Source organism: Acinetobacter sp. SFA (assembly GCF_001647535.1).
GTDB lineage: Bacteria > Pseudomonadota > Gammaproteobacteria > Pseudomonadales > Moraxellaceae > Acinetobacter > Acinetobacter pecorum.
On the sequence record NZ_LSZI01000022.1, the window covers coordinates 115,344 to 169,269 of the forward strand.

At 41.6% G+C, this 53,926-nt stretch carries 50 protein-coding genes and 1 riboswitch (1 of these 51 running past the window's edge); of the genes, 24 read left to right on the top strand and 26 right to left on the bottom strand.

Going from position 1 to position 53,926, the window contains the following annotated elements; all coding sequences use genetic code 11:
- Positions 1-1,020, top strand: partial view of a mechanosensitive ion channel family protein gene (locus tag AY607_RS14490; protein WP_064096836.1) — the 3' portion only. Its footprint begins 234 nt before the window's first position; only the last 1,020 of its 1,254 coding nucleotides appear in the window; its start codon lies off the left edge, out of view; the stop codon is at positions 1,018-1,020.
- A gap of 113 nt (positions 1,021-1,133) precedes the next feature.
- Here the strand turns inward: AY607_RS14490 and AY607_RS14495 are convergent, their stop codons facing one another.
- Positions 1,134-1,787, bottom strand: a complete 654-nt coding sequence (locus AY607_RS14495; RefSeq protein ID WP_064102926.1) for a hypothetical protein — start codon at positions 1,785-1,787, stop codon at positions 1,134-1,136.
- 206 nt (positions 1,788-1,993) lie between these two features.
- Here AY607_RS14495 and AY607_RS14500 point away from each other — a divergent pair, with 206 nt between their 5' ends.
- From AY607_RS14500 to AY607_RS14515, 4 genes are all read left to right on the top strand, one after another.
- Positions 1,994-3,847, top strand: a complete 1,854-nt coding sequence (locus tag AY607_RS14500) for an ABC transporter ATP-binding protein (RefSeq protein WP_064102927.1) — start codon at positions 1,994-1,996, stop codon at positions 3,845-3,847.
- Positions 3,848-4,311: 464 nt separating this feature from the next.
- Positions 4,312-5,340 (top strand): AraC family transcriptional regulator, encoded by a 1,029-nt coding sequence (locus tag AY607_RS14505; protein WP_064102928.1) that lies wholly within the window; start codon positions 4,312-4,314, stop codon positions 5,338-5,340.
- A gap of 82 nt (positions 5,341-5,422) precedes the next feature.
- Positions 5,423-5,797, top strand: coding sequence for a glycine cleavage system protein GcvH (gene gcvH / locus AY607_RS14510; RefSeq protein ID WP_004280423.1), 375 nt, complete (start codon positions 5,423-5,425; stop codon positions 5,795-5,797).
- A gap of 213 nt (positions 5,798-6,010) precedes the next feature.
- Complete coding sequence (locus tag AY607_RS14515; protein ID WP_404793718.1) at positions 6,011-7,213, top strand: MFS transporter; 1,203 nt, start codon at positions 6,011-6,013, stop codon at positions 7,211-7,213.
- 80 nt (positions 7,214-7,293) lie between these two features.
- Here the strand turns inward: AY607_RS14515 and AY607_RS14520 are convergent, their stop codons facing one another.
- Positions 7,294-8,493, bottom strand: a complete 1,200-nt coding sequence (locus tag AY607_RS14520; RefSeq protein ID WP_005246179.1) for a PilT/PilU family type 4a pilus ATPase — start codon at positions 8,491-8,493, stop codon at positions 7,294-7,296.
- Positions 8,494-9,093: 600 nt separating this feature from the next.
- On the opposite strand from AY607_RS14520, the gene AY607_RS14525 reads away from it, so the two are divergent.
- Positions 9,094-9,951, top strand: coding sequence for a hypothetical protein (locus AY607_RS14525; RefSeq protein WP_064102929.1), 858 nt, complete (start codon positions 9,094-9,096; stop codon positions 9,949-9,951).
- A 415-nt stretch (positions 9,952-10,366) separates the two neighbouring features.
- Here AY607_RS14525 and AY607_RS14530 read toward each other — a convergent pair whose 3' ends face one another.
- The 3 genes from AY607_RS14530 to AY607_RS14545 all read right to left on the bottom strand — a co-directional run bounded on the left by AY607_RS14530 (position 10,367) and on the right by AY607_RS14545 (position 13,800).
- Complete coding sequence (locus AY607_RS14530; protein ID WP_064102930.1) at positions 10,367-11,416, bottom strand: 3-deoxy-7-phosphoheptulonate synthase; 1,050 nt, start codon at positions 11,414-11,416, stop codon at positions 10,367-10,369.
- 521 nt (positions 11,417-11,937) lie between these two features.
- Entirely contained in the window at positions 11,938-12,468 is a 531-nt protein-coding gene (locus AY607_RS14535; protein ID WP_064095365.1) for a hypothetical protein, read from the bottom strand.
- 219 nt (positions 12,469-12,687) lie between these two features.
- Entirely contained in the window at positions 12,688-13,800 is a 1,113-nt protein-coding gene (locus tag AY607_RS14545; RefSeq protein ID WP_064095363.1) for an S-(hydroxymethyl)glutathione dehydrogenase/class III alcohol dehydrogenase, read from the bottom strand.
- A 121-nt stretch (positions 13,801-13,921) separates the two neighbouring features.
- Between AY607_RS14545 and AY607_RS14550 the strand changes: the two genes are divergently transcribed.
- Together AY607_RS14550 and AY607_RS14555 are read left to right on the top strand one after the other, a co-directional pair.
- Entirely contained in the window at positions 13,922-15,478 is a 1,557-nt protein-coding gene (locus AY607_RS14550) for a phospholipase D family protein (RefSeq protein ID WP_064095362.1), read from the top strand.
- Between the two features lie 273 nt (positions 15,479-15,751).
- Positions 15,752-16,189: a hypothetical protein gene (locus tag AY607_RS14555; RefSeq protein ID WP_064102931.1), complete on the top strand. Its 438-nt coding sequence runs from the start codon at positions 15,752-15,754 to the stop codon at positions 16,187-16,189.
- Between the two features lie 326 nt (positions 16,190-16,515).
- Here the strand turns inward: AY607_RS14555 and AY607_RS14560 are convergent, their stop codons facing one another.
- The 7 genes from AY607_RS14560 to AY607_RS14590 all read right to left on the bottom strand — a co-directional run bounded on the left by AY607_RS14560 (position 16,516) and on the right by AY607_RS14590 (position 23,304).
- Positions 16,516-17,100, bottom strand: a complete 585-nt coding sequence (locus AY607_RS14560) for a uracil-DNA glycosylase family protein (RefSeq protein WP_064102932.1) — start codon at positions 17,098-17,100, stop codon at positions 16,516-16,518.
- 32 nt (positions 17,101-17,132) lie between these two features.
- Positions 17,133-17,843 carry an SGNH/GDSL hydrolase family protein gene (locus AY607_RS14565; RefSeq protein WP_064102933.1) on the bottom strand — a complete coding sequence of 237 codons (711 nt, stop codon included), beginning with the start codon at positions 17,841-17,843 and terminating at the stop codon, positions 17,133-17,135.
- Positions 17,844-18,049: 206 nt separating this feature from the next.
- Entirely contained in the window at positions 18,050-19,108 is a 1,059-nt protein-coding gene (locus AY607_RS14570) for a fatty acid desaturase (protein WP_064102934.1), read from the bottom strand.
- Between the two features lie 292 nt (positions 19,109-19,400).
- A complete protein-coding gene (locus AY607_RS14575; RefSeq protein ID WP_064102935.1) occupies positions 19,401-20,144 on the bottom strand; it encodes an SDR family oxidoreductase in 744 nt (247 codons plus the stop codon).
- A gap of 47 nt (positions 20,145-20,191) precedes the next feature.
- Positions 20,192-20,890, bottom strand: coding sequence for a histidine phosphatase family protein (locus tag AY607_RS14580; RefSeq protein ID WP_064102936.1), 699 nt, complete (start codon positions 20,888-20,890; stop codon positions 20,192-20,194).
- Complete coding sequence (locus AY607_RS14585; protein WP_064102937.1) at positions 20,887-22,008, bottom strand: phosphotransferase family protein; 1,122 nt, start codon at positions 22,006-22,008, stop codon at positions 20,887-20,889. The genes AY607_RS14580 and AY607_RS14585 overlap by 4 nt, the downstream gene beginning before the upstream one ends.
- Before the next feature lie 54 nt (positions 22,009-22,062).
- Entirely contained in the window at positions 22,063-23,304 is a 1,242-nt protein-coding gene (locus AY607_RS14590) for an acyl-CoA dehydrogenase family protein (protein ID WP_064102938.1), read from the bottom strand.
- A gap of 94 nt (positions 23,305-23,398) precedes the next feature.
- On the opposite strand from AY607_RS14590, the gene AY607_RS14595 reads away from it, so the two are divergent.
- Positions 23,399-24,316 carry a LysR family transcriptional regulator gene (locus AY607_RS14595; RefSeq protein ID WP_064102939.1) on the top strand — a complete coding sequence of 306 codons (918 nt, stop codon included), beginning with the start codon at positions 23,399-23,401 and terminating at the stop codon, positions 24,314-24,316.
- Positions 24,317-24,513: 197 nt separating this feature from the next.
- Positions 24,514-25,074 carry a thermonuclease family protein gene (locus AY607_RS14600; protein ID WP_064102940.1) on the top strand — a complete coding sequence of 187 codons (561 nt, stop codon included), beginning with the start codon at positions 24,514-24,516 and terminating at the stop codon, positions 25,072-25,074.
- An 80-nt stretch (positions 25,075-25,154) separates the two neighbouring features.
- Here the strand turns inward: AY607_RS14600 and AY607_RS14985 are convergent, their stop codons facing one another.
- The 3 genes from AY607_RS14985 to AY607_RS14610 are packed head-to-tail and all read right to left on the bottom strand — an operon-like array spanning position 25,155 to position 27,718.
- A complete protein-coding gene (locus AY607_RS14985; protein ID WP_144724873.1) occupies positions 25,155-25,262 on the bottom strand; it encodes a DUF2474 family protein in 108 nt (35 codons plus the stop codon).
- Positions 25,263-25,271: 9 nt separating this feature from the next.
- Positions 25,272-26,276: a cytochrome d ubiquinol oxidase subunit II gene (cydB, locus tag AY607_RS14605; protein WP_064102941.1), complete on the bottom strand. Its 1,005-nt coding sequence runs from the start codon at positions 26,274-26,276 to the stop codon at positions 25,272-25,274.
- Entirely contained in the window at positions 26,273-27,718 is a 1,446-nt protein-coding gene (locus AY607_RS14610; RefSeq protein ID WP_064095351.1) for a cytochrome ubiquinol oxidase subunit I, read from the bottom strand. The genes cydB and AY607_RS14610 overlap by 4 nt, the downstream gene beginning before the upstream one ends.
- A 256-nt stretch (positions 27,719-27,974) precedes the next feature.
- Here AY607_RS14610 and AY607_RS14615 point away from each other — a divergent pair, with 256 nt between their 5' ends.
- Complete coding sequence (locus AY607_RS14615; RefSeq protein WP_064095350.1) at positions 27,975-28,415, top strand: MarR family winged helix-turn-helix transcriptional regulator; 441 nt, start codon at positions 27,975-27,977, stop codon at positions 28,413-28,415.
- Positions 28,415-29,617 (top strand): MFS transporter, encoded by a 1,203-nt coding sequence (locus AY607_RS14620; RefSeq protein WP_064102960.1) that lies wholly within the window; start codon positions 28,415-28,417, stop codon positions 29,615-29,617. Before AY607_RS14615 ends, AY607_RS14620 begins: the two co-directional genes overlap by 1 nt.
- Positions 29,618-29,623: 6 nt before the next feature.
- On the opposite strand, the gene AY607_RS14625 is transcribed toward AY607_RS14620, so the two are convergent.
- Positions 29,624-30,604 (bottom strand): GlxA family transcriptional regulator, encoded by a 981-nt coding sequence (locus AY607_RS14625; protein WP_064102942.1) that lies wholly within the window; start codon positions 30,602-30,604, stop codon positions 29,624-29,626.
- Between the two features lie 78 nt (positions 30,605-30,682).
- Here AY607_RS14625 and AY607_RS14630 point away from each other — a divergent pair, with 78 nt between their 5' ends.
- Entirely contained in the window at positions 30,683-32,506 is a 1,824-nt protein-coding gene (locus AY607_RS14630; RefSeq protein WP_081408826.1) for an acyl-CoA dehydrogenase, read from the top strand.
- Positions 32,507-32,560: 54 nt separating this feature from the next.
- On the opposite strand, the gene AY607_RS14635 is transcribed toward AY607_RS14630, so the two are convergent.
- Positions 32,561-33,775, bottom strand: a complete 1,215-nt coding sequence (locus AY607_RS14635; RefSeq protein ID WP_064102944.1) for an alkane 1-monooxygenase — start codon at positions 33,773-33,775, stop codon at positions 32,561-32,563.
- Between the two features lie 188 nt (positions 33,776-33,963).
- Between AY607_RS14635 and AY607_RS14640 the strand changes: the two genes are divergently transcribed.
- The gene (locus AY607_RS14640; protein WP_064095346.1) at positions 33,964-34,914 is read left to right on the top strand and encodes an AraC family transcriptional regulator; all 951 of its coding nucleotides are present in this window, start codon (positions 33,964-33,966) and stop codon (positions 34,912-34,914) included.
- Positions 34,915-34,919: 5 nt separating this feature from the next.
- Here the strand turns inward: AY607_RS14640 and lpxB are convergent, their stop codons facing one another.
- Positions 34,920-36,089, bottom strand: coding sequence for a lipid-A-disaccharide synthase (lpxB, locus tag AY607_RS14645; protein WP_064095345.1), 1,170 nt, complete (start codon positions 36,087-36,089; stop codon positions 34,920-34,922).
- A 386-nt stretch (positions 36,090-36,475) separates the two neighbouring features.
- Here lpxB and AY607_RS14650 point away from each other — a divergent pair, with 386 nt between their 5' ends.
- The 3 genes from AY607_RS14650 to AY607_RS14660 all read left to right on the top strand — a co-directional run bounded on the left by AY607_RS14650 (position 36,476) and on the right by AY607_RS14660 (position 39,174).
- Positions 36,476-37,366 carry a sulfite exporter TauE/SafE family protein gene (locus AY607_RS14650; protein WP_064102945.1) on the top strand — a complete coding sequence of 297 codons (891 nt, stop codon included), beginning with the start codon at positions 36,476-36,478 and terminating at the stop codon, positions 37,364-37,366.
- A gap of 127 nt (positions 37,367-37,493) precedes the next feature.
- Positions 37,494-38,585, top strand: a complete 1,092-nt coding sequence (locus AY607_RS14655; RefSeq protein ID WP_191731298.1) for a 3-deoxy-7-phosphoheptulonate synthase — start codon at positions 37,494-37,496, stop codon at positions 38,583-38,585.
- A 64-nt stretch (positions 38,586-38,649) separates the two neighbouring features.
- A complete protein-coding gene (locus AY607_RS14660; protein WP_064095343.1) occupies positions 38,650-39,174 on the top strand; it encodes a protein tyrosine phosphatase family protein in 525 nt (174 codons plus the stop codon).
- 2 nt (positions 39,175-39,176) lie between these two features.
- On the opposite strand, the gene ispF is transcribed toward AY607_RS14660, so the two are convergent.
- Positions 39,177-39,665 carry a 2-C-methyl-D-erythritol 2,4-cyclodiphosphate synthase gene (gene ispF / locus AY607_RS14665; RefSeq protein ID WP_064095367.1) on the bottom strand — a complete coding sequence of 163 codons (489 nt, stop codon included), beginning with the start codon at positions 39,663-39,665 and terminating at the stop codon, positions 39,177-39,179.
- A 100-nt stretch (positions 39,666-39,765) separates the two neighbouring features.
- Here ispF and AY607_RS14670 point away from each other — a divergent pair, with 100 nt between their 5' ends.
- Complete coding sequence (locus AY607_RS14670; RefSeq protein ID WP_064095342.1) at positions 39,766-40,419, top strand: hypothetical protein; 654 nt, start codon at positions 39,766-39,768, stop codon at positions 40,417-40,419.
- Between the two features lie 286 nt (positions 40,420-40,705).
- On the opposite strand, the gene AY607_RS14675 is transcribed toward AY607_RS14670, so the two are convergent.
- From AY607_RS14675 to AY607_RS14705, 7 genes are all read right to left on the bottom strand, one after another.
- Complete coding sequence (locus tag AY607_RS14675) at positions 40,706-41,950, bottom strand: D-amino acid dehydrogenase (protein ID WP_064102946.1); 1,245 nt, start codon at positions 41,948-41,950, stop codon at positions 40,706-40,708.
- Positions 41,951-42,085: 135 nt separating this feature from the next.
- A riboswitch (glycine riboswitch) is annotated at positions 42,086-42,173 on the bottom strand.
- A 321-nt stretch (positions 42,174-42,494) separates the two neighbouring features.
- On the bottom strand, positions 42,495-43,403 hold the full coding sequence (locus AY607_RS14680) for an AEC family transporter (protein WP_064102947.1): 909 nt from the start codon (positions 43,401-43,403) through the stop codon (positions 42,495-42,497).
- 156 nt (positions 43,404-43,559) lie between these two features.
- Entirely contained in the window at positions 43,560-43,997 is a 438-nt protein-coding gene (locus AY607_RS14685) for an Imm44 family immunity protein (protein ID WP_064102948.1), read from the bottom strand.
- Positions 43,998-44,067: 70 nt separating this feature from the next.
- Positions 44,068-44,568 carry a GNAT family N-acetyltransferase gene (locus AY607_RS14690; RefSeq protein WP_064102949.1) on the bottom strand — a complete coding sequence of 167 codons (501 nt, stop codon included), beginning with the start codon at positions 44,566-44,568 and terminating at the stop codon, positions 44,068-44,070.
- A gap of 64 nt (positions 44,569-44,632) precedes the next feature.
- Positions 44,633-45,727 carry a chorismate synthase gene (aroC, locus tag AY607_RS14695; RefSeq protein WP_064102950.1) on the bottom strand — a complete coding sequence of 365 codons (1,095 nt, stop codon included), beginning with the start codon at positions 45,725-45,727 and terminating at the stop codon, positions 44,633-44,635.
- A 12-nt stretch (positions 45,728-45,739) separates the two neighbouring features.
- A complete protein-coding gene (gene prmB / locus AY607_RS14700) occupies positions 45,740-46,750 on the bottom strand; it encodes a 50S ribosomal protein L3 N(5)-glutamine methyltransferase (RefSeq protein WP_004647103.1) in 1,011 nt (336 codons plus the stop codon).
- A 204-nt stretch (positions 46,751-46,954) separates the two neighbouring features.
- Positions 46,955-47,341, bottom strand: a complete 387-nt coding sequence (locus tag AY607_RS14705) for a lysozyme inhibitor LprI family protein (protein ID WP_064102951.1) — start codon at positions 47,339-47,341, stop codon at positions 46,955-46,957.
- Positions 47,342-47,541: 200 nt separating this feature from the next.
- Here AY607_RS14705 and AY607_RS14710 point away from each other — a divergent pair, with 200 nt between their 5' ends.
- The 6 genes from AY607_RS14710 to AY607_RS14735 all read left to right on the top strand — a co-directional run bounded on the left by AY607_RS14710 (position 47,542) and on the right by AY607_RS14735 (position 53,450).
- A complete protein-coding gene (locus AY607_RS14710; protein ID WP_064095336.1) occupies positions 47,542-47,850 on the top strand; it encodes a hypothetical protein in 309 nt (102 codons plus the stop codon).
- A 160-nt stretch (positions 47,851-48,010) separates the two neighbouring features.
- Positions 48,011-49,387, top strand: coding sequence for an ABC1 kinase family protein (locus AY607_RS14715; RefSeq protein WP_064102952.1), 1,377 nt, complete (start codon positions 48,011-48,013; stop codon positions 49,385-49,387).
- Positions 49,388-49,628: 241 nt separating this feature from the next.
- Positions 49,629-50,915 carry an acyl-CoA dehydrogenase family protein gene (locus tag AY607_RS14720; protein ID WP_171255318.1) on the top strand — a complete coding sequence of 429 codons (1,287 nt, stop codon included), beginning with the start codon at positions 49,629-49,631 and terminating at the stop codon, positions 50,913-50,915.
- A 23-nt stretch (positions 50,916-50,938) separates the two neighbouring features.
- Positions 50,939-52,138, top strand: a complete 1,200-nt coding sequence (locus AY607_RS14725; protein WP_064102954.1) for an acyl-CoA dehydrogenase family protein — start codon at positions 50,939-50,941, stop codon at positions 52,136-52,138.
- A gap of 112 nt (positions 52,139-52,250) precedes the next feature.
- On the top strand, positions 52,251-52,742 hold the full coding sequence (locus AY607_RS14730; protein ID WP_064102955.1) for a GNAT family N-acetyltransferase: 492 nt from the start codon (positions 52,251-52,253) through the stop codon (positions 52,740-52,742).
- Positions 52,743-52,868: 126 nt separating this feature from the next.
- Complete coding sequence (locus AY607_RS14735; protein WP_064102956.1) at positions 52,869-53,450, top strand: lytic transglycosylase domain-containing protein; 582 nt, start codon at positions 52,869-52,871, stop codon at positions 53,448-53,450.
- Positions 53,451-53,926 lie beyond the last annotated feature (476 nt).

Sequence of the window (53,926 nt, forward strand, 5' to 3'; positions counted from 1 at the left end):
ATTGTAATTATGAACGGGATTACCACCGTTCCGCATTTATCTGACAAGGTTGAGACCTTCATCCAGATGGGTGCACAAGCCTTCATCTTCCTGACCATTGCTCTGGCAATTGGTGAACTGCTAAATATTTTCAACCTGATTTATCAACGCAATCCTAAGTCGCGTAACAAGCCAATCAAGGGTTATTTACAGCTGGTCAAACTGATTATCTTCATCGTTTGTGGTCTGATGATTCTGGGAACTTTCCTGAAAAAAGATGTCTTTACCTTGCTGGCCGGATTTGGTGCCATGGCCGCGGTACTGATGCTGGTGTTCCAGAATACCATTTTGTCACTGGTGGCTTCAGTACAGATTTCATCTTATGACATGGTACGGATTGGTGACTGGATTGAAATGCCTTCGCTGAACGCAGACGGCGATGTCATTGATATGTCATTACATACCATTACGGTACAGAACTTCGATAAAACAGTGACCACGATTCCAACCAACAAACTGGTTACGGATACCTTTAAAAACTGGCGTGGCATGCAGGAAGCTGGGGCACGGCGGATCAAACGCTCGATTCACATTGATCAAAACAGCGTACATTTTATGTCGGCTGAAGAACAGAACAAGCTGAAAAATTTTATTCTGCTGGATCAGTACCTAAATACCAAATCAGAAGAGCTGGAACAATTTAACCTGCAACTGAGCCATCATTCACAGTACAACCAGCGCCGTCTCACCAATCTTGGTACCTTCCGTGCCTATGTAGAGTTCTATCTGCAACAGCATCCGGGAATTAGCAAAAATCACTCCCTGATGGTGCGTCAGTTACAACCGACCAGTGAAGGTCTACCACTAGAAATATATGCCTTTACCAATACCACGGTTTGGGCCGAATATGAAAATATCCAGTCTGATATTTTTGATCATCTATTGGCGATTATTCCTGAATTTGGTTTAAAAGTGTACCAAGCCCCTTCAGGTCTTGATTTAAAAGAAGCATTTAGTCAACCTTCTTCCATTATTAGTTAATTATAAGTTCCGACAATTTTTTAAGCCTGAAATACTGTCCTATTTCAGGCTTTTAACTATTCTGTTTTGATAAAAAATCAATAATTTAAAATATAAATTTAATCTTTGGGGGGTCAGCCTGAAATTTTAGAGGATTTTTCCTGCATAAGCTCCTGCAGCATTTTATAAAAATCAGGCTCTAAATTGATCTGATCGTCACAGATACTTGCACCATTTAATAATAAATTCTGGCTACCTTGATGCTCATAAATTACTGTATTCAGAAACTGCGTACCGGGAATATTCTTGAGCAGGTTCTGTGTCTGCTTCATTTCCGCAAGCTGCTGTTCAGGAACCTTATTTAATACAGTATAAACTTTTAATTGAGTATTATATTGTGCAATCCCAATCGCCAATTGCACCAGTTCGGTTTCAAGCTGACTATCTTCTGGATTAATGGAACTTGGAATAATCAGTTTATCTGCATGTTTCAGGACTGAACGTAAGGCAGGTGTATCCTGCCCATCAATATCAACAATAATATAGCTGAACTGCTGTTTCAGCATATCCAGCCGGTGATCCAGACTATGACTGTCATGTTTTAAGACATCCAGATGCTCGAAAGAAAATTTTTCATTTTTCAGATTTGCCCATTCAAAACCCTGCGGCTCCAGATTGGCATCAAGCAATAACGTAGGACTTTGCCCACGTAATAACTCAGTGATATGCATGGCAATCATGGTTTTTCCTGAGCCTCGTTTACGGCTAGCTACTACCCAAATACTCATATCTTACTGCTCTCTTTTGAGATTATTTTGATTATAAAAAATTGATTAAAATTTAATATAATTATGGGTTTAGAATTACGTATCCATATTGAAAAGTAAAGTCTGACTTTTAAATAATTTTGTGGCAATTTCACCCAATTACGGGCTTAAAAAAACAGAATCCTTTATAATTCTCGAAAAGCAAAATGCATGATAAGAGTACGATAATGTTTCGATGGCTTGAAAGACTGGTTGACCCCTATCCCACCAAAAATCTCAACCAACCTTTACCAACCAGGTTTTTTCCATTTGTCTGGCAGGCAGCCTATGGCGTACGCCGTTATTTGCTGATTCTGGTACTGTGTACTGCTGGTGCAGCCAGCTTCGAAGCCTTACTTTACTCAAAAATTGGTGACCTGGTGAACTGGCTGAGTAAAAGCCAGCCGGATACTTTTCTGGAGCAACATGCCAGTAATTTAACCTTACTGAGTATTGTTCTTCTGGCCAATATTTTTTTCGCCAGTGCACAATCGCTGATCAAGCACCAGATTTTGTACAGTAATTTCCCAATGCGTTTACGCTGGCGCTTTCATAATCTGCTGATGAAACAAAGCCTGGATTTTTTCCACAATGATTTTGCCGGACGCTTATCGGCCAAGGTCATGCAAACGGCGTTGGCAGTACGCGAGTTCTGGGTAATTCTGGGTGACATGCTGGCTTATGTGCTGATTTATTTCATCACCATCAATATTGTTTTGGGTGCAATTTCCCCCTTGCTGATCATTCCACTGATGGTCTGGCTAGCCTTGTTCATCTGTGCAGCTTGTTACTTTATTCCTCGTTTGAGCCGAATTTCCAATGCCCAGGCGGATGCCCGTGCGGTCATGACCGGCCGTATCACGGATGCCTATACCAATATCCAGACCGTGAAGCTTTTTGCCCATGCCGGCCGCGAAAGCCAGTATGCCAAAACTTCGATGCAGGAATTTATGGTCACGGTATATAAACAGATGCGTCTGGGTGCGCAATACGAAATCAGTATTTTACTGCTGAGTGTGGTGTTGTACGGTGGCGTACTGGGTACCGCGATCTGGCTGTGGATGGAAGGTCAGGCCGAGCTGGGAATTATTGCCGCAACTACGGCAATGGTACTGAAACTGAACAGTATTGCCGAATTTATGATGTGGCAGACCTCCGCCCTGTTTGAAAATGTGGGTACCATCCAAGATGGCATGAAGACCTTAGGCCGTAAAATTACCATTGAAGATAAACCAGGTACCAAAGAACTGCAGCTAAAGCATGGTGAAATTAAATTTGAAAATGTCAGCTTTGCCTATAATGATAAAAACGTCATTGATCAGTTTAATCTCACCATTCATCCAGGTGAAAAAATTGGTATTGTCGGCCGTTCAGGTGCAGGGAAATCCACCCTGATTCAGCTGTTGCTGCATTTTTATCATCTCAACCAGGGCCGTATCTTGATCGATGGTCAGGATATTGATGAGGTCACTCAGGACAGTTTGCGCAAGAATATTGCTTTAGTGACCCAAGATACTTCACTGCTGCATCGCACGGTCGCGGAAAACATTAAATATGGCCGTCCTGATGCCAGCGATGAAGAAATGTATGAAGCTGTGCGTAAAGCCAAAGCAGAAGAGTTTATTCCAAATCTGACTGATCTACGCGGCAAAAAAGGCTATGAAGCCTATGTAGGCGAACGTGGTGTGAAGCTTTCCGGTGGTCAGCGTCAACGGATTGCAATTGCACGTGTATTCCTGAAAGATGCGCCGATTCTGATTCTGGATGAAGCCACCAGTGCACTGGATTCTGAAGTAGAAGCTGCCATTCAGAACAGCCTGGATGAACTGATGAAAGGTAAAACCGTAATTGCCATTGCGCATCGCCTTTCGACCATTGCACAGATGGATCGTCTGATTGTAATGGATCAGGGTCGAATTGCCGAACAAGGCACGCATGATGAACTGGTGGCATTAAATGGTATCTATGCCCAGCTTTGGCAGCGTCAAACTGGCGGCATGCTGATTGAGCAACAAATCAAAGCATCAAAAGATCATGAATAATATGATCTCTAGAAGATTTCAAAACTTCTGATGATTTGATCGGCTTCAATACTGAACAGGTCTGGGACAAAAGAAAACTTTGCCCAGACCTTTCTTTTTAAAATCTTCTCTACAGATGAACCTTGAGTTGCCATCTATCCGATATTTTTTACTGAAATTCCCCAGCATATGGGCATTGAAAGTACCCTCATGAAGCATGTTTCAATTTTAATTTACACTTACGCCGTATTCTCAGATTTTGGGCTAGCCCATGCAGAAATATGACAGGTTCAATAAAATAATTCTAATTTGATCAACAAAATTATGTGGTTTAATTGATTTTAAGGCTGAATTCAGGCTAATCTGCCAGAGGCACAGTCACAATCGCCAAAATTTTGTCCAACAATTTTAATGAAAAATTTGGTGGCTTCATGCCAATATCTATTCATAAATAAAAAAATTTGAATGAGTGCAACGGATCGCGCATGAAAACAATTGCTCCACGCCAAGACCAAGGAATTCCAGGTGTTTACGGTCTCCTGCTTCTCGATGTCATTTCCCGCTGGGGTTATAATAATGAGTCGCTTTTCAAACCTTTTGGCCTGACCAGTGAACAGTTGGCAGATCCTGATTTTCGTATTCCAACTCCTGTCGCCAATGAACTGGTCAAATATGCCCTGAAACTGACCGGGGAACCGACCTTGGGCTATCATCTCGGCACACAGATGCGGATCTCGATTCATGGCTTTATTGGCTATGCCATTATGACGGCGAATAATATTACTGATGCGCTGGTACTGGCGAATCGATTTATTCAACTTCGCTTACCCTTCCTGCAACTATTTTTCTCGACTTTTGGTGCTAAAGCCACGGTACAACTGCAAACCGATATTCAGCTTGAACCTCTGCGCACCGAAATTTCCATTGCCTTGATGATTGGTCTGATCAGTATGGCCAAAGCGATTACAGGCGTTAACGATGCAACGGGAGAAATTGACTTCGATTTTAAGAAGCCGGAAGGTTTTGAACGCTTTATGGCGAAGTTCCCTACCCATCAGTTCCGCTTTGAACAGCCGCATTTAATTCTGAGTTTTGATAAAAGCTACCTGATGAACAAGCTGGTACATGCCGATCCGATTGCCAGCCAGATTGCGATTAACCAGTGTGAAACAGAACTTTCTGCCTTGGGCGAACGGCACCGGATTGCCATGCGTGTCCGGGATATCTTGACCCATGCCGAGCAACACTATCTCAGTATTGAAAGTGTGGCTGATCGCTTGCATATGTCTGACCGTACCTTAAAACGTCAACTTGCCGCCGAAGGCACCTCCTTTTCTACCCTGGTCGATGAAGTGCGTTACCGGCATGCTACCTCGTTATTATCCCGGACAGATTTTACCTTGGAACAGATTGCCGATGAACTGGGTTATAGCGATGTCGCCAATTTTAGCCGGGCGTTTAAACGCTGGAGTGGTCGCAGCCCGAGCAACTGGCGCAAAGATCCTTATTTATAAGGAAGTATAAGCCTTTTGTTTTGCTTAAAAAGAATGTATAAAACATGTCAAAAATGATCTTAAGATTTTTAAGGAGTTATCAATGAATCATCCTGCAGAATTAAAGTACGCAAGTACACATGAATGGGTGCGCATTGAGGGTGATCTTGTTGTGACCGGTATTTCCGACCATGCACAGGATGCATTAGGCGATCTGGTCTATGTCGAAGCACCAGATCTTGATTCACATATCACTGCGGGCGAACAGGCCGGTGTAGTTGAATCTGTCAAAACTGCTTCCGATATTCATGCACCGGTGTCTGGTGTAGTGGTTGAAATTAATCCTGATCTTGAAGATGATCCTGATTTTATTAATGATGATCCATATGGCAAAGGCTGGATCTATAAAATCAAGCCGGACAATATGGCCGATGTCGAAAAACTGCTCTCCAACACAGAATATGAAGCTGGACTCTAAGCTGGTCCAAGATTCAGATAATCAGCCTCCGGGCTGATTTTTTTATAGAAAAGACAAACTTTTTACTTATTTTTCCCGATTAAACTCAAGGTGTTTCTGTCGGAAACTTATTGCACTTTTCACATATATTTCTTAAAGTGATTAAGGTACTTGCTTTGCAGCCCATCTGTCGTGCTTGCTTATAAAAATAATACTCATGTGCAGTCTCAGCGCTTGTCGCACATATTATTCAGGATCCTCATGAACGACAATACTTCACTTCTTTGGACCAAGTCATTTGTACTTTGTCTGTCCAATAACCTGTTTTTATTTATTTTCTATTTTGCACAAACTACAATTTTGCCAATTTACATCTTGAAAGAGTTAGGCGGTAATCTAACCCAGGCCGGTCTGGCCATGACTTTATTTATGGTTTCTGCCATTGCAGTGCGTCCTTTTAGCGGCTTAATTATCGAAAGATTCGGTATACGCAAAACCTTAATTGTCTCAGAAATATTTTTCAATATTTTTTCCTTAGCTTACCTGTTCGCTGATCAGCTCACGATTCTGTTTATCATCCGTTTCTTGCATGGTATCTGGTTTAGTATCTTGACCACAGTTTGTGTGCCTGTCGTAAACCAGTTTATTCCGGAACAGCGTAAAGGCGAAGGTATGGGCTATTTTGTCATGTCGGTTAATCTGGGGATTGTTTTAGGGCCATTTATAGGTCTGAGCCTGATGGAATACTGGTCTTATTTTCAGGTCAGCATACTGCTGGTTGCCCTGGTCTTTATCGGATTTACCTTCTGTTTTCTGATTCCGGTCAAAGAACCTGAAAAAATAATTGAAAATTCTAACAAGAAAACATCACTTGAGCTGACAGATTTTGTAGAAAAGACGGTATTACCTGTTGCGGTACTGGCCATGCTGATTTCTTTTTCTTATGCCAGCATTATGTCCTTTATTGCTCCCTTTGCAGCCAGCAAAGGTTTAATGGCTTATGCTGGTTTGTTCTTTGTGGTTTTTGCAATTTCCATGATGAGCTTACGGCCGATCACCGGAAAAATTTATGATCGTAAAGGTCCACAATATGTGATTTATCCGGCATTGGTGGCTTTTAGTTTGGGCCTATTTTTACTGAGCCAGATCCAGAGCTTATGGGGATTCATGCTTGCTGCTGTCATGATTGGAGTAGGTTTTGGCAGTGTGCAGCCCTGTATTCAAACCTTGGCGATTCAACGTGCCCCCAAGCATCGGATTGGCTATGCAACCTCAACTTTTTATACATTCTATGATTTGGGTATTGCCATCGGTTCATTGCTCATTGGCGCCATCATTGCCGCTTATAGTTATCAGTTGGCTTTTATTTTGTGTGGTCTTTTAACGCTGAGCAGCATTGTTTATTTTAAGCTGCTGGTACAACGCAAAACTGACTAATTTTATGGATTGGATTGAATAATAAATAATATAAGTCAAAACAGGCAGAAAATTCTGCCTGTGATGTTTTGAGTAAAGGTTTATTCTGACACCGAAGTATTCTCTGCTTCTTTCTCATCCGCTTTTGGATCTTGCATCATGGTGAATTGGGTTGCTTCACTAGCTGGTGCAGTACTGTCCTGACGATTGCTTTTCAGCTTGATCTGCAGACGTAACTCATTGGTAGAATCGGCATTACGCAAAGCTTCTTCATAGGAAATGGCGCCTTGGTTATACAGGTCAAATAAGGCTTGGTCAAAAGTCTGCATGCCCAGTTCACGGGATTTAGCCATAATGGCTTTCAGCTCATGAAACTCGCCTTTCAGGATCAGGTCGGAAATCAAAGGTGTATTCAGCATGATTTCAATCGCTGCCCGACGGCCTTTACCATCTTGAGTCCGAATCAGACGCTGTGAAATAATCGCCTTCATATTTGAAGACAAATCCATCAATAACTGATTCCGGCGTTCTTCAGGGAAGAAGTTGATAATCCGGTCCAAAGTCTGGTTGGCATTATTGGAATGCAGAGTTCCCAAACACAAATGGCCAGTTTCCGCAAAAGCAATCGCATGTTCCATAGTTTCAGTATCGCGAATTTCCCCGATCAGAATTACATCCGGAGCCTGACGCAAGGTATTTTTCAGCGCATTATGCCAAGAATGGCAGTCCACTCCGACTTCACGATGAGTAATCATGGATTTTTTATGTTTATGCACATATTCAACCGGATCTTCTACGGTAATGATATGCCCTGCTGAATTTTCATTTCGGTAGTCAATCATGGCTGCGAGTGAAGTTGATTTACCTGAACCCGTTCCTCCGACTACCAGTACCAGTCCACGTTTTTCCATAATCACATGTTTCAGGGATTCCGGTAATTTCAGTTTCTGGAAATTTGGAATTTCTGCAGTAATGGTACGAATCACCATGCCCACATTAAGTTGTTGCTGGAACACATTGACCCGGAAACGGGAGACGCCCGGTACAGTAATGGCAAAGTTACATTCAAGTTCAGTTTCAAATTCTTTACGCTGTTTATCATTCATCAGACTGTAGGCAAACAGTTTGGTTTTTTCAGCTGTAAGTTCCTGTTGTCCAAAAGGTTTCATTAAGCCTTGATGTTTGATGCTCGGTGGAAAATCAGCCGTAATAAATAAATCTGAGCCACCATATTCCACTACTTTAGTCAGCATGTGATGCATGAATTTTTTTGCTTCGTCCAACAGTTCTGCCGTGAACATTTTCTTTCCCCCGGAAATGCACAACTGCACAAATCTTGATCTTAGATTTATGCCAATATATTTTGATTTCATTGTGCAGCGTTTTATAAATATGCTCAAATATATTTGATTTATAAAGAAAATATTTTTTAATATTTGTGTGATGTACTTCAATAAAAATTAAATTAAGTAGAAGTATTCAAGCTTTTTAAAGTAACTCTGCCAAAAAAATAGGATTGTAATTTTAAAGGTTGAATTCTCGTAGATGACTCATTATTTATGATTTACAATAAATAAAGTTTCTTTGAACGGCGCATTTAATATCTATCAAAGACATAACATATTTTCGTTTCTTATGATTACCCAACTTACTCGCTTCTATAAATCCAATTTGAGTTTCCGCATATGGAATAATAACTCATTAAAAAACTGGATATTATTTATTAAAACTCAATAGAACCATGGAACATTGATTGCTAAATGACCGTGGAACATGAAAAATCCATAAAAACATGATTTATAAGAAATAAAAAATTGAATTTCGTATAAGGTGTATTATGTTAATTGTAGAAAAATAAATTATTTAAAATCTTTTTAATCCTCATTGTAGGTAAAATTGATATGAAAAAAATTTGGGCTTTTAGCCTTGTTGCTATATCACTAGTGGGATGTAATCTAAATGATGAATCAGAGAGTATAGAATTTCAAACACCACGAGACCAATATGGGGTACGCTATAATATAGGTGACTTAGGCGGTAAACCTGTGCACTTAGGAAGAGAGGCACCATGGGTTGAATATGAAGATAATGTAGGAGTCAATACGAAGAAGAAATATAAAAGAAAAGTAAGAACTTATGAATCTAAGATACAAGCATTTGGATTTGAAATGCGCTATACAGATGGATTGGTTCTGGTTATTTATCATAAAGCACCACCTTATTCTGAAAAGCAGTACAAAGCAGAAATTAATCTACCTGATAATCAATGGATACGTGCTACTGTATATGCAGACCAATCTTATAATGGTGACTTAACGACTCGGTTAAGAAATAATACTTTAAAAAATAAAGATATACAAAGAAAGGACTTGGAACAATTTAACTATAAGTATATATATTTACCGACACGCGACTATGTTTATGCGTTGCAAAAATATGTACCACATCCCCAGTGGATAGAAGAAAATAAAAGACTAATAATGAATATAGGAAGAAGTACTTCCTTATATGATATAAAAGACCTCTATGTGGAAAAGGATGAAACAGGCAAAGTAATGACCCTGATAAAATGTAGTCATTCTGAATATCCTAAAGCACGTAGGTGTGAACAAGAGTTTGTGCTAGAACCAGAAATGAAAGCGAGAATTTCAGTTGTTTTTCACAGCGTTCATTTAAAAGATTGGCAGTTCATTCAACAACAAGTACAAAAAGTCGTACTAGATTTCATCGTAGAATCAAAAGTTCAAAAAAATAAATAATGTATTTAACATAATGGCGATTATACGAAATGCCTTTTTAAATAATTTTATTTATCAAGCACTTAAACTAAAAAATCCAAAACTCCAAAGATCAAAAAACAGACGTTTTAATAACTAGTGTGTTTTTTGATCAACTTTGTAATGTTTCGCCAATAAAATTGATTGTTTTTTGATCAAATCGAGGATTTTTTCAATGTTCCCGGTCTTCCCAGGGCAAAAACTATCCCCAATTTCTGGGGATAACATTTAGACATATATTATGCATATCTTAGTAAAAATTAATCTCGACCTTTGCATCTATTTATTCATTATATTTTTAAACTATTTAATGAGCAATTTTAAACATCAAGGTAAATTACCTCATTAGCTTCTTCTGCCTTCCCCCAATGACTTGAAGAAAGACAGAACCTGATTTTTAAGCACTACGCCTTAAACCTTCAAGTCGCAGTGAGTCAGTCATATTTAACAACATCTGTTCGGTTTTAGCCCAACCCAGACATCCATCAGTGATTGATTGACCATAAGTCATTTGCTCAGAAATTTTCTGATTTCCATCGACCAGATGACTTTCAAGCATTACACCGCGAACCTTAGTGTGTAAACGTTCTACCAGGATCTGTTTCAGCACTTCAGGTTGTAGCATCGGATTTTTTGAGCAGTTGCCATGACTACAGTCAATCACTAGTGCCGGCAATTCCATCTGATGTTTTGCCTGTATTTTCTCGATTTCAGCCAGCTGGTAATTAGGTCCACTATTTGAACCACGTAAAATTAAATGCGCTTTAGGATTACCTTGAGAATGTAAAATACATGGCAAACCGGACTGGCTCATACCCAGGAATTGATGAGGATGAGAGGCAGACTGAATAGCATCTAGGGCAATCTGGATCGAACCATCAGTACCATTTTTGAAACCAATGCTATATGGCATATGACTTGAGATTTCACGGTGAATTTGTGATTCGCTGGTACGTGCTCCAATCGCACCCCAAGCCAGTAGATCATCGAAATAAGCGGTTGCCATCGGGCTGAGAATTTCCGAAGCGATTGGCAGACCCATTTCAATAATTTTAAGATATAAGTCACGGGATTTTTCCAGACCCAATTGCATATTGGATGAACCATCCAGATTCGGATCGTAAAGGAAACCTTTCCAACCTACCGTAGTCCGCGGTTTTTCAATATAAGCACGCATGACCAGAAAAATCTGATCAGAAACCTGAGTTTGTAGCTGTTTTAATTTTTCTGCATATTCTAGCGCGGAAGCTTCATCATGAATGGAACATGGACCTGTAATCACCATTAATCGATGATCTCTGCCTTCTAATATATTTTGAACAGTTTGACGATGTTCAGCGACCTGGCTAGCCAATTGCGGAGACAGTGGCAATTGCTGCTTAAGTTGCTGGGGTAAAGTTAAAATGCTTTCAGCATGATGTTGTTGTGATGTATTTGGGGTATTCATGACTTTAATCCTGGGACTGAAAAGCAGTCCAAACTTTTATTTGAGCGTTATGGGTCTAATCGAAACTGTCTTGAGGGTCATTAGCTGACTAAAATAAGACCAATAAAAGCTATTAAAGTATGAATAGTTAAATGTTGTCATGATTGACTCCAAAATATTCTTAAAAATTAAAGGCATAAAAAAACCTGATCAGGGTTGCCGATCAGGTATAAACTGGTGGGCAACCATTTCATTGCCCAAACGCATTCAGGCAATTATCTAAACTGCCAGAAATAAAAATATGCGTTTGAAATGAGAGGTTGCGTTAACATATTATGTCTTTCATAAAATATGAATCTGAAATTAAAATACGCGCTCTAGGATCATTTGACAAGTATTAAATATAAAAAAATATTTATTAACTTTTCTACTTTTTTTTATGATTTTATCACACAGTTAAAGATATCAATAAAAATGGCAAAACCCACAGAAATGTAGATTTTGCCAACAGTACTTCACTTCATTTTCATGAAGATGAATAATTAACGTGAAACACGATTCCAGGCATCACGTACTGCAAATTTCGCCTGTTCCCAGTTTAAACGAGATTCGCCTTTCATTTGTTCCCATTTTAATTTCAGATCTGGTTCTGCATCTTCAAAACGGGTGTGGGCATCATAGCTGCCACGGTTTTCATAACCTACGCGGTAAGCAGTATCGTAATCGCGGTCATAATCCAGATCGCTGTATGTGGTACGGGCATCTGAATAGTATGGGGTATTTACAGAATTATCACGCCAGTAAGCCTGTTCTTCGGTTGGATTTACTGCTTCGCCTATACCTTTACCGGCCAGACCACCGACCACAGCACCGACAACACCACCTACAGCAGCACCAACAGGACCACCTGCTGCACCAACTGCTACGCCTGCGGCTGCACCGCCTGCAGCACCCAAACCTGTTCCTACAGGATGTGCACCAGGTTCACCAGTAATCGGATCTGCATTTAAATCGTCGCGGACATCTTTTGGAGAGTTCTTAATAACATCACGATCAAAATTATCATTCGACATAAAACTTATCCTTATTTTTTAAAATGGTTTCAATCACGTATGTTGATACGTTCTATTTAATATAAACATCTGGAATGTAATGACCTTAGTTTGCTTGTGTTCTTTGGGTGAGTCTGTGTGATGCTTTAATGCACTAATGTATCCTGAATCAAGTGAAATCCGCATAAAAAAGACCGGTTTAATACCGGTCTTTTTCTCTCTTAAGCCTACGATAATCATTTATTCAAAATGAATGACCGTACGGATTGATTTACCTTCATGCATCAGGTCAAAAGCTTCATTGATCTGATCTAATGGCATGGTATGAGTTACAAAAGGTTCAAGCTGAATTTCACCTTTCATTGACTGCTCTACCATTCCTGGTAATTGTGAACGGCCTTTCACGCCACCAAAAGCGGTACCCATCCATTTACGCCCTGTGACTAACTGGAATGGGCGGGTTGAAATTTCTTTACCTGCACCGGCTACGCCAATAATCACCGACTGGCCCCAGCCACGGTGCGCGCATTCCAGTGCTGAACGCATGACATCAACATTACCGATACATTCGAATGAATGGTCTACACCCCAACCGGTCATTTCCACAATAACCTGCTGGATTGGTTGATCATAGTCTTTTGGATTAAGGAAATCTGTCGCACCAAACTGTTTCGCCAGTTCAAACTTATCTGGATTGGTATCTACCACAATAATACGGCCTGCTTTTGCCTGGCGGGCGCCCTGTACCACAGCAAGACCAATACCACCTAAACCAAATACTGCAACACTATCACCTTCCTGTACTTTGGCAGTGTTATGGACAGCACCAATGCCTGTCGTCACGCCACAGCCCAGCAGGCAGACATGCTCATGGTTAGCTTCAGGATTAATTTTTGCCAAGGATACTTCAGCAACTACGGTATATTCAGAGAATGTTGAACAGCCCATGTAATGGTAAATTGGCTCGCCGTTATAAGAAAAACGCGTAGTTCCATCTGGCATGACACCTTTACCTTGGGTCGCCCGTACAGCAACACACAGGTTGGTTTTTCCAGATTTACAGAACAAGCACTCACCACATTCAGCAGTATAAAGTGGAATTACGTGATCACCTGGTTTCAGACTGGTGACACCTTCACCCACTTCAACCACTACACCTGCACCTTCATGACCCAGGATTGCAGGAAATACACCTTCAGGGTCCTCACCAGACAAGGTAAATGCATCGGTATGACACACACCTGTATGGCTAATTTTCACCAGTACTTCACCTGCTTTTGGTGGAGCAACATCCACCTCAACAATCTCTAAGGGTTGGCCCGGACCAAACGCAACCGCTGCACGTGATTTCATGTAAAACTATCCTTTTTTTGCTGGTTTACAGATGACTAACAGTAACCTCTTTCTATTCGTAGATTCAACTATTAACATCGGGAGTTAAGGAATAAAAAATCCTATAATCAATGGAAGATCAATGACTAAACCTTCACCGTTTATCTGTTTAAGTGTTTTTACTTTAACCCTCATGATTTCTGGCTGCGAACTGGCTCCCAACACTGCCAAAGATGCAGAAATTACTCCAGCCCAACCCGCGCAATGGATAGAGGGTCAATTTTCAAAACAGCAGATTCATGAAGGGAAAACTGCTTTTTTACCCTTATATGACGGCTTTATAAGCATGGCGGCACGCCTGTACCTGATTAATAAGGCCCATCACCATCTTGATCTGCAATATTATATCTGGAAAGATGATTATATCGGTAACATGATGTTGGCCCAACTGTTAAAAGCTGCGGAGCGTGGAGTCAAGGTACGGTTACAGATTGATGATCAGAATGGTACGCAGCTAGATGACAAATTGCTGGCCCTAAGCCAGCATCCAAATATTCAGGTAAAGCTTTTTAATCCCTATAAATTTCGTAAATTACGTGCACTTGATTATGGTTTCCGGATGAAACAGGTTAATCATCGCATGCATAATAAACTGATCATTGCTGATGGGACTGCAGCAGTGACTGGTGGTCGTAATATCAGCAGTGAATACTTTGATGCCAGTGAAGATTTCCAGTTTACCGATGTTGATATCTTTTTTACAGGTCAAAGTGTAAATGCTGCGAATCAGACCTTTATCAAGTTTTGGAATGATGATCTTAGTTATAATCTTCAGCAGGTGCTAAATGATGCAGGCAATCCTGAAATGCTCAAAAAACTCAAAACTGAGTTTGCGCACGAAGATGTTGATGAAACTGAATTAAAACGCCGGGTCGGAATAGCCGAGAAACAAGTCGAACAGCAATTGAAAAAACAGCCCATTCAGTGGGCACCTGCTTATTTCGTTGCGGATACTCCCGCTAAAGCACGTCCCCATGCAAAAAATGGCGATTATATTTATACCCATATGCTCGAACTCATGGGTGAGCCCAAAAAACATCTGGAACTGGTGTCTTCATATTTTATTCCAACACAAGAAGGCACCGACTATTTAACTCATCGTGCTCAACAGGGCGTCAAAATCAGAATCCTGACCAACTCTTTTCAGGCCAATGATGTGGCTCTAGTATATGCCTATTATCAACAATATCGTCAGCAGTTACTGCAAAACGGCATCGAACTCTGGGAATTTAAACCTTATATTGTCCGGCCTGAACGTACCTGGTATGAAGTCATGACTGGAAATATTATTCCAGCAAAAAATAAAAATAGCTCAAGCTTGCATGCCAAATTCTTTGATCTGGATGGCATGGTATTTATTGGCTCCTTCAATTTTGATCCTCGTTCAGCTTTTTTGAATACTGAAGTCGGCCTCGTGATCCAGTCTGAAGATTTCCAGAAGGAAATTACTTACGCGATGGATCAGTATTTGCCACGTATCGCTTATCAGCTCAAGCTGAATGAAAAAAATGAAATCATTTGGCTGGAATATCAAAAAGATGGTCGTATCATTCAACATTTACATGATCCAGACACTACAAAATTCCAGCGCTTCATGATGAATCTTGTGACCAAATTTCCAGGTGAGTGGTTAATGTAATGACAAACACATTGCGATTTAATGACAAAAATTATTTTAATGAATAAAAATCATAAATGAAATTTCATTTTTTGAGTAATCACCTTTTTCTCATTCCAATCTATTTCCTGTGGGAGGAGAGATTTTCAATATTAATTAAATTCTTATACTTATATTTATTAGTTTTTTTCTTATACATTAATCAGCTCAATCACGACAAAGCTTTTACCTCCTCCCTCGATTGCTTTAAAATTACACTTTTCCAATCTTTTGCGATTATTCGCCCTCACTCCCATGCAATTTTTTGATTTAAGTCGCCAGTTTAAGTTTAGTGACATTCTGACGCCTGTTAAAACTCTCCATGATTTATCCCAGCAAGAGTGGTATCTGGCCAAGATTCGGGTTGAACATGACTGTCTGTCTGAATCCGTTACGGTCGAGGGTCAGGTAGTTTTAAAATCGAATGAAAATATCCAGCTCGAACTGGAATGGCTGATTCAGGATAATGGCTATGAGTTACAGGTTTTATTTAAAGGTGTAGAAACTGAGGCTACTGATGAGGCCGTCATTATATTAAAAGGTGCTCAACTGGTCGATGAACAGCAGCAATTACTCTCTGCACAAGCTTTGAGCTTATGGATTGATGGTAGTTTATTACCGATGTTACCTGAAATCCGCCGGGAGATTAAATCACGTTTAAACTTGTGGGATTATGTCGAATACGATGGCTAATCGCCTGCTGCCATTTTTCAAAGAGCCATTTGGCTCTTTTTTATAATCTGAAACATATTTTAGATTGGTTAAGGGCTCTTTACGTTCAGCCACATCTGAAGAAATATAGCAGGTGGAATCTTGTATTCGAGTTTTAAAATGGACCAAAGGCAATCAGTTAATCTGATGCAGCTTTCATCATATTCGGGATATTCAAATTCATAGCTATCGTTGGGTCGAATATCCAAATATGTGAATAATAAAAACCAAGTTACTAAGCGTAAGTTAATTTCATATTTACAGTTTTAAACTTTTCTCGCTATTTCATCTGAATACTGAATTAAATATTAAATCAGCCCCACATGCTTAAACATCAATCTGTAACTTTCGGCTTTTTTCTCTAAAGAAACCGGATAAGCGCGGGAAGATGAAGGCATACGATATAAATACAGATCACGTCCGGAAAAATGAGCCTGACTTGGGTGATCAATGCTCGGTTTGACCGTACCTTCAGGCATGGACAACATCATAGTATCTGTAGCCTTATCTCCAGTAGTCATAATATGATTGCACTGCGGCATTTGACTAAGCAGTTGCTCGATATTGGTGGGCACGACAATTTCCAGAAATTTGTCTGAAGCATTACCTTTTAAACGCCGGATCTGATAACCACTGTCAAAGATTGCAATTCCCCTTTCTTTCAAAAACTCCCGGATTAAATTTTCCTTAAACTTTTTGTTGGATAGATCTAAAAAATAATCTTTATTATTAAAAAAAATCAGTCCAAAAATCCGCCACATATCATTTTGATAGTTTGGATAATAAAAATTCATTTTCCAGCGTGTGGCAGGTGGCGGAAAACTACCCAACATCAGCAATTTGGCATTGGGCGGTAAAAATGGCGGTAACGGATGGGTTTCAATATCGGACATAGGATTAACTAAATTGAGAGATTTTTACTATTTTAGAATGCCTTCTGAATCTTGCCAGCCACTTCTTGTCCCCAAAGTGTATAAACTTCCTTACTCGGGTGAAAACCATCTGCAGCCATTTGTAAATTCATGGCACGGTATTTTTCAATATCGTATTCAATCCATTGCATATTTACCTGCTGATTTACAAATTTTTCCAGTTGCAGATTCATCTGTTTGGCATATTGGCCAAATAACCAGGCTAAAGGATTAGGCAGTGCCGGGAACATATTCATGGGGGGAACACCGGCAGCAATAACCAGCTTCGGACTAAATTTTTGCTGGATTTTGCTATAAAGTTGTTGCTGTTTCTGAATCCAGACTTCTGCAGACATGAGCCTAGTTACATCATTGACCCCAACTGAAGTAACAATTACATCATAATGCTGGACTTCCATCTGGTCCAAAGTACGCAGTACATTCGAGGTGGTATCACCGGTTTTGGCTTGCAACTTCCATTCAACCTGAAAGTCATTTTTCAGTTCATGCAGAATTGCACCCAGTAATGCATCATCCTGATGTTCTACGCCTACGCCTGCTGCCGCGGAATCTCCTAAAATGAGCAGAGACAGTTTTTTGCCTGTTCCGATTTTTCCTTTACGCGCACCTTCGGGTTCCGGAAGCCTTAAGGTATTTTTCTTAACGCGACTACCTTGAATGACAAGTGCAGGAATCAAGGCAATGGTGGCGGCTTTCAGCAACATAGCAGGCTATTTTATATAGAGATATATTTGATTTTACCTGAGTTTGCTCTTTTGAACTATTTCCTCAGCAGTCACTTTAGATGAATAATCACCTAAATTTGACTAAGATAGGATTCTTACAAAATATAGGCTTAGATATCTTTATTTTATCTTCGATAAATAATAAAAAATCCCGCTAAAAAGCAGGATTTTTACAAGCTCACTTATCAGGTTTTATAATCATTCCAGCGATTCATACGCTTGAATGTTCCAACATCATTGAAACGTACACCTACTTCTTTCATCACTTTATGCGCCGTTTTGGATGTCAGTTGACGGATATAAAATGGCTCCTTGACCACAAAATGATGAATGGCATGAGTTGAACCAAAATTACAGCAGAATAACTGGAACGGAACCATCCACCATGGATTGAGTACCTGGGTTTGTTTGATCACATCACGTGGATCAATATCGCCATAATAATGCATATTTGAACTGACAAACTGCAAGCTAAAAGAACGGATAAAGTTCGGAATCACCCAGATGACTGCCAGCAGATTTACGATCGGCATAGCATCGACAATGCCTTGCGACCAAAGCATCTCATAACCGAACAGTGGTGTAACTGCATTTAAACCATGAAAGACCACAAACAGATAGCACAATCCATAATAAATAATGCTGAGTGGCAAAAAGCCGAGTAACTGGGAGATCATGGCAATTTTACGTTCTTTTTCAGGCTGTTTTTCCAGAAAAAGATGAATCATTTTAAACATCTGAAATGGACGCAGATACACTGACATTAACTGGTCACTAATCACCAGAATTCGGCGAATGCCCCAAGGCATACCATTACTGATGCCACGTTCTTCCAGGTCATGTTCAGTGCCTGAATATTTATGATGATGCAAATGTAAACGACGACGTGCCCAGGGACTAATCGTGTTTGGACGCGCCAGCCAGACAAGTGCCAGCATCAGATGATGGGCCCAAGGCGTTTTCTTGAAATACATATAATGAATCAGGTCATGTTCCAATTCATGCGTTAAAGATGCAAAAATCGCGATTAAAGGAATGGTAAACCATGCTGAGAGATAACCCGTTCCATATGCTACTGCGCATGTAATCATACCTGCCCACGCCAAGCCTAGAATACTTGCACCGATAAAATTCTGATGTTTAAGTATGGGATAACGAGCACGCACCTCTTCCCCAGCCTGAATAACGATACTTCTAACCTTGGAGATTCGCTGCTGGTCAGTCATATCGGAAGATGTAGACATATGGACAACCTTTGATTTTTGAACAGTTGTACATTAAAGGAAATTCTAGAAAAAAGAAGTTATCTTTCCACTTTTGAAGCGAGTATGTCTAAGTTTTGGACAGTTGAGATAATTCTTTAAATTGGAGGGAATTATGAAAATTGAGAGATTATCTTTTTCATGAAATCAACAGTCAAAATTAGTCGAATTAACTGGTCATTAATCATTAAAGTTTTTTAAGGTTTGGCTGTAATATCGTTATCATAAAAAGAGAAGCATTCTCGCTTCTCTTTTTAAATATCTAAAATTGCTTTTAGCCCAATTTATTTACCAGTTTAAGTGGTAATACTTTCATGGCTAGACCAAGTGGCAACCAAGGCCATTTCGGTACATAGGCTTTAACTGGCGCTTTTTCAATTTCTGCTGCCAATAAACGTGAACCAGTTTTCTCATCTACTTCAAAAGGTAGCTTTTTCGCCCCCTCATTGATTTCAGTCCGAATATATCCTGGGAAAATTGTAGTGACTTTAATTGGCGTATCCATCAGCTCAGCACGAATGCCTTCCGCTAAATGAGCCACGCCGGCCTTACTTGCGCCATAAGCAGTCAAATGTTTTGGCATACCACGCATGGCACTCATGGATGAGATCATGACCAGATGGCCAGAGTTTTGGGCGCGGAAAATTTCCACTGCAGCTTCACATTGTGCCAATGCCGAAATAAAGTTGGTTTCCACTGTAGCTTTATTGATGGCGAAATTACCTTTACCGATGCGGCGACCTTCACCCACACCTGCATTCACGATAATCCGGTCAATGGTGCCGAAGTCTTCTTTAAAAGCGCGGAAAACTTCAAAAACCTGATCGTAATCGGTGACATCCAGTGTTTTGGCAATGACTTTAATATTATATTGGCTTTCCAGTTCCTGCTTTAAGGTTTCCAGACGATCCAGGCGACGTGCACAAATCGCCAGGTTATAGCCTTTCTTGGCAAATTCACGTGCCATACCGGCACCGATCCCTGAACTTGCACCGGTAATTAAAATTGTTTTAGCCATGGGTTTACCCTATTCCTTTATTTTTTTACAGTAGTATTCGATATGATTTAGATCCAGGTCAGCAATTCCGGATGCTGTGCCTTGATAAAATGATGTTCATTTAAACTGAGTAGTTGCGGTTCATTACCTACCAGCCGCAGTGTCGTAATACTGGTATTGGTAATCGCCCAGTTCAAAGCAAAGGTTTTTTCTGGGCTAAGGCCCAAAATTTTGCCTACAGCCACAGAAATCACGCCACCTGAGGTATAAACGACTGCATAACGTGGGCGGCTTTTGGCCAGCTGGTCACACAGATTTTGCAAACCGGTTTCCACACGGTCTTTAAAATTCGGCCAGGATTCATCATATTCATGGTGGTAATCATCGCCGGTCCAACGTGCAATCGCACCGGTAAAAATTTTGCTGAGGTAATCCCGAGGATTTGCATGCTCTGACACGTCCTGTTTGAGCAATTCAGGCTGATTAAAACGCGGTTCATAACGTGCAAATACCTGCTGATGATTAAATTCATTCCAGGCACTATCCGTCAGAATCTCACTTTCCGGAAAACATTCTTCCAGAGATAATTTTGCTGTCTGTTGATGACGCTGCATGGAGCCTGCAACCACATAAGGTGCTTCTTTCAGAATTTCATCAAAATAGCGGCCCAAAAGCTTTGCCTGTAACTCGCCATTGGGCGAAAGCTGATCATAACTTTCTGCGCCAAAAGAGGCTTGGCCATGCCGGATCAGGTAAATAGTGGTCATTTTGGCATTATCTCTTTAAATTTCAGAATATATTTCTGTGCGATCTCATTAGCTTCCAGTTTTTGGCTGCCAATCAGTTTTAAAGCACGAATATGCAAGGCATGAATTATCACCCAGAAATCCTTAAAGGCCGGATTATTGGTTTGTTTGTGGTAATAACGATAATAAATCTGCTGGGCGATGACCGCGAGGCGGAATACACCAAACACCTCATAAAATGTCCAGTTCTCAGGCTGCAAACCGGTTTTTTCAAGATAGTAATCTACGACCTCTTTACGGGTAAACATACCTTTTAGATTGGTTGGCTGACGACGAGTCGCTTTAAAAATGGCATTATCGGTATCTTCTACCCAATAGGCCAAGGCAGAACCCAGATCCATCAGCGGATCGCCGAGAGTGGCCATTTCCCAGTCCAGTACACCAATCACTTCAGTCGGATTCTCTGGATCCAGAATGAGATTGTCAAAACGCCAGTCATTATGAATGACGCAGGTTTTAGAGTCGGAAGGAATATTTTCATTAAGCCAGTTGCGTACATATTTAAAAGATGGAACATTTATGGTCTTGGCTTTCTCATAACGATTATCCCAACCTTCTACCTGACGGCGGCAATAACCCTCACCTTTGCCCAACTTTTCCAGCTCGGTGCCTGTATAAGGAACCTGATGCAATTCGATCAGTTTATCAATCATATTGATACATAATGTCCGAATATCAGACTCAGTCAGTTGCAATTCAGGTGGCATTTTGGCGCGTGGAATAATGCCTTCGATGCGTTTCATCACATAGAAGTCACAGCCAATCACCGATTCATCCTGACAAAGCGCGACCATTTCAGGTACGACCGGATAGTACCCAGCCAAAGCTTTCTGCACATGATATTCACGTGCCATATCATGGGCTGATTTGGCTTTGGTGCCTTGTGGCGGGCGACGTAAAATTAGATCGGCATTGGCATACTTTAGACGATAGGTCCAGTTTGAAGCCCCACCTGAATATTGAGTCACTTCAACGGGGCTTTCAACATTGTTACCGTTTTGGATTAACCATTCGGTAATGGCCTGTACATCCAGTTCTTCACCTTGACGAACTCTTCCACCAACATCAATAACCGCCATAATGTTTCCTCAAAATTTTTTAATACGTTTCAATCTTCTTGTTAAAAAACCAGATTACTTTTTGCGACGAGTACTGTAGCCACGTTTTGCCAGTTCCAGTTTGGCAATCATGCCTTTATGCACTTCATCCGGGCCATCGGCCAGACGTAAGGCACGTGCCTGAGCAAAGAATCCTGTCAATGGCGTATCCCGAGAGACTCCGGCACCGCCGTGGATCTGGATCGCCATATCGACCACTTTTTCCAGCATACTTGGCGCAACGACTTTAATTGCAGAAATTTCAGTCAATGCAGCCATATTCCCTAAAGTATCCATTTTATAGGCAGCATACAAGGTCAAAAGACGCGCCTGATCAATTGCAACCCGTGCTTCCGCGACACGCTCCAGGTTGCCGCCAAGTTTTAAAATCTCTTTGCCAAATGCGCTGCGGCTCATACCACGGTCTATCATCAACTCCAAAGATTTTTCCGCCGCACCAATACAGCGCATGCAATGATGAATACGACCTGGTCCTAAGCGACCTTGAGCAATTTCAAAGCCCTGACCGGCACCACCAATAAAATTTGAAACAGGGACACGGACATTATCAAAACTGATTTCGCCGTGGCCATGTGGTGCATCATAGTCACCAAACACTGGCAGCATACGTTCGATTTTAACGCCGGCAGTATCTACCGGAACCAGAACCATCGAATGCTGATGATGACGGTCTTTTGTTTCATTTGGAGTATGCGCCATAAAAATAATGATTTTAGCATTCGGATCACCCAGACCTGATGACCACCATTTACGACCATTCAGAACAATCTCATCACCTTGAATTACCGCCGTTGCCTGCATATTGGTGGCATCACTGGATGCAACTGCAGGTTCAGTCATACAAAAGACCGAACGGATTTTTCCTTCTAAAAGTGGCATCAACCATTGCTGTTTCTGTTCTTCAGAACCATAACGCCATAAAACTTCCATATTGCCGCTATCAGGCGCATTACAGTTAAATACCGTTGGCGCAATCAGGCTACGGCCGGAAAGTTCCGCGATATGTGCATATTCCTGAACCGACAGGCCTTGACCAAGTTCTGGACAAGGAAGAAACATATTCCAGAGGCTTGCAGCTTTGGCTTTGGCTTTTAAATTTTCCAGTTCTACAGGCCATTGCCATTTGGTCCAGTCTCCCCCTTGGTTCAACTCGTGAACCTGCTGCCAGAATTCAGCTTCGACCGGTTCAATTTCTTCAGTAATAAACTTTTTAGTTCTGTTTAAATAATCCTGTGCATATGCTGAAAGTTCAAACATTGATTCATCTCTCTAAATATTCTAATTCATACTCTTTACAACACCTTAACCCAAATTCTATTATGAACAAAATGATTTTAACCCATATAATATTATGCATAGTATTCATTCTAAAACCGTGATGGATCTTCGAAATTTCCATCGTATTGACATTAACCTTTATCCACTTTTTATTGCGATTTATGAGCAAAATAGTATTTCTAAAGCTGCACAGATTTTATCAGTTAGTCAGTCTGCTGCCAGTCACGCGTTGCAACGTTTAAGACAGCATTTACAAGATGATTTATTTGTGCGCACCGGTAGCAAAATGCAGCCTACCCCATTTTCAGAACAGATATATCCTGGAGTAAAAAACGCACTTTTTGCGATTCAAAATATTTCGATTCAGCATCAGCAGTTTAACCCTGAAATGATCCAGAGCCTGAAGATTGCGGTTCATGATGAAATTGAGCCGATGATTTTTCCTAAACTGGTTCAGCACTTTCAGCAGCTTAGCCTCGATATTCAACTTAGCAGCATGAAGCTGGATCGTAAAAATATTGCAGCAGATCTGGCGTCTCAGCAGGTCGATTTCGTCATAGATCTGGAACAAAATATTGCTGAAAAAATTCAGTTTGAGCGCCTGGTACAAGATGAATTTGTAGTATGTACACAATTGACAGAAATGAGTGAACAGATTTATCTTGCCTCCCCTCATATTGGCGTGTCCTCACGTCGTACTGGGGTTTTAGTTGAAGATATTTATTTAAATCGGAAACAGTATTCACGGCAGATTTTTTTACGTTGTCAGCATTATTCAACTGCACTACAAATTTTGCAGCAACAAAAAACAGCTATGTTGACTATTCCTAAAAATGTATTGGCACATTTACAACTGGCTTCTTGTCTTAACGTTTTTAAAGTTCCTGTAGAACTGCCTGAAATTAATATGGGTATGTATTGGCATAAAGATTTACAAGAGAATAAAAGATATCAATTTTTGAGAAGTGAAATCTATAAAATTTTTACTTAGGCTATTTAAAATATTAATTTTTGATGGCCGTGGATTTATCTTATCAGCAGAAAAATATACTTAGGCTATTTTAGTCGGTACAAAACTAAACACTAAGTGATTAGCTTTTAATCCGTAGATCTACTGGCTTTGCTCTAAAATGACCCAACTTTTAGCTGTGTTCTCGCAGCTGTATCTTGCTGATTTGGATCTCGCCCTTGTTAAATCTCTCCACCAGCTGGCAAATTGTGCTGGGTCTAGTACTGCTGTGTTTTTCCTATTATCTGCTGCACAAAATTACGGTCTATTTAAAAGACATATTCCGTCCCTTTAAGAAAGGTAAAAAATATTGGTGCCGCGTAAAAGCTGTGAGTGATGGGGATACACTCACCTGCTACCGTTTTAATATCCGTCGCTCTGAAACCAAATTACGCTTTGCTTTTGTAGATGCACCAGAATCTAGTCAGGCCTATGGCAAGGAATCACAGCGACTAGTCAAAAGTATGGTGCATAATAAAATGGTTCGGGTAAAGATTACCGACATTGACCGTTATGGCCGTTGCGTCGGGGTGGTCTACCGCTATCGTAAAAATATCAATGAAGAGATTGTTAAACGTGGTGCAGCTTGGGTTTATGAGGAATACATTAAAGATAAAAACCATTTACGCTATATGATTGGACTGCAAGATAAAGCTAAGAAGCAGAAGAAGGGCCTTTGGAAACATACTCGTCCTGTACGTCCAAGTGTTTATCGCAAACAGTTAAAATCCTCAATTTAATTTTTTTATAATAGATTAATTGCAGCTAAAAAAAGTGATCAGGACATCCAGATCACTTTTTTCATCTTGGTTTTAATAATTTAGTAAGCTAAATGCACCATAAAGCGGAATGCACCGGCAATCACTGCCAGCGTTAAAAATCCCGCTAGCCATAATCCTACAAACCATAATACCTGTTTGCCTTTCATGACCGCTCCTTAATGATAGCCATCATCGCCGACCCTGACCTTATGCCGGAATACCCAATAGGACATACCCGTATAAATCACAATAATCGGGATCAGGATCAACGCACCAATCAAAGTGAATAACTGGCTATTTTCATGCGCTGCTGCCTGCCAGATGGTCACGCTTGGCGGAATAATATATGGCCACAGGCTGATTAAGAAGCCAGTATAAGCGAGGAAAACCAGCACCAGCATATAGGTAAATGGACCTAATTCACTGCGTCTCTTACAGGCACGCAAAGCCAGCCAGGTAAATAGCAGAACCAGAATTGGAACCGGCATAAAATACGTAAGTTGAGGCTGGCTAAACCAGCGTTCAGCAATTTGCGGATGGGTTAACGGCGTATATATACTCACACCGGCCAGGATGATCAGCAAGGCAATAATCAGCTTTGGCATCAGTTTAAACATTCGATCCTGCAAGTCATCTCCAGTTTTATAGATCAGCCAACCACAACCCAATGCTGCATAGAGTACTACCACACTAATACCAGTAAAAATACTAAATGGACTAAGCCAGTCCAGACCACCTCCGACATAGACACCGTTCCGGGTTTCAATGCCCTGAATATAGGCTCCTAGAATCATGCCTTGCAGAAAACTGGTAAGTACAGAGCCGCCTATAAAGGCTTTATCCCACCAATGCTTGCTACGGTTTGCCTTGAAGCGGAATTCAAAAGCCACGCCCCGGAAAATCAGAGCAATCACCATCAGAATAATTGGCATATACAATGCCGAGAGTACGGTTGAGTAAGCAAGGGGGAAAGCTGCAAATAGCCCGGCACCGCCCAACACCATCCAGGTTTCATTACCATCCCAAACCGGAGCAACAGTATTCATCATGACATCACGTTCATCCTGATGCGGGAAAAAAGGAAACAAGATACCGATTCCCAGATCGAAACCATCAAGAATGGTATATACCAGTACACCAAGACCAATAATCGCAATCCAGATTAATGATAAATCAATCATTTTTTATCCTCCTGATCCGGTTGTTCAGGAACTTCTTCAATACGCTCGCGAATACTACTTAATGGTCGACGCGAAGCCTGAACCACATCGCTATCTGTTTCATGATGCGGTCTGGAATGAATGAACTCTGGACCTTTGTGCATAAGACGTAACATGTAGTAGATCCCGATGCCAAATACCACACAGTAGACGACTACAAAAATTATCAGGGTTAGCCCCACCTGTTCGGCGGATACCGGTGACAGTGCATCCTTGGTCCGCATGATGCCGTAGACTACCCAAGGCTGACGGCCGACTTCCGTCGTAAACCATCCAGCCAGCAAGGCAATAAATCCGGAGGGACCCATAATCAAGGCAAAACGGTGTAATGCGCGGGACTCATAAAAACGACCTCGGTTACGTGCCCACGCCCCCCATAATGCCAGTAACAGCATGAGGACTCCCAGACCGACCATGATCCTGAAGCTCCAGAAAACGATTAATGAATTAGGCCGGTCTTCAGGTGCAAAATCTTTGAGTCCTGTGACCGTTCCATCCATTGAGTGAGTCAGAATCAGGCTCCCCAAGTTCGGAATTCCGATTGCATATTTGGTTTCTTCAGCTTGCATATCGGGAATCCCAAAAAGATATAAAGGCATGCCTTCATCATGATTGGTTTCCCAGTGCCCTTCTATTGCGGCCAGTTTCGCTGGTTGATGCTCAAGAGTATTAATACCATGCATATCACCAATAACCACCTGCAATGGCGCAAGTACCAGAATCAACCACATTGCCATAGAGAATGAAGTTTTAACCAGTGGATCACGACGTCCCTTGAGCAGATGCCAGGCTGCTGCAGAAGCTACCAGCAAAGCAGAAACCAGAAAAGCAGCTGTACCCATATGTGCCAGACGATAAAGGAAAGAAGGATTAAATATGATAGCAATCCAGTCTTGCGGGATAATCAGGCCATTTTCTATTGCAAAACCGTGTGGAGTCTGCATCCAGCTGTTGGAAGATAAAATCCAGAACATGGAAATACAGGTTCCAAGCGAAACCATCAAGGTCGAGAAAAAATGTGCCTTCGGTCCCACTCGTCCCCAGCCAAATAACATGATGCCGAGAAATCCGGCTTCCAGAAAGAAAGCGGTTAAAACTTCATAGGCCAGTAAAGGTCCGGTGACACTACCCGCCACCCGTGAAAACTCACTCCAGTTCGTTCCGAACTGATAGCTCATGACCACGCCTGAGACTACACCCATCCCGAATGCAACAGCGAAAATTTTCACCCAGAATTTGAACAGATCCTGAAAAATCGGGTTTTTGGTTTTGAGCCAGCGCCATTCCAGAATAGCCAGAAAACCGGCCAGCCCAATTGAAATGGCAGGAAAAATGATATGAAAAGATACAGTAAAGGCGAACTGTATTCGTGCTAACTCTAATGCAGTTAAACCCAGAGTCATAAGCTTCACCTATGTATTGTTATTTGGCATCTTTGCCTTACAATTTTTAAGTCATGAATTCTTCTAGTGACATGGCTAGCTTAGGCGCGACCATTATAAAAAGTATGTATTCTTTTGTTGGTTATTTTTTAATCATGTTAAACCATGTAACTATAGCTAGCAAAAAGAACATGCTTAATCATTTTAAAAATCCCCCCTTGAGCTTTAGATAAAACAGGCGTAAATTAAGCAAAAATTAGTTACCCAGGTTAACTATATGTTCTATCAGACTTCCAGATTTCGTTCCTTGTTGTTGCGGTGCGCACGACTCATGAGTGATGAGATCAATACTATTTTATTATCCTCTCAGCTCAATTACTCCCTATGGCAAGTGCTTTACATCATTCAAGCCCACCAACAATGTACATTGGTTGATATTTCAAGCTATTTGAATGTGTCGAAGCCCGGTATTACCAAGCGGATTCAGCAACTGGTGGAGCTGGATCTGATCGCCCAGATCGAAACTGAAGATAAGCGTCAAAAACTATTCAAACTGAGTGAACAAGGCATAGAAACCTTTGCCATGTGTTCCAAGCAGATTGATGCATTTGAAGATCAGTTACTTGAACAGATTGAGGCAAATGATCTGCAAAAAAGTAAAACCACCCTGGTACAACTTATTCAGCAGTTACAACCTAATTCTCAGGAAAATTCATGATGAGCCAAGAACAAGAAGCGCCTTTATGGACGCCCAACTTTATCCTGATCAGTCTGGTAAATTTTCAACTGGTTCTGGTGTTTTACTTGCTAGTGATTGTCATCGTCGGTTACTCGGTTGCTGAGTTAGGTGCGTCGACTGCTCAAGCCGGTCTGGTATCCGGTCTGTTTATTGTGGGTACGTTATTTGGACGATTATTGATTGGAAAATTACTGAATCGTCTAGGTTTGAAAAATACTCTTGTTATTGGTTTGACTGGTTTCCTTCTTTTTTCCGGACTGTATTTGATTCCAGCCAAGCTGGAGGTTTTATTAGGGATCCGGCTGATACACGGTTTTATGATGGGTATGGCTTCTACTGTACTGGGTACAGTGATTGCACAGACCATTCCTGCCACCCGGCGTGGTGAAGGAATTGGCTATTACAGCATGAGCAGCACCCTTGGCACAGCGATTGGTCCCTTTGTCGGAATCTGGCTGATGACAAATTTTAATTATCAGGTTATTTTCATCTTTACCAGTATCGTTGCGCTCAGCTGCCTGATTTGTGGCTTGTTCATCCAGCCACCACGCCTTAAGGCAAGTCATTCATCAGCAGATTCTACCTCGCAAAGCACCAGCAAACTGGCTCAGTATATTGAACCGAATGCCCTACCGATTGCACTGATTGTACTGCTGGTGGCTACTTCTTACTCAGGTGTACTGTCCTTTATTCATTTTTATGCCAAAGACATTAATCTGGTCGAAGCAGCATCATTCTTTTTCTTAATGTATGCCTTTGCCATTTTGCTTTCGCGTCCTTTTACCGGCCCGCTCATGGATCGTAAAGGCGAAAATATCATTATCTATCCTGCCATTGTGATTATGGCACTGGGGATATTGCTACTCAGTCAGGCGCAAAACTCTGTGATGTTACTTGCCAGTGCTGCCTTGCTTGGTTTTGGTTTTGGTAATATCCAGTCGGTGTGTCAAACCATTGCGGTGAAAAGTACGACATTGCAGCGTATGGGACTCGCAACCTCAACCTTCTTTATTGCCCTGGATGCCGGTCTTGGTTTTGGCCCTTATTTCTTGGGTATTCTGCTGGATCAGATTGGTTATCGCCAGCTTTATCTGTTCTTGGCACTGCTCACCCTGAGCTGTCTGGTCTGGTATTACCTTGTGCATGGCCGTAAAGCAGGAAAAGTACAGCCTTCTCATTAAACACTTTTAAAAGCGCCGGCTAAACCGGCGCCGGTATTCCAACGGCGTCAGACCGGTTTTTTTATGAAATAAACGGCGGAATGAACTTGGATCCTGATAGCCGACATTTTGCATGATCACATCCACAGCTTGATCGGTTTCTTCCAGTCGTTTACGGGCAGCTTCAATTCGGATCGCTTGTAGATACTGATTGGGCGGTATGTCTAAGGCTTGTTTAAAGCGTCGAATCAGGGTTCGGCCAGTCACATTAAACTGCTCTGCCAGCTGGTTCAAACTAAAATCTTCATGAAAATGCTGCTCTAGCCAGTTCTGGATTTTTTGTACCAGTTCATCATGGTGCGGCTGGCCAATATTCAGCAATGAATAAGACAACTGGCTATCTCTGCGGTAATCAATTACGAAAGATTTAGCCGATTGCATGGCCACCTCAAAGCCATACAAGCGCTCAATCAGATGCAAACCCAGGTCAAACCAGGCCAGGCCTCCACCCGCGCAATAGATATTCTGATCCCGGCTAATCATCAGATCGGCATTCAGTTTCACCTTAGGATAGCGTGAACGGAACATTTCCTGAAAACCCCAATGCGTTGTTGCAACTCGGTCATCTAAAATGCCTGCTTCTGCCAGAAAGAAATTTCCGGTACAGTTTCCTGCAATTAAAGTCGCATCTGCATGTGCAGATTGTAAAAAATGAATCAGTTCTGGATTCTGTTGCAATACATCCTGAATCGGTGCGGCAATAGTCGGCACCACCAGAATATCAGCAGTTTGAATCTCTTGATAAGAAACATGTGCCTGCAACTGCAGCCCATTGATACACCGAATCGGGTGTCCATCCGGACTGGCGATACTCACCTTAAACAAGCGCTTTACATCCTGCTGCTGGATCCGGTTCCAGCTTACGCCAGCCATGGAAAATAAATCGACCACACCCGTAATGGCTGAAGCCAAAGCGCCATCAAAGCCTAAAATCACCACCTGTTGCATATTTTTCTATTTGTCACTTTTCACCCGATTCATGTCATTATTGACAATCCTCCTCAATAAAAGCAACTGCTAGTCTTGATGCTATCTCAAGGATTAAACATTCAGGATAGTACCGTGACTCAACTGATGAACGATAAAGATCTTCATTTCCAGCTTTATGACGTATTCAAACTTGAAGCGCTGACTAAACTGCAACGCTATCAGGATCATGACAAAAATACTTTCGACAGTATTCTGGAAACGGCAAAAGGTATCGCGACTGATTATTTTGCACCGCATAATGCCAAAGCTGATCAGCATGAACCGAACTTTGACGGCAAACAGGTCAAAACCATTGATGAAGTGAAGACAGCTTGGCAACAGTTTGCCGATGCCGGCCTGCTCTGCGCCCAGCATGATTATGCAGATGGCGGCATGCAACTGCCCACTTTGGTGAATATGGCCTGTAATACTTATTTCATGTCGGCCAATCCGTCCACCGTGGCTTATTCTTTTCTAACAGCAGCTGCGGCGAACCTGATACAAGCTTTTGCCTCCCCAGAACAAAAGCAAATATTCCTACCGCATATGTTGAGTGGCCGCTTTGCTGGCACCATGGCCATGACCGAACCGAATGTAGGTTCCTCTTTGGGCGATCTGACCACTAAAGCGATTCCTCAGACAGATGGAATTTATAAAATTAAAGGCCAGAAAATGTTTATTTCGGGTGGCGATCAGGACATTAGCGAAAATATTGTGCATCTGGTCTTGGCGAGGATTCAGGATGCGCCGCAAGGCGTGAAAGGAATTTCCCTGTTTATCGTACCAAAACTCAGAACTCATGAGGATGGTTCCCTCGGTAAAGCTAATGATGTACAGCTGGCTGGCTTACTGCACAAAATGGGCTATCGAGGTACCACATCCACAGTTTTAAGCTTTGGAGAAAATGATAATTGCTTAGGCTATTTAATTGGTGAACCCGGTCATGGCTTAAAATATATGTTCAAGATGATGAATGAAGCACGTGTAGGTGTCGGTCTGGGCGCAGCCATGATTGGTTATCGTGGCTATCTGGAATCTCTGGATTATGCTAAAAACCGTCCACAAGGCCGTCCAGTTCATGAAAAAACACCTGACTCGAAACCAGTGAATATCATTGAACATACCGATGTCAAACGCATGCTGCTGGCGCAAAAGTCGTATGTAGAAGGTTCGCTGGCACTTTGCTTATTTGCAGCCCGATTAATTGATGAACATCAGGCAGCTCAAGATGAAGATAGTGCAATTCTGCTTGATCTCATCACCCCGGTAGTCAAATCTTTCCCTTCTGCCTATGGTCCGAAAGCCAATGATCTGGCCATTCAGGTCTTGGGCGGCGCGGGTTATACCCGTGAATATCCAGTGGAGCAATGTTATCGTGATAACCGGCTCAATCCGATTCATGAAGGAACTTACGGCATTCAATCTCTGGATCTGCTGGGACGTAAACTCTGGCAGCACAATGGCAAAGGGCTCAATCTGCTCATGCAGCGCATCCAGAAGACCTTGTTAGAAATTCATGAACCTAAGATAGTGGAACTGGCAGAGATCTATAAACAGCATCTTGCCACTGTGCAAAAGACTACACAGATTTTAGGCCAGGCCTTGCATCAAGGCAAAGTCAGTGAGGCTTTGGCCAATTCAGGACTGTATCTGGATATGATGGGCAAAACTATTATATCTTGGCTATGGCTGGAAATGGCGAATCAGGCTCAACTCAAGTTTGGGACATCTTCGCAGGCAGAAGATCAGACTTTTCTGGCAGGGAAAATTCAGGCAGCTCAATATTTTATTCGCTGGGAACTCCCTGAAATTGAGCATCAGGCCAAATTACTGATGAATCTCGATGATACTTGCCTGAATATGCAAGCCGACTGGTTCTAGGCAAAATTCATCAAAAAATGCGCCTTTATCGGCGCATTTTTATTTTGTAATTCATTAACCGATAGAGTCATTTACACCAAATTTTTTAAACAGCTTGGCACGCTTGGAAGGCAAGATATTGGCCTTGCTTAAATCGCCCTGATAATGCTGATATACCCGCTGATCCATGATTTTGTACCATAAAGGTGGAATCAAGGCTGGAATCAGCATGGTTGCATAACCGCTCGGTAATTCTGGCGCTTCATCAAAATGTCGCAACGCCTGAAATGGACGGCTTGGAAAGGCATGATGGTCAGAATGGCGTTGTAACTGATACAAAAACAGATTAGTCACAATATTATTATTGTTCCAGCTATGTTCCGGCAAGGTTCGCTCATAACTGCCATCCGCTTTCTGTCCGCGTTTTAGTCCGTAGTGCTCGATATAATTCACAATCTCAAACAGGCTGACGCCATAAAATGCCTGTGTCAGTGTATAAGGAATAATTTTCTTGCCATACGCCTTCAGCATCAAGGCATGATAGCCAGCACTCATGGCCCAACCATGAAACAGTTCATTTTCCTGACTAAAGAATTTCAGTCCTTTACGCTCGAGCCGTCTTTTTTCAATCTGGATTGCAGATTTTAATCCGCCTATTACGGTACGTGGCCAGAAACGGTAAAAAGATTCACCCATTTTCGAAGATGCCGGATCTTCAGGCGTGGCCACCCGTTTATGGTGTCCATAAGGATGTTCAATCCGGAAATGGTTATAGCCCAAAGGCATCAGGCTGGCATGAGACCAGTAATGGTCTTTTTTCTGTGGACGATGGCTGAGTTCATGTGCGGTATTCACGCCCACCCCATTAATCGCACCCATAGAAACTCCCAGCAGTATCTGATCCAGCAAAGACACATTTGGCCGGCTTACGACATAGCCGGCAAAGGCATTGGCTGCCATTTGCAAGGGAATAAATGCTTTTACAATGCGGTCATAATAAGGATCGTTAACCAGTGCCTTGATCTGCTCATCATTTGGATTATTGGCATCATCGCCAATCAGTGCGTCCAATGTCGGAATGATTACATGCAGTAATAAAGGCCCGCCCATCGCAAAGATTTTTTGAGTGGCTTTGGGACCAAAATGATAACCAGCCAGAATTCCCATTCCGATCACAGGCAGACCTGGGCTGAGCAACCAGCCAAAACGTTTTTTATCCAGCTTTACACCTTTTGGTGCGTACGCTTCCTGCGTAAACTGCGCTTTCTGGATTTGTGCAGGGGCATTCATTGCGACCTTCCTTTTTTATGTTACTCTGCACTTATAGTTGAATATTTCAGCAGCAGCGAACAGTATTCAACGTCCAGAAAAGCTATGTCAGCGTCTTTGGCACATGCTGCCAAATTCTGGCCTATAATCACAAAGTTAAAAAATTTATTGTCAATTAAATGAAATAAAACAGAAGAATAGAGCTAGGCATGGATGCTTTAAGTAAAATTTTTGATGATATTCATCTGGAAAAATCGGAATATCTTTATCTAAATGTGTTTCATCCGGGCGGCTTTGACTATCAGCATGAGCCTTTTATGCTGGCCTATATCCTGTTACAGGGACAGGCCCAATTAAAGTTCATGAATGGTGATTGGCTGGAGCTGCAACAAGGTGATCTGGTGCTATTACCAGCAGGTTCCGCCCATCATGTTTCCTGCCCAGACAATGCCGATTTTTCTGCACGCTGTGCGATTAATCCTTATTTTCAGAGCCATGCACAGCAATGTGTCGATCTCAATGGGGAAAATTCTACGGAGCATAGCTTCATACTGGCCATTCGTTCCAGCCTGGATATCCAGATGGCCAAACCTCTTTTGAGTGCCTTACCTAAATACCTGCATATTCAGCATATTCTGGGTGATACGGCGCCGGAATGGTTACAGGTCGGCTTGCAGTTTCTGGCACTGGAAACCCAGCAGCTTCGTCCGGGACGTGACAAGATTCTGGATCATCTGGTCAGTATTTTACTGATTGAATGCGTGCGTGATTATATTTTAAACCTGGAAAATGCCTCGAGCTGGCTGAATGCTCTCTCACATCCGGAATTATCTAATGCACTGGCGGCGATTCATGGCAAACCTGAACAGTCCTGGACCGTAGAAAGTCTGGCCGAACAGTGTCATATGTCACGTTCCAAATTCGCCCAGTTGTTTACCCAGATTGTCGGTGAGCCGCCTCTTGCTTATCTGCAACAGCACCGCCTGCGCCTCGCCGCGCAATATTTGAGAAATAGTGGATTTGGTATCCAGCAGATCGCTTATCTGGTTGGTTATTCATCCGAGACGGCATTTAGTCAAAGTTTTAAAAAACAGTTTGAACAGACGCCGACCCAATACCGGCTGAATTCTCAGAAGAATCAGTCTATATTACCAGACTAAAATTACTAGACTAAAGCCAGTACCGCTTTGACCGGGTCTTCACTATTACCAGAAAGCAGCTGCTTGTGCATGGTAATATGCTGCATGACTTGAGTCTGCGCCACTTCAATATCCATTAACTTTTCAATTTCAGCAGCCAGATTTTCCGGGGTAGCATCGGACTGAATCAATTCCTGAATCACTTTTTTGCCAGCAATGATATTTGGCAATGAAAAATAAGGGATTTTTACCAGTAATTTGGCAATTTGATAAGTCAGCCAGTGCAGTTTATAAAAAGTCACCATCGGACGGTGCAGCAACATCGCTTCAAGCGTTGCAGTTCCAGACGCCAATGCGATGATATTCGATGCATTCATCACCTGACGGCCAATTTTGGATTCAGCGCTGGTATTTTCCATCAGACGAATCTGGGCCTTTAGGCTCTCAGGATAAGTGGCCAGTAAACTTTCGATTTGCTGCTTCCGTGCATCATTAATGGCCGGAATCAAAAAGGTATAATCCGAATATTTTTGGTGCAGAATATTGGCGGCATCCAGAACCAAAGGGCCTAAACGTTCAATTTCCCCACGGCGGCTGCCCGGCAATAAGGCAATATATTTCTGATGTGGATCGAGGCCTAATTCTGTTTGAGCATCCAGAATTGGATTTTCAAGCGGTAATTGGCTAGCGAGCGGATGTCCAACAAAAGCTGCCGGTACATCCCATTGTTTGAAAAAGGCTTTTTCAAATGGAAATAAGCACAGTACCAGATCAATACTGGCTTTAATGCCATGCACACGACCTTGACGCCATGCCCAAACCGAAGGACTGACGTATTGCACGGTTTTAATCGGTAACTGTTTTTGTTTAATGGTTTTCGACAAACGCAGGTTAAAATCAGGCGCATCAATCCCGATAAAAATATCGACCGGATCTTTAGTCCAGGTTTCCACTAGACCATCACGAACAGCAAAAAGTTTTTTAATATCTTTTAAAACTTCGACAATGCCCATCACCGATAAAATATCCATCGGATAATAGCTTTTAAAACCTTCCGCGATCATTTGCGGACCACCGATACCTTCAAATTCAACATTAATGCCTTGCTCACGAAAACGGCGAATCAATTTTGCACCAAGCGTATCTCCAGAAACTTCACCGACCACGATTCCAATTTTAAGTTTTCGATTTAGCAAGTGGGTTTCCTCTCAAATCCGCATGGAAATTTATTGAATCGGGATTCTAACATAATCCTGTCGCTATTCCGGAATAAGCTTAAGCATCTTCTAATTTTAAGAAACTCACCGTTTAGAATGACTTAGTCAATGATCGAGCTTGCATAACAAGAATTAAATCGACATTTATAGGTACATTAAATTAGACAGAAATGGGTCAAATCGGGCAGTTAAAATCAATCATCATATTCGCACTTTATACACAACCCGGTGAATAAACATGAAAGATCACCTAATATTTTCATCTAGCTTTATCTTTTTTATGCATAAGCAAATCAATAATCAAGACAACGACTTATATCCAAAAGTCATAAGATATGCTCGTTTTTTGATTTTGGCATATATGCATGTTTGGTCCGATTGAATTTATTTTAGCAGGCGTTCTGGTAGGTTTTTGTGTAGGTGTCACCGGTGTGGGTGGTGGTTCATTGATGACGCCAATTCTCATCAGTTTATTCCGGATTGAACCGCATATCGCGATTGGTACTGACCTACTCTATGCCGCGATTTCTAAATTCTGTGGCTCGTTTGTGCATGCCAAGAAAATGAATATTGTCTGGCCGATTGTGATCTGGCTGGCTGTCGGCAGTATCCCCGCTTCTTTTGCAACACATTGGGTTCTTGATAACTATCTGAGCCAATCAACGCATTACAAGGCCGTCCTGACCCTGGTATTGGGTTTTATGCTGACCATTACCGGCTTATCTATTCTGTTTCGCACCCAGATCGAAAATCTTTTCAATAAATACAGAAAACAAGAACTGCCTGACATGACGCAGGATCTGGAAAAAGTAAAACTGCAAGCTAAAGATAAGCGCGTAGCCATTATCATTATGGGTATTATCTTGGGCATATTTGTCACGCTCTCTTCAGTGGGGGCCGGTGCATTTGGTATCATGGCTCTTGTAGTGATGTTCCCGAATCTGCCGATGATTCGTATCATTGGCTCAGATGTTGTGCATGCAGTTTTACTGACTCTGGTTGCAGGTCTGGGTCATATGTCTTCAGGCAACGTCGATTTCATGCTACTCATGTGGTTATTGGTGGGTTCTATTCCAGCGATTATTGTCGGCACTTTACTCAGTTCACGTATGCCGGAAAAACTGATCCGCAAAATTTTAGGTATCACCCTATTTGCCCTAGGTGTAAATTTCATGATTAATCCAGTGAAATCAAAACCGGCCCAACCTGCTGAAACAGCAATGATAATCATGAGTCAAAATTCACAATCTGTTTAACTTAACTATCCGATTCATCACTTTTTTTTCAAAGAAATATTCATCTTTTTTATAACAAAGTGACGCATCATTCATGTTATATTCGGGCTATTAAACAACCTTTTGTATGATCGAACCAGTGACGGCAATGAATACACAACAGTCAAATCCTATTTCAGCATCAGATATTGATGACGTGAATATCCACAGCATGATTCCTCTTGTAACCCCTGCCGAGCTTAAAGCAGAATTACCGTTGACTGAAACTGCTTATCAAACCGTACTGCATGGTCGTGAAACGATTCGTAAAATCCTGGATGGCGAAGACAAACGCCTGTTCGTAGTGATTGGCCCTTGCTCTATACATGATCCGGCGGCTGCACATGAATATGCAGAACGTTTAAAAGTACTGAGCGAAAAAGTTAAAGACAGCTTATATATTGTGATGCGGGTTTATTTTGAAAAACCACGTACCACAATAGGCTGGAAAGGCCTGATCAATGATCCAGATATGAATGATTCATTCAATATTGAAAAAGGTCTGCGTATTGGTCGCAAACTGTTACTTGAACTAAATGAAATGGGCTTGCCATGTGCCACTGAAGCACTTGATCCAAACTCTCCACAGTATTATCAAGACTTGATTTCATGGTCAGCGATTGGTGCACGTACGACTGAAAGCCAGACCCATCGTGAAATGTCTTCAGGCCTTTCTTCTCCGGTCGGCTTTAAAAATGGTACTGACGGCGGTTTAACTGTCGCAACCAATGCGATGCAGTCGGTGAAACACGGCCATAGTTTCCTGGGTCTGAATGACCAGGGTCAGGTGGCTGTCATTCGTACCTCTGGTAACCCATATGCGCACGTGGTATTGCGTGGTGGTAATGGCAAACCGAACTATGATGCAGGCTCGGTCGCAGATGCAGAAGCTGCACTGGCCAAAGCCAAGGTCAGCGGCAAGATCATGATCGATGCCAGTCATGCAAACTCGAACAAAGATCCGTACTTACAACCGCTCGTCTTAAAAAATATTACGGAACAAATTCTTGATGGAAATAAGTCAATTGTTGGTATTATGGTAGAAAGTCACCTGAAAGGTGGCCGTCAGGATATTCCTGCCAATCTATGTGATCTGGAATATGGAAAATCAGTTACTGATGGCTGTATCGACTGGGAAACGACTGAAAAAGTTTTACTCGACATGCATGAGGCATTGAAAGACATTTTACCTAATCGTTAAATGATCTGACAAACGCCATCGCCAAGATGGCGTTTGCATTTCTAGAACAAGGAAATTATATCTGATGAATGACATTGAAACGGCATTAAGCCAGATTGAGAATTTTCAGTTCATACATGAACATCTGTTTAGTTCGGGTCAGCCGACCATTGCCCAGCTACAGCTGATGAAAGAATACGGCGTGTCTACAGTCATTAACGTAGCATTAACCGATAGCCAGCAGCATCTACCACATGAAGATAAAATTTGTCTTGAACTGGGATTGAACTATATTCAGGTTCCACTTTCCTGGGAAACGCCTTCAGACAATCAGTGCCTGCTGGTACTAGACCTGATCGATCACCTGGTAAAAGATCAAATGATCTGGGTACATTGTTCGCAAAATTACCATGTCAGTTGTCTCATGTATCTATATCGCCAATACTATATGGATATTGAACTGCCTCACGCACAACAGCATTTGCATAAAATTTGGGAACCTAATGAAACCTGGACCGGTTTAATGCATGCGGTTGCCCTACAGTTACAAGGCCGTAAAGCAACACAGGAACTGGAACTTTCCCTGATTAATCCGAATCATTTTACTTGAGCTTATTTACTATGGCTCAACAGCACGATTGCCGTGGACATAATTCCTTCCTGACGACCAGTAAAGCCTAGCTGCTCAGTAGTGGTGGCTTTAATACTGATCTGTGTCACATCGACATCCAAGACATCCGCGATACTTTGACGCATTGCCAAATTATGTTTCGCCAGTTTTGGACGTTCACAGGCTACGGTAATATCGGCATTATTCAAAAGATAACCACGATCCAGAATCAACTGATAAACATGTTTGAGTAATACCCGGCTATCTGCACCTTTAAACTCAGGATCTGTATCCGGAAAATGCTGGCCAATATCTCCAAGCGCCAAGGCCCCCAACAAAGCATCACAGAGTGCATGCAACACCACATCACCATCCGAATGTGCTTTCAGACCATGAGTATGCGGAATTTGAATGCCTGCCAAAGTGACAAAATCACCTTCTTCAAATGCATGCACATCCAGCCCCTGGCCAATACGAATTTGTGCGATCACCTTATACATCCTTTAGAAATAGCCAATTGAAATCTTGTACACTTGCTTTCTATTTCGCTATAGTTAGACCAAGCGTAACACAGTGAAAGTATAAGCGATCATGCTACTGAAAACTGATATAAAAATGTTGAAAATAATTGCAATGATGCTCGGTCTGGGGATGATTTCTACGGGCAGTTCGGCGATTACACTAGACTGTAATAACGACAGTAAAAAAACGGCTGCCATGAAGAAACTCTGTTCAGCAGCACTGGCCGAATCTCGTGAAAAACTTACAGACCAATACTTTACTGCTTTCCTGATTACTGATGCACCTGTACGCTTATTGCAAGATACCCAAAAATTATGGGTAAGCCGCTTGCAGCAATGCAAAACCATAGACTGTTTTAAACAGCAGTTCGAATGGCGTTTAGATGATTTAAATATCTATATTTCGCTGAATCAAAGTTTAACCCAGCATTATATCAAGTTTGAACAGGGGCAAATTGCCAAGCAGCCTGTTCATCTCAAGATTCATCAACTGACCAAAGACCGGATCAAGATTGAAGGCCTGGCATATCGCAATCCGAATAACCGGGCCGAGACGCAAACCATTCCCTTTTTAGCTTATACCACACCTGAGGCAAAAAATCAGATTACCGACAATGAAAATGACTGCCGCTATGAGTTTGACTATAGTAAAGCCATTTTAGTTGTCAGCAGCCAGCAGAAAGGTTGTGAGCGATTTACTGGCATTTATCGTTTATATGATTAAATAGCTAATCTAAAGTCATCAAAAAGCGAGCATTAATTAGTATCTAAATTTCCTTCTCCCTCAGGGATGAGAAGCACTGCTTCCCAAGGAGATAACCAGATATTTATAAGAACCTCTCCCCAGAGGAGCATGCTCCACACTCCTATAAAAAGAGGAAATTTCCTTGCTCATTTTGAATGGTTTAAAAATAATTTATGAAAGAACTACACTATTTTAAAGTTCAGATAACCCTTTAAAGATTTTTAAAATTCATCTTTAAAAAATAGCCCGAAAGCGGGCTATCAGTTCAAGCAGGATAATATTGAGCCACTTCCTGACCAATCATGGCTGCGGTTGCTGCTGATAAAGTCCACCCCAGATGACCATGTCCGGTATTGTAAAATACCCGCTCATGTTTGCCACGGCGTACTACCGGCATCATATTTGGCATCATTGGGCGTAAGCCAGCCCAAGGCACGACATGTTCGGTACACAGGTCAAAATTGCGATTGGTCCAGTCAATCAGCGGTTGAATCCGGTCCGCGCGAATATCGCGGTTATAGCCATTAAACTCGGCGGTGCCTGCAACACGTAAACGGTCCTTGCCTAGACGTGACAAGACAATTTTAGCACTTTCATCTAGCAGGCTGACCCAAGGCGCATTGTTCTGGCTCTGCTCATCATTTAACTGTAAGGTTATGGAATAACCTTTGACTGGATAAACATTGACCCGCTCACCGAGAATTTCAGCCAGCTGATAACTGCCAACACCTGCACATACCACAATGGCATCTGCATTAATTTCCAGAATATCCTCTGGAGAGGAATGGACATTTTCAGTACTGGGTTTGCATTTAACCCGAATATTCTGAGCTTGATAATCAACAGCGAAAACATCTTGACCAAACTCAAATTTTACGCCTTTTTGCATACAGGCTTTAGCCAGCCCGGTGCTAAATTTATGAATATCCCCGGTGGCATCGCTCTGGCAGTAAAATCCTGCGTAATAATCGCCCGTTAATGCAGGTTCGATCTGCTTGATTTCTGTATCGGAAATGGCATTTCGCTCCAGCCCCCCACTACACAACAAATCATTGACTTTGATCGCAACGTCATAATCTGTCTTGTTATGATAAAAATGTAAAATACCGCGTTTTTCCAGATTAAAATCAATACCTTCTGTTTGAGCAATTTCAAACAAACGCGCTCTGGCCAGTAACGCCAACCGTACCGTTTCTCGGGTATTGGCTTCGTAATGTTTGATATTGCCTAAAAACTCCATGAGCCAGCTGTATTTATGCACACTAAAAGAGGGATTGAGCAAAAGTGGTGCAGTTTTTTGTGACATCCATTTAATGCCTTTCAGCACCGTAGCTTTCTGGTTCCATACTTCGGCATTGCAGGCAGAAAGCTGGCCACCATTGGCAAAGGATGTTTCCATCGCCGGATATAGATGCCGATCCACCACGGTCACCTGATAGCCTGATAATGCAAGCTCATAAGCGGTAGTTACTCCAGTAATACCAGCCCCAATCACCACGACATGACGCATAGACACCTCCTTGATTATATTGATGTCTTTTCCCATCTGTCATGTGTACCTGAGAGCTTCGGTAGATGCATTGCACATCAATGCGGCCACCTTCCCCTTCGGTGAGTGATTGAACACTTCTCTCCAGAGTCTTTATCCATTATCACAGTCCTTTTGCCTGAGAGTTTCCTGGGAACTTGCTCCTTCGGCGAATGCAGAAGCATTTCTCTCCTGCAATAATGTTTTATTATCATGAGCAATTTATATACCATTTTTAAGAAATACGCTGTTTTAATTTATGTTAATTCACGTGAATCAATCTTTAATTGCTTATTTTAATCAATAATTTATTAGTTAAATTGAAAACTTCAACCCTATAGCAGATTTGTATATCTTTCTTACTTACAGTCACTGAGTCGCAGCCCTTTCCTAGGATTTGTAACAGTCTAAGAGTTAAATGATTAAAGCCAGTCAAAAGATCACAATTTGCTTAGGCTATTTTAATCACTTAAAACAGGTATGATCTGGAGCAAAATGTAGACTGTTTCATTATCCATTTAAGAATTTAAATCATCCAGGAAAGTACCAATATTAAGCTTCCTGCTGCGACCACTGTTTGTACGCTGATGATACTGGCCATTAACTCGCTATCACCGCCATATACCCGGGTTAAGATATAGGAAGCTGAGGCGGTAGGAAGTGCAAAGAACAGGACCAAGACCTGAGTAGTTAATGCATCAATCTGAAAAGTTTTGCATACTAAAAATGCAATGAGCGGCATTGCGAAAAGACGCCCGAAAGTCATCATACCCAGTGGCAACACCTCACGCTGAAAGCCCTGAAACTGTAGGGCAGCTCCCACACACATTAGTCCTAAGGGTAAACTGCACAGTGCAATCTGTTTAAGAAAGTGTTCTGACCCAATCCAAAGTGACCACCCCGAGAAATTAAATAAACCGCCTATAATACAGCCCAGAATTAATGGGTTTTTAGCCAAGCCCAGAATAATTTTGGTGAGCTGCATTTCGTGACTACGGGTAAATGCCAGTACCGATAAGACATTCACCAAAGGAATACACAGCACCATGATCACCGCGAAAATAGTCATACCCTGCTGCTGAAATAAGGCACTGACAGCGGCAAGGCCAATATAGGTGTTAAAGCGTAGTAAACCTTGGACATACACGCCGAAACGCGCATAAGATATCTGGTAAATATGACGCAAAATATACAATGCAATACTGACCACAGCCATAATGCTAAATACAACCAGCACCACATCTTCAATGACTGCCATTTGAATCTTGGCAGTGGCCAGATTTAAAAACAGCATCACTGGAAAAAGCACATAATAATTTAACTTTTCTGCACCGCGCCAAAAATCATCTTCCAGCCATTTTCTTTGTTTTAATACATATCCTAAGCTAATGAGACCAATAAGCGGAAACAGTACAGTGAAGATAGTCTGAAACATTGAGCAACTCTTGATATGCAGTTTTGTGGCAATCAACCCTAATTGCCTGTCAAGGAACAAGCATACAACAACCCTCGTATTACCGGATAAAAAAACAATGGAAAAATAAACGGATAATAAATAAGAGCGACTCTATCTGACTAATGAATAAATCGTTTAAATCCAGCTTTCTTCTTTTGCAATATTTAATACATCAACTTTAAGCCTTTCTAACTCTGAGAAAACTTTTGCGTCATATTTCGGACGAACTTTTTCAATTTTAATTTTTAATAAGTCTAAACTTCTTAAGAGCATTCTAAAAATAAGTTTCTTTCGGCCCAAATCATCTGTAGCCTTAAAGCTTGTTGGATCTATTCTCAAGCGGAAATCCATGTCCTGACGTTTAGGAGAATAATAAATCCGCTCATCAAAACTATCTTCCCCCATAATAATGAGAATGCAATTCCATTGCCTTAACGGAATGTCATAAGATTCATTTTCAATTTTAGAATTTATTGTTTTTTCAACAGCATTACGAGCTATACGTTCTTGATCAAACTGTTCTTCGCTTCTTAAAACTTCACAACTTAGTTCAGCACTTAACCATATTTTCATCAATATGTCCTGGTAATAAATTTTATTAAAAAAGCTTTCAATAAAGAATAAAGTCAAATCATTGAAGAATTCAGCTTGAATTTTTTTCCAGAATAACCAGATTTAAATCCACCAGAGGCTTCCCTACATTTTTATTTAAGGGATAATTTTCTATTTCACCTGTCAACCTATAACCACAGCACTCATAATAAGCAATCAATTCAGTACGAACATTGAGCACTGACATTCTGAGTGTTTTTCCCTGAGTATATTGCTCAGCAAACTCTAATAATATCCGACCACGACCTGAATTTTGCTGCAATGGATCTATGGCAAAACTGCCGATTTCAATAGCCTCATCAAATTCAGTCAGTCCAATACATCCGATCAACTGATTCTGGCTTTCCAAGACAAAAAGTTCAAAATTGGAGTGTGCTAAAAGTTCTTTTAACTGAGCCTCACTAGTTCGATCACCTGAGACAATCTCATTTTCATGCGTCCAACCATGACCGGAACGATAAGCCAGATTAATTAGTTCTACAATTTTCTGAATATCGATAATTTGTGCTAAACGAATATTATTATTTTGCATAGTTCAGGTATAAAAAAGCCAGACCGAAGTCTGACTTTAATTTTATTCACTTCTATAAAGCAAATTATTTTGGTTCAATCGGTGCGAACGGCGCAACTACATCCGCATTTTGTGCACGGTGACGCATAAAGTGATCCATCAGCACAATCGCCAGCATCGCTTCTGCAATTGGCGTAGCACGTACACCCACGCAAGGATCATGACGGCCTTTGGTCAGCACATCGGTATCTTCACGATCAATATTAATGGTTTTACCCGGAGTAGTGATTGAAGCAGTCGGTTTCAAGGCAATCGCAACACGAATGTCCTGACCGCTAGAAATACCGCCTAGAATACCGCCAGCATGGTTCGCCAGGAAGCCGTCCGTAGTAAGTTCATCACGGCTTTCATGACCAAACTGTTCAGCGACGCCAAAACCATCACCGATTTCAACACTTTTAACGGCATTAATCGACATCATGGCATGTGCGATGTCAGCATCCAGACGATCAAAGACTGGCTCGCCCCAACCCACAGGTACTTTAGACGCAATGATCTCAAGTTTAGCGCCACAACTGGTACCTTGCTCACGCAAAGACGTCACCAGTGCTTCAAAACGTGGTACTGCATCCACATCGCCACAGAAAAACGGATTGTTTGGAACTTCGTTCCAGTCCAGTTTCTCTGCTTTTTCAGGGCCGATCTGGGTTACATGACCACGAATCTCAATGCCAAATTTTTCGAAAAGGAATTTCTTGGCAATTGCACCCGCTGCAACACGCATTGCTGTTTCACGCGCACTTGAACGGCCGCCACCACGATAATCACGGAAACCATACTTTTGGGTATAGGTATAATCGGCATGACCCGGGCGGAATGTCTGTGCGATATTGCCGTAGTCTTTCGATTTTTGATCCGTATTACGAATTAACAAACCAATTGAAGTACCGGTGGTTTTACCCTCAAACACACCGGAAATAATTTCTACTTCATCAGGCTCTTTACGCTGGGTTGCAAATTTCGATGTACCCGGCTTACGACGGTCCAGATCTTTTTGCAAATCCGCTTCAGTCAGCTCAATGCCGGGTGGAACCCCATCGATGATTGCCATCAGGCCAACACCGTGAGATTCACCACAAGTCGTTACACGGAACAGTTGTCCTATACTATTACCTGCCATGTCAAACGACTCCTATGCTTGAATAGACTGAATAAATAAATCGCGGTAAGTACGGCATTGCTCTGCAGTCAATGCAAAGATACCAGTGCCACCTTTCTGGAATTGTAACCAGTAGAAATCCACCGAATTGAAATTTTGGCGCATTGCCCATTCTGAGTTACCTACTTCGATCACGATCAGGCCATTCTCAGTCAGGTAATCTGCAGCTTGAGCCAGCATTTTACGTACCAGATCCAAACCATCCTGACCTGCAGCAAGTGCAAGCTCAGGCTCATGATGGAATTCTTCAGGCAAATCAGCCATATCTTCCGCATCGACATACGGCGGATTAGATACGATTAAATCGTACTGATTTTCGGCTGGAATTTTTTCGAACAAGTCGGATTCAAGCAATGCGATCTGATATTGCTTGTCATGATGCTCAGTATTGATTTGCGCAACTTCCAATGCTTCTTTCGAAATATCGGTGGCATCTACTTCCGCTTCAGGGAAAGCATAAGCCAAGGCAATCGCGATACAGCCTGAACCGGTACACATATCTAGAATACGTTGTGGTGTCTTCGGATTCGGGTTTTCCGGCAAGTTATTAACCGCCTCACCCATTTGACCATGTTCACCCAGGAAATATGGGGCAAAACGGTTCTGGATCAGTTCAGCAATCGGTGAACGTGGAATCAGCACACGCTCATCAACATAGTAGGGTTTGCCGTCAAAGTAAGCCAGATTCAATAAATATGAAGTTGGAACTTTTTCATTAATACGGCGTTCCAGCAGACTTAAAAATTCGGCTTTTTCACTTGGCAATAATTTGGCATCTAGAATTTCAGCGTCCGCTTTCCATTCTAGTGACAGGGTTTGCAACACTAGCGCTGAACTTTCAGCAAAATAATCTTCTGTGCCTTGGCCCAAATGTGCATCGTATTGACGTAATGCTGTCACACCAAAACGAATAAAATCACGAATGGTGGTTAAATTTTCAGCGGCTTCCTGCATATGTTCAGGGCTAATAGTCGGTCGATCCACTTAAGGCGTCTCCAAGGTCATTTTTTTAAACGCCTTATGATACCTTGTTTTGCGTGCTTTTATAATGCTAAAAGCATGAAAAACACGAATTCTCTACGCCTTCAAAAATTATAAAATTCCTGTTTTTGTGAGTAATTATCAGCATAAATTTTGACTTTATTCGTAAATGTTTCAGTTAAATGCCGATGCTAATACTATGGCATTTTATCTGGAAGCTGATGCATAAGAGCGAGATTGATAAAGATTGGCCTGATCCATAATCAAAGCCAGCATACATTGACCTTGTTGCTGTTTGGCATATTTTCCTGACATTCTAAAATTACATTGCTGAGTCAGTTTACGCTCCCAAAGCACATGCTGACTGCGGATGGCAGCAGTCTGATTCGGATTTAATTTTAGATAAGTTTTATAGTTTTTCTTCAGGCGTTTATTGTGAAATTTTAGCTCTTTATTAAGGCATTTTTCAATTTTAGCAGTATTTCCATAACTGAAATTCATACATTGTGAATATTCTTTGGAATACCCCATAGCAGCCTGTGTTTGAGCGGAAGTACCCACAAAAATTGCAACTAAAAACCACGCAAGACGCATAACATCCCCTTTACCGAAAGCGGTACAATCCCAATAAATGTTTAACAATCAATATTGTTTAAATTATCCACTGATATTAACGTAGTCCGGACAAAAATCCTATGCATTTCTTGGAAAGAAAGATTCCACAGTTCCACAATTGAAAATTGGCCTGTGACCCTCATATAATTCATATTCAATCTTCAAACGAGCCTCTATCTATGAGCTATAAGCACAATAATCTTATGGCGATGCGCCAGAATTACTGGAATGATCAAGCATCCGGTCAGGTGCAGCAAGAAAAGGGATTTTTACAGTCAGCCTTGATACAGCATGGCGTATTTACCGATGCAACGCTGGAAGATGCCAAATATCTGTTCTTTGGCTTGCCAAGTATTGTGATTGTTAAAGGCTATTCTCTGGGCTTCATGCATGACAGCGTACAGCGTCTGATTCATCAACATATTCAAACAAATAAACAACAGTTGCAGCAACGATCTGAATTAAAAATCCAATTTCAAATGGCATAATGCCCTGTCTAAACTGATACTGGTTGGTGAATAATTGAAAGCTTGCCTAGCTTTTACTATGAATTCAGCCGCTTAAACTTTTTTAATACGTGCAGAAACGCTAATATCTCTTACAATGATTTATTCTGCTTCATGCTGATGATGAAAGGATCGAGTTTACATGTCAGATCAGAACGATAAGCTTAAACAACTGAAAACCTCCTCTATGGATCGACGCTTATCGATCGCAAAGGCATCCTTGCTGGCAGGCACACGTTGGGCGGCTTCTAGTGCAAGCTCCATGTTCTCGAGCGAAGAAGATAAAGAAAAGAAACGTAAAAAAGCCATGAAAGAACAGGCTGACTATCTGGTTGCAGAAATCGGTAAGCTCAAAGGTTCTATTGTTAAAATTGGGCAAATGATGGCGCTTTATGGAGAGCATTTTTTGCCTGAAGAAGTCACTCAGGCTTTAAATACCCTGAATAACCAGACAGTTGCACTGGCATGGCCAGCCATCAGAACCCAATTACAGCAACAGCTTGGTTCAAAACTGGATGACCTCACCATTGATCATGAGCCTTTAGGCACAGCCTCTTTGGCACAGGTACATCGCGCTACCCGAAAATCCGATGGTATGGAACTGGTCTTAAAAATTCAGTACCCCGGTGTAGCGGAAGCCATTGATTCAGATATGAGCCTGTTTAAGAACATGCTTAAATTGACGCGTATGGTGCCGCAAACCCGTGAGTTTGACCAGTGGTTCGACGAAGTCCGCGAGATGATGCATCGTGAAGTAGACTATCAGATTGAGGCAGATACAACGCGTCGTTTTGCTGCACGTTTGAAAGATGATCCACGCTATATCGTACCGACGATTATTGATGAATATTGCTCTGATCGGGTGTTGTGCATGACCTTTGAACGTGGTGTGCCAATCAATAGCCCGGTGATGTTATCCCTGCCTCAAGAACGCCGCAACCTGTTAGGCGAAGCCTCTCTGGAAATTGCAGTACGTGAAATTTTTGAATGGGGCGAGATGCAAACCGATCCGAACTTTGGTAACTATCTGGTTCGTCTCGGCAATGGCGCTGATGTGCATGACAAGATCGTTCTGCTCGACTTTGGCGCAATCCGCCAGTTTGACCAGCACCTGCTCAATGTTGCGCGCAACCTGATTCAGGCAGGCTATCATCATGACTCGGATATGATGGTCAAGGCCATGACGGGTTATGAATTTTTTGATTCAATTCCACAAAGTATCAAACCCGATATGGCCAAGGTCTTCTTATTAGCTACTGAAGCATTTAGCTCACCACTGAATAATCAGGAGCTGCCAGCCGGCGTAATGGACGAACATAATCGTTATGACTGGAAAAAGAGTCAACTGCATAGCCGTGTCATGCAACAGGCTTCAAGATCTATGGCATCGCGTTATTTCAGTGTACCGCCAAAGGAATTTATGTTTATTAGCCGTAAATTTATTGGTGCCTATACCTTTATGACCGTCATTGATGCCAAAACCAATGTACGTGCCATGATTAAAAAACATCTCTCTTAAAATAAATACCTCATAAAGACCCGGATGATTTTGTCATCCGGGTCAATTTTTATTCATTAAAGTTTTTTTTAATTTAGATCTTTCTTCTTATTTTCATTGATTTACATTTTAATTTATTAATCTTAAAAAACCTGTGAACTGACAATTAATCTTGTCACCTACGACATAGTTTTATCCTTGAGCACATGTCAGTATTAAAAAAATAATGTGACGACACCTTAGGATAATCAGAATGAATAATATGGTGAATAAAGCCCAGGGATTTGGCTTGTCTATATTGACCAAAATCGCAGGCAGCGAAGTATTAGACCAGTTGAAGCTGCGTAAATTTGTAGAAAAATCACTTTATCAAAGTTCAAAAGCAGGATTCAAAACTCTGAGTCAAACCCAGAAAATCCTAAAATCTGGCCAAAAGATTGAAAAACAGCGTCTGCCGCATCAATCCAAATCCCTATTTGACCTGAACTTGACTGAAGAACAGCAAATGACTTGTGATGCCATGCAGCAATTTGCCCAAGAGGTGCTATATCCTTTAGCGCATAATGCAGATCAACACGAATTATTTCCTCATGAGCTCTGGCAATACAGCACTGATTTAGGCTTGAATCTCTATGCCCTTCCCGAAGCCTTAGGGGGTGTTGCAGCAGAACAGAATATCGTCAGCAATATTTTAATCACTCAACATTTAGCACAAGGAGATTTCAGCCTGACCGCTGGTTTACTTACGAATTTTAGTGTCATCAATGCAATCACTCGCTGGGGCTCAGAGCAGATTCAGGCAAAATATCTGGGCGCTTTCGCAGAGAATCCTGAGTTAAAGGCCACCTTTGCAGTGCAAGAAGCCACGGCTGCATTTAATCCTTATCAGCTTAAAACCACCGCCATTCATAGTCAGAATCATTATCTCATTAACGGTGAAAAAACCTTGGTAATACTGGGAGAAATTGCGGATATCTATCTGGTCAGCGCCGACCTGCATGGCAAAGCCGACGTGTTTGTCGTGCAACGACATAATACGATGACTGTACAGAAGTCTCCGGCAATGGGCCTAAAAGCTACTGAAACTGTGACGCTTAAATTCGTAAATACCCCGGCTCAACGTCTGGGAGATGAAGATTTTGATTATGCAGCTTTTGTTGATCTGGGTAATTTAATGTGGTGTGCGATGGCAGTAGGCACCTGTGAAGCTATTAAGAAATATTGTGTGCAATATGCCAATGAACGTATCGCCTTTGGTGAACCAATTTCTCATCGTCAAAGTGTCGCTTTTATGATTGCCGATGTGGCCATTGAAATTGATGCGATGCAGATACTGATCCTGAATGCTGCGAGTCTGGCTGAATCGGGGCAAAGCTTTCATCGTGAGGCCTATCTGGCCCGTCTGCTCTGCGCAGAAAAATCCATGAAAATCGGCACCGATGGTGTACAGATTTTAGGTGGTCACGGGTTTACTAAAGAACATCCGGTAGAACGCTGGTATCGGGACCTGAGAGCCACTGCTATTCTCCACTCTGGCTTGCATGCCTGATCAGAAAGTAAAGAAGAATAATTATGAATCTACAAAATCCGCCAAAATTCAAACTCTTGATTGATCAAGCACATGAAGTTGCCGTCAATGTTTTGCGTCCGATTTCACGAAAATATGACAAGGCTGAACATGCCTATCCGATAGAACTAGACATGCTTGCTTCTGTGGTCGACGGTATGAATCATGGTAGCGAAGGCATGAATGCCGGTGCAGCAGTCAATAAACGTGGTGATGCAGACAGCAGTAATAAAAATGGCATTAATATGTCTACCGCCCTGAGTATTATTGAAATGTGTTATGGCGATACTGGTTTATTACTTTCGATGCCACGTCAGGGATTAGGAAACTCAGCGATTGCAGCCGTAGCAAATGAGGAACAATTGCAGCGTTTTCACGAAATTTGGGCCGCCATGGCAATTACAGAACCAGGCTGTGGTTCAGATTCCGCTGCGATCCGTACAACTGCAATCAAAGATGGTACTGATTATATTTTAAATGGTGAAAAAATCTTCGTAACTTCCGGTGAACGGGCAGATGCAGTCGTCGTTTGGGCAACTTTGGATAAAAAACTGGGACGATCAGCAATTAAATCATTTGTGGTGACCAAAGGTACCCCGGGCATGAAAGTTGAACGGCTAGAACATAAATTAGGGATTAAATCATCTGATACTGCCGCCATTAGCTTTATCAACTGCAGGGTCCCCGCAAAAAACTTGCTTGGTCATGCGGAAGTTGATGTCGCCAAAGGTTTTGCCGGCGTCATGGAAACCTTTGATAATACTCGTCCATTAGTCGCTGCAATGGCAATTGGTTGTGCGAAAGCTTCACTAGAACGAATTAAGGAGATTTTTGAGGAAAAGTTAGATGCCACATATGCTACACCGTATTTGCAAAGCTCCAATATCGCAGCACAAATCTATCGTATGGAAGCCGAATGGGAAGCCGCACGCCTGCTCATGCTGAAAGCTGCATGGATGGCGGATAATCGTAAACCAAATTCGCGTGAAGCCTCTATTGCCAAAGCCAAAGCAGGCCGGATCGGTAATGAAATCACCTTAAAATGTGTTGAACTGGCAGCAGCCATTGGTTATAACGAAACTGAACTTCTAGAAAAATGGGCACGTGATTCCAAGATTCTGGATATTTTTGAAGGCACTCAACAGATTCAGCAACTCATTATTGCCCGACGGGAATTAGGGAAATCATCGAGCGAATTAAAATAATGATTGCTCATTAAATAACGAATTAAAATTATTTGAGTTGATTAAACGATGGATTTTTTATGGGTTTAAGGCTATAAAAATTCATCTTTTTTTAAAATAAAATCAGTTCAATATGTACTCTATTCGTCCTATTCAGCCTCAAGATAATGCACAAATTGCCGAGGTCATTCGTGAAGTTTCTATAGAGTTTGGTCTTGCCGCAGAGTCCGGCTTTGCGGTAGGTGATTCAATTCTAGATAATTTATATGAATTCTATAACCAACCGTATGCAGCTTACTGGGTTATTGTGGATAAATGGAATCAGGTTTATGGCGGTGGTGGAATTGCTCCCTTACAAGGTGACGCAAACATTTTAGAAATTCAGAAAATGTACTTTTTACTTGAGATCCGTCAGCAAGGTTTTGCCAAAAAAATCTTAGAATTATCCTTTGAATTTGCACAGGCTCATCAGATTAAGGCAGTCTATTTAGAAACAACTAAAACGCTATGGCAAGCAATAAATCTCTATGAAAAATTAGGTTTTCAGCATCTACCTCAGCCTAAAGGCAATACCGGACATAGTAAGGCCTGTGAAATCTGGATGCTTAAAACTCTTGCAACTTAGAACAAGGTTTTATCAGATTTATAAGATTAGTGCAGAAATATAATACTTTTATCTGCACTAGGCTTGACTCTTATATATAGGCTACCTAACATCGAAATAGGTTTATTCAGGCATGGAATCCACAGTTTGTTTTTTTCTTCTTTCTTCAATCCAGCTCAATCTCAATCTTCATTATTTCATTCTCATTCTTTTAAATTTTCCTCTATTTTATTGAGTACCTTTCTTTTTGCTGGCTGCTCATCCTTGGGTGGAGGCTCTATAGAAAAACGTGCAGCTAAATTGTCTAAAGGCATTCAAACTGCGTATTCTACTCCTGCGGATACAGCTAATCGTGTTTCTCCTTTGATTGTGCAGCATGCGCAAAATCAGGGTGTAGATCCCCTACTAGTAGCAGCAGTGATTCGTCAGGAATCTACTTATCGTAGCCAAGCGACTTCTCCTGCAGGTGCGGTAGGATTAATGCAAGTAATTCCAAGATACTGGCAACAAACTTGTCCAGGTGATTTATATAGTGAGAACAGTAATATCCAGTGCGGTACTTATATTCTTGCTAAGTATAATCAATCATCTGGCAACTGGAAAAAAGCTCTTGCCTACTATAATGTGGGTCCGTCAGGTTATGAGAATAATCGCAAAATGCGCAAACAGGGTAAACGGTATGCCAAACAAGTGAAACAACATAAAAAAATATTAAAGAACTCTCTTTAATTACTTAATGATAGGAGTCCAATAATCATGCTTAGGCTATTTTAAGTAAATTAAGAAAAATTTTTAATTTCTCATCATAGTGGATTCTAGATTCGTTACTCTGTGTAGTCCATCTATAAGTTATTTCGCAACAACAATGTATGTATATAGCTAAAATAGCCAGCAGTAAAAAACCAGCGAATCGCTGGTTTTTTTATTTCCTGCATTTCAACAGCGGCATCTATACTTTGCAGGCTTGGTAGGCTCTTATAAGCCAAATCATTTCAACTTAGGACCCGCCCCGTAATCATGTGCCCAAAGCCATGTTATCGGGTTTTGAAACACGCTCTCTCCCTTAGATTATTCCTTTCAGGAAGCTCTAGCCGCTCCAGTACCTTTTATACATCTAAAAAGTGTCTAAGCTTTCGACTAAATTCCCCCCATAAAAAAACACCCCCGGCCTTTAGACCGGGGGTGTTTCGAATAATGAGCTGGCG

Bases quoted from the DNA above. Each gene is read 5' to 3' on its own strand.
- AY607_RS14670 (WP_064095342.1), top strand. From the start codon at position 39,766: ATGCTACTGAAAACTGATATAAAAATGTTGAAAATAATTGCAATGATG.
- AY607_RS14650 (WP_064102945.1), top strand. From the start codon at position 36,476: ATGTTTGGTCCGATTGAATTTATTTTAGCAGGCGTTCTGGTAGGTTTT.
- AY607_RS14580 (WP_064102936.1), bottom strand. From the start codon at position 20,890: ATGACCACTATTTACCTGATCCGGCATGGCCAAGCCTCTTTTGGCGCA.
- AY607_RS14520 (WP_005246179.1), bottom strand. From the start codon at position 8,493: ATGTTCACGGCAGAACTGTTGGACGAAGCAAAAAAATTCATGCATCAC.
- AY607_RS14660 (WP_064095343.1), top strand. From the start codon at position 38,650: ATGAATGACATTGAAACGGCATTAAGCCAGATTGAGAATTTTCAGTTC.
- AY607_RS14575 (WP_064102935.1), bottom strand. From the start codon at position 20,144: ATGGCTAAAACAATTTTAATTACCGGTGCAAGTTCAGGGATCGGTGCC.
- AY607_RS14545 (WP_064095363.1), bottom strand. From the start codon at position 13,800: ATGAAATCACGTGCAGCGGTTGCGTTTGGTCCGGGCCAACCCTTAGAG.
- AY607_RS14505 (WP_064102928.1), top strand. From the start codon at position 4,312: ATGAAAACAATTGCTCCACGCCAAGACCAAGGAATTCCAGGTGTTTAC.
- AY607_RS14705 (WP_064102951.1), bottom strand. From the start codon at position 47,341: ATGCGTCTTGCGTGGTTTTTAGTTGCAATTTTTGTGGGTACTTCCGCT.
- AY607_RS14610 (WP_064095351.1), bottom strand. From the start codon at position 27,718: ATGACTCTGGGTTTAACTGCATTAGAGTTAGCACGAATACAGTTCGCC.
- AY607_RS14615 (WP_064095350.1), top strand. From the start codon at position 27,975: ATGTTCTATCAGACTTCCAGATTTCGTTCCTTGTTGTTGCGGTGCGCA.
- AY607_RS14690 (WP_064102949.1), bottom strand. From the start codon at position 44,568: ATGCAAAATAATAATATTCGTTTAGCACAAATTATCGATATTCAGAAA.
- AY607_RS14525 (WP_064102929.1), top strand. From the start codon at position 9,094: ATGAAAAAAATTTGGGCTTTTAGCCTTGTTGCTATATCACTAGTGGGA.
- AY607_RS14590 (WP_064102938.1), bottom strand. From the start codon at position 23,304: ATGTTTGAACTTTCAGCATATGCACAGGATTATTTAAACAGAACTAAA.
- AY607_RS14550 (WP_064095362.1), top strand. From the start codon at position 13,922: ATGACTAAACCTTCACCGTTTATCTGTTTAAGTGTTTTTACTTTAACC.
- AY607_RS14595 (WP_064102939.1), top strand. From the start codon at position 23,399: ATGCATAGTATTCATTCTAAAACCGTGATGGATCTTCGAAATTTCCAT.
- gcvH (WP_004280423.1), top strand. From the start codon at position 5,423: ATGAATCATCCTGCAGAATTAAAGTACGCAAGTACACATGAATGGGTG.
- cydB (WP_064102941.1), bottom strand. From the start codon at position 26,276: ATGATTGATTTATCATTAATCTGGATTGCGATTATTGGTCTTGGTGTA.
- AY607_RS14500 (WP_064102927.1), top strand. From the start codon at position 1,994: ATGTTTCGATGGCTTGAAAGACTGGTTGACCCCTATCCCACCAAAAAT.
- AY607_RS14680 (WP_064102947.1), bottom strand. From the start codon at position 43,403: ATGTTTCAGACTATCTTCACTGTACTGTTTCCGCTTATTGGTCTCATT.
- AY607_RS14655 (WP_191731298.1), top strand. From the start codon at position 37,494: ATGAATACACAACAGTCAAATCCTATTTCAGCATCAGATATTGATGAC.
- AY607_RS14620 (WP_064102960.1), top strand. From the start codon at position 28,415: ATGAGCCAAGAACAAGAAGCGCCTTTATGGACGCCCAACTTTATCCTG.
- AY607_RS14675 (WP_064102946.1), bottom strand. From the start codon at position 41,950: ATGCGTCATGTCGTGGTGATTGGGGCTGGTATTACTGGAGTAACTACC.
- AY607_RS14585 (WP_064102937.1), bottom strand. From the start codon at position 22,008: ATGGCGGTTATTGATGTTGGTGGAAGAGTTCGTCAAGGTGAAGAACTG.
- AY607_RS14625 (WP_064102942.1), bottom strand. From the start codon at position 30,604: ATGCAACAGGTGGTGATTTTAGGCTTTGATGGCGCTTTGGCTTCAGCC.
- AY607_RS14530 (WP_064102930.1), bottom strand. From the start codon at position 11,416: ATGAATACCCCAAATACATCACAACAACATCATGCTGAAAGCATTTTA.
- AY607_RS14560 (WP_064102932.1), bottom strand. From the start codon at position 17,100: ATGTCCGATATTGAAACCCATCCGTTACCGCCATTTTTACCGCCCAAT.
- AY607_RS14730 (WP_064102955.1), top strand. From the start codon at position 52,251: ATGTACTCTATTCGTCCTATTCAGCCTCAAGATAATGCACAAATTGCC.
- AY607_RS14565 (WP_064102933.1), bottom strand. From the start codon at position 17,843: ATGTTGCTGAAAGCCGCCACCATTGCCTTGATTCCTGCACTTGTCATT.
- AY607_RS14555 (WP_064102931.1), top strand. From the start codon at position 15,752: ATGCAATTTTTTGATTTAAGTCGCCAGTTTAAGTTTAGTGACATTCTG.
- aroC (WP_064102950.1), bottom strand. From the start codon at position 45,727: ATGGCAGGTAATAGTATAGGACAACTGTTCCGTGTAACGACTTGTGGT.
- AY607_RS14985 (WP_144724873.1), bottom strand. From the start codon at position 25,262: ATGAAAGGCAAACAGGTATTATGGTTTGTAGGATTATGGCTAGCGGGA.
- AY607_RS14720 (WP_171255318.1), top strand. From the start codon at position 49,629: ATGGTGAATAAAGCCCAGGGATTTGGCTTGTCTATATTGACCAAAATC.
- AY607_RS14725 (WP_064102954.1), top strand. From the start codon at position 50,939: ATGAATCTACAAAATCCGCCAAAATTCAAACTCTTGATTGATCAAGCA.
- AY607_RS14710 (WP_064095336.1), top strand. From the start codon at position 47,542: ATGAGCTATAAGCACAATAATCTTATGGCGATGCGCCAGAATTACTGG.
- AY607_RS14640 (WP_064095346.1), top strand. From the start codon at position 33,964: ATGGATGCTTTAAGTAAAATTTTTGATGATATTCATCTGGAAAAATCG.
- AY607_RS14685 (WP_064102948.1), bottom strand. From the start codon at position 43,997: ATGAAAATATGGTTAAGTGCTGAACTAAGTTGTGAAGTTTTAAGAAGC.
- AY607_RS14635 (WP_064102944.1), bottom strand. From the start codon at position 33,775: ATGAATGCCCCTGCACAAATCCAGAAAGCGCAGTTTACGCAGGAAGCG.
- AY607_RS14630 (WP_081408826.1), top strand. From the start codon at position 30,683: ATGCTATCTCAAGGATTAAACATTCAGGATAGTACCGTGACTCAACTG.
- AY607_RS14495 (WP_064102926.1), bottom strand. From the start codon at position 1,787: ATGAGTATTTGGGTAGTAGCTAGCCGTAAACGAGGCTCAGGAAAAACC.
- AY607_RS14570 (WP_064102934.1), bottom strand. From the start codon at position 19,108: ATGTCTACATCTTCCGATATGACTGACCAGCAGCGAATCTCCAAGGTT.
- AY607_RS14715 (WP_064102952.1), top strand. From the start codon at position 48,011: ATGTCAGATCAGAACGATAAGCTTAAACAACTGAAAACCTCCTCTATG.
- AY607_RS14535 (WP_064095365.1), bottom strand. From the start codon at position 12,468: ATGTCGAATGATAATTTTGATCGTGATGTTATTAAGAACTCTCCAAAA.